The sequence below is a fragment of the Nostoc sp. DedQUE04 genome, from assembly GCF_034530995.1.
In the GTDB taxonomy this organism is placed as follows: domain Bacteria; phylum Cyanobacteriota; class Cyanobacteriia; order Cyanobacteriales; family Nostocaceae; genus Nostoc.
Genome location: NZ_JAVRCA010000003.1, coordinates 1 through 57,671, shown reverse-complemented (window position 1 = coordinate 57,671; position 57,671 = coordinate 1). Strand labels below are relative to the sequence as shown.

The following is a 57,671-nucleotide window of genomic DNA, read 5'->3' as shown; positions in this document are numbered from 1 at the left end:
TTGGATTAAGCAAGGGTTTGATGGGCGACATCTATGGCAAAGAGCTATTTGAAGAAGGTAGGAGTATTTGCATTTGTGTATTACAGCTATTTACTTGAAAATAGCTGTAATTTGGAATTTTGCTTTGCAGTATTATTTAGATGTCTGCAATTAACCTTGATTTATTGCGCTTGGCTCCATGTAGATAATTTCCCAAATGTGGCCATCTAAGTCAGCAAATCCATGTCCATACATAAAACCGTGATCTTGCGGTTCATTGTAGGTTGTTCCACCAGCGGCGACTGCCTTGCGAACTATTTCATCAACTTGTTCTCGGCTATCAAAAGATAAACACACAAGCACTTCTGTGCTTTTTGTGGCATCACAAATTTCTTTGGGAGTAAACGTCTTAAACTTCTCATTCGTTAAGAGCATGACGAAGATGTTTTCAGACACAATCATACATGTGGTGGTAGTTTCGTCAGTGAATTGAGGATTAAACTCAAAGCCGAGTTGAGTAAAGAACTCGATCGATTGATTGAGGTTTTTAACTGGGAGATTAACGAAAATTTGAGTACTCATGGGTTCTTCTTTTGAATTATTTCACAGTGAACGGAGGAGGCAGGAGGCAGTAGTTTTGAATTGCACAGTCAAAGATCGGCGAAAAAGCGCTGAGGTTTTACAGGGAAGATGCCCATAAGCACCTGCCCACAAGTCAAGGAGTTTTCTGGCAGTTGACCATCCAGGGAATGCCGAATCGATCGACCAACATACCAAAGCGGACAGACCAAAAGGTTTGATCGATCGGCATCTTCACTTTTCCGTTTTCTGCTAAGGTATGAAAGATGCGTTCTGCCTCCGCTGGCTCGTCAACGCTGATTTGCACGTAAAAGCCTTGGGGTGTTTCAAAATACCCAGGCGGACTATCAGACCCCATCAAGAGGCGATCGCCCAGATCGAGGCAGACGTGCATGATTTTGTCATGCCATTCGGCAGGTATATGCTCGGCTGAGGGTGCATCCCCGTGGGTCATCATCATGACAATTTTGCCACCAAGACAGTGTTCGTAGAACTTGAACGCGGCTTCACAGTTACCGTTGAACATGAGATAAGGATTGGGTTTCATGGCGTTGACTCAGTAGATTAGCCTATGGGTTGAGCGTGAATACAGCTTGAGAAGTCTCTGGATCGAATGGAACCGAGAGATGTTCGTGTAATATCTGCCATTCGCCTTGATTTTTCTGGCAGACAGAGGTGACGCGCATCCAGGTCTGCATTGCTGGATGGTCTTGGCTTCCTGTGAAGCGAAATAGCCAATGTGCAACTGCTAAGTCTTCACTGGCGGTAATTTTGAGGTCTCGTGTTTCAATCTCAAAGGTGTCGGGGAAGTAAGGCAAACATTCTTTCCACACTTGACGCCAAGCATCTTTTCCTTGGGTTTGGAAAGGAGGTTTAACATCGAAGACAATAATCTCGTTGGCATAGTGGGACATGATTTGCTCAACATCCTTGGCGCAGATAGCGCGTTGTTGCTCGGCAATTAGTTGGCGAATCTGAACTTCGTTAGTGGCGATCGCGTTTTTGGTTGTCATCGTCATCTCTCCTTTTGGGTTGAGGTTGAGTGCAGTTACGAATTCTCTGGCAAACCTGCAACTTCAATCACAGGTCGAATTTCAACGGTGCCGACGTGCGCGCCTGGAATCCGCGCGGCGATCGCGATCGCTTCGTCGAGATCCTGAGCATTAATCAGAAAAAAACCGCCTAATTGTTCGCGAGTTTCTGCAAACGGCCCGTCAGTTATTAGTGGTTTGCCGTCGCGCACCCGAACGCTGGTTGCAGTTGCCACAGGGTGGAGTGGGGCGGTTGCGAGATACTGCCCCTTCGAGTTGAGTTGTTGTGCCAGTTGTGCGGATTCAACATAACAATGTTCCCGTTCAGTTTGGCTCAGGGCATTTTCCTCCAGGTAAATCAGTAGCAAATATTTCATCAGGTTGCCTCCTTTATTTCCCGTTGTTACTTCCCTTTGTTAGTAAGTCGAACGGTGCTGACTCAAATCGACACTCCACCAAAAATTTTTATCGTTTAGTACGATCTGGGTATACCTCCCTTGTTTCCCTTTGTTAGTAAGTCGAACGGTGCTATCTCAAATCGACACCTCGCCAAAAATTTTTATCGAAGAAAAGAGAAAAACTGCCCCCTGCCTCCTTCAATTCAGGTATGATCCCAAACGCAAAAACAGACGTAAACCAAGCGATCGCCTCCCTTTATCAGGCTGAATGGGGGCGGATCGTCGCCATCCTCATCCGCTTGGTGGGAGATTTCGATGTGGCTGAAGAAGCAGCACAGGAAGCCTTTATAGCCGCCGTGAATCAATGGCAGTCTAGCGGCGTGCCCGATCTCCCCCGTGCGTGGATCGTCAAAACAGCCCGATACAAAGCCATCGATCGCCTCCGACGGCGGACACGGCTGACGGAAAAATTGGAATGGTACGCCGCCTCCGGGTTAATCCCAACCCGCGAGGAGCCAACTTACGACACAGACGAGATTCCAGACGATCGGCTGCGGCTGATCTTTACTTGCTGCCACCCAGCACTAGCGATCGAGGCACAGGTTGCTTTGACGCTGCGGCTGCTGGGCGGACTTGAAACAGATGAAATTGCGCGGGCGTTTCTCGTGCCCACGCCAACGATGGCGCAACGACTGGTACGCGCCAAACGCAAGATTCGGGATGCAGGTATTCCCTATAAAGTGCCGGACACAACCGATCTGTCTGTGCGGGTAGACGCAGTGCTGACGGCGATCTATTTGATTTTCAATGAGGGCTACGCGACGACTAGGGGCGAGACGATGATGAGGGCTGACCTCTGCACAGAAGCGATTCGGCTGGGTCGCCTGGTGAGGACGTTGATGGCACCCCAACCGCCCTCAGAAGTGACTGCACTTTTGGCGCTGATGTTGCTGCACGACTCCCGGCGCGATGCCCGTTTGGATGAGGCAGGCGATCTGGTGTTGCTCGAAGATCAGGATCGTAGTCGCTGGAATCAACAGCAGATTGCTGAGGCGCTACCCCTCGTTGAAGAGGCATTGCGGGGCGAAATTGGTTCGTTTGCAGTGCAAGCAGCGATCGCGGCACTACATTGTCAGGCAGCACAAGCAAAAGAAACGGACTGGTTACAAATTGTTCGCCTCTACGATTTACTCGAACGTTTGCAGCCCTCACCGATTGTTTCGCTGAATCGGGCGGTGGCGATCTCAATGATAGAAAGTCCTCAGACGGCTCTCGGACTGATTGATGGGCTTGCCCCTCAACTTAATGACTATCATCTATTTTACGCCACCCGTGCGGAGATGCTGCGCCGCATTGGAGCCTCAGCGTCAGCCGCAGAGAGCTACGCGATCGCGCTCATGCTGGTTACTAATGACAGCGAACGTCGCTTTCTGGAGCGTCGGCTGCGCGAAGTTCAGCCTTAAAGATAAGGGAATTTTACCAAAAAGCGATCGCACAGTAGAGATATATACAAATCTAAAGACTTTATTAAATAGCTACCCAGGTAAAAAATGGGTAGTTCTCCGCTATCTTTGAGCAAGCGATTCAGGGATAATTATTTCTATAGAAAAGCGCCAGCAAAAATTTTAGGCTGGTATTTAATAAACCGTATATAAAGCAAAGCCCTGAACTTTTATCAGGGCTTTTTAAATCTAAGCAGAGCAATCGCAGCCTTTTAAATCTGATTATTTCGTTGAAGCGATCGATTATTTATATAGTAGTGCTAGTACTAAAACAACTGATGGCAAGACTGGGGAAATTGATGCTGCGGGAAAACCGTGATTTTCATGTCATTCTCAAAATAGAAGCTGCTTTGCATGAGTATTCTTTCCTTGGTCAAGGCATTTGCATTTTAGCCTCAACCACTCTACAAAAATTGCTCTATAAATAATCTACATAATAAACTACGATAAAGCTATCGGAATAGTGCTTTTAAAGATTATGAGCAACACTAAAAAAGTTAGTGACGACTTGAGCGCTGCTCCCCAACTAACTTCTGAGGAGTTAAAACAGGCAGCCCAAGAGGGATTTAAGTCAGTGCTAAACCTGCGTTCTCCCGATGAAGCAGGTTTTCTCAGTGACGAACAGCAGCAAGCTGAAGCGGCTGGACTGCAATATGCTAATGTACCATTAAAGCCTTCAGAAGCAAATCAAGAGCAAACAGAGTTAGCAATTCAGGAAATTGAGAACTTACCCAAACCAATTTTAATTCACTGTGCTGCTGGAGCCAGGGCTGGTGGTATCGCCTTGATTGCCAATGCTATTAGTGAAGGTCTGACTTATGAGGAAATTAGTCAGAAAGCTCAAGAGCTTGGTTTAAATTTAGAACAACCCCACCTCAAGCAATTCCTACTTGAAAAGTATATTGCCAAGCAAAAATGACTAACTCAGCACCAAGTCGTTTGGGTGAACTCGCCAACCTGTTTTTTAAATTGGGCGTCATCGGCTTTGGAGGCCCGGTTGCCCATATTGCCATGATTGAAGATGAAGTAGTTAAGCGGCGTCAATGGTTGACAAGGGAGCATTTTCTAGATTTGCTGGGTGCAACTAACCTAATTCCTGGGCCAAATTCCACAGAAATGGCTATCCACATAGGATACATCTATGCAGGATGGCTGGGGCTGATTGTGTCAGGCGTTTGTTTTGTCTTGCCTGCGGTTCTAATTACTGGTGGGTTTGCTTGGGTTTATGTTGCCTACGGTACTCTACCCCAAATTACTCCTTTGCTTTATGGGATTAAACCGGCCGTTTTAGCAATTATCATCAATGCCCTGTGGGGGTTAGCCAAAAAGGCTGTGAAAACTCGCCAATTACTAGTAATCGCTTTCGCTGTGGCATTGCTGACATTGTTATTCAAATTAAATGAAGTAATTGCCCTATTAATTGGGGGATTGCTGGGTATGGTTTGGTTACATTCTGGCGAAAAAAACGATAAACCAGGAGATAAAGCCAACTTTCTGATTGCTAGTCTCAGTACAGGTGCAACTTTGAAAGCATCGGCTGTACTTGCTACATCAGTAGGGGCTGCATCTACTGTAGCTAATGTTTCTTTATGGCAATTGGGTTGGTTTTTTCTCAAAATCGGTAGTGTCTTGTTTGGTGGTGGCTACCTGTTGGTGGCTTTTCTGCAAGGGGAATTAGTTCAAGAATACGGCTGGCTGACACAACAGCAGTTATTAGATGCGATCGCAATTGGTCAATTTACCCCTGGGCCAGTACTTTCCACTGCTACCTTTATCGGTTATGTGATTGCTGGCATACCTGGCGCAATTGTTGCCACAATCGGAATTTTTCTACCTTCTTTTGTTTTTGTTGCTGCCCTAAATCCTCTAATTCCACGCTTACGAGCTTCTTCTTGGACTAGAGCATTTTTGGATGCTGTGAATGTTAGTGCTGTAGCCTTAATGGTTGTGACTACTCTACAACTGGGGACAGCAACTTTAACATTACCACAAGCCCCATTTGTAGATTTTCTCGGCTTGGCGATCGCGATCGTCTGTGCCATTTTAGCCATTCACTTTCGCATCAATGCTGCATGGTTAGTCTTTGGTAGCGCCTTCATTGGATGGGGTGCTTCACTCTTGGGCTACACTCGATGAAATTGCAAGTATAGCAAGGGACTGGGGACTGGGGACTGGGGACTGGGTGAAAAGCCTTTTTGTGTCTAAGTTTTATCGTCTGTTGATGTCCTAACCACCTTGCCTGTTGCTATATTTGAGATTACTCATAGCTTTTAGCTTGACTTTATATTATTAGCGATCGCATTTCCAATCCATTAGACATCTAATATAAAAGAATGTAGAGACGTAGCAGTGATACGTCTCTACAAAGGTTTTAAATGGAGATATTTTATCGATAATCTTGACTTTGAATGCTCCCTAAACGAGCAGCATCACGAATATTGTAGTCAGCACGGGTAAAGCGATTTAGCTGCATTTCAAAAAAGTCTCGATTAGCTTGTAAATGCTTGGGATTTTGGTCATCTAATGGATATAAAAGTGCAGTTCGTAAAGCTTGAATTACCGCAGAAGTGACACAGTACATTGAACGTTGAAAACTCACTCCCAACTGAATCAACATATCTTCTTCACCCCGGCAATGTTGGCTGTAGTAATCCACAAGATAGGGTGGTAAAAAATGCAACATATCTTGCATTAATAATGTTGGGGGAATGCCAGCAGTACCCACTGGGAATACATCAGCGTAAAGAATACCATAGTGAAAATCTTTTTGGTTTTCCGGCACTTGACGCGCTTGAGCATTATAAGATTTTGTTCCTCTAAAGGGTGAAGTGCGGTAGAAAACTGCTTCTACATAAGGTAGTGCAGCTTCGTATAACCACATGAAACCCTTAGATTTGGGGATAATTTCGTAGCATTCACCACGAATATAAACGTGATGGTAAATGGGACGACCTGCGATCGCAAATATACCATTAACTATGAAGCTCATCGCCTCTGGGACGCTGCTAATGGTACCTTCATCATAGCGATCGGACATTTCAAAGAATACTGGGGCCATGATTTCCCAGAATAAGCCCAGGTTAGCGTAGTATGACATCTGGCGGCACTGTTCCAAAAACATATCGGGGAACAGCGTGTAAAGTCCCAGCATTACCGGGTTGCCTTGGAAGTAAGCTTTAATTGCTCGGTCGGCGTTGGCTTTGTATTCTTCAGAATCTAGGTAAGGGTCAAATTGTCCACCCATCCCTCTGTGCCACAACATCGCCCGCATACAAGCTTCCGCAAATTCCATGTTAATGCGATCGTGCAACAAGTGATGCAATAACTTCGGCATTTTGAAAGTTTCACCCTTTTCCAGAAATGCCAAGAGTTCTGGATGTGCAGTCGCTTCGCCGCGCCAAATTCGTAAATCGGCATCATCACCAGCATAATGATTATGCAGTTCTAAATACTCTTTAGGTAAGAAGTATTTAAAGAAGGGAAGCGGGTTTAAAAATTCGCGTTCGGCAATATAAAGTAGGTCACGCCAGTAGAAATCCATCGGTACAGCATAAGCTTTATATAAACCGATGATTTGCATCAAATTTTCTGGAGTATCGGGTAACATTGCACCGCCAGCTTCTAAGCGGTGAATTACTTCGGCAAATTCATGTGTGGAAGGAGGTAATTTAATTGCTGTTTTAATTGCTGTCATGGTAATTGTAAATTGGTAGAGACGCGATTTATCGCGTCTGTGGGATGGATTTTGAGACGCGATAAATCGCCGTCTCTACAAGTGTTTTTATCTATTTACTATTTCAGCGCAACTTCGGAGACTACGGTTTTTTCTAAGGGGGGAATTGCAGCCACCATTGTTGTAGTTGTGGATTCACTCCAACGCACTAACCAAGTGGGTTGTACTCCTAAAAAGATGATGAAAGCTGCCAAAATTAAAGCGGGGATTTTTTCAGACCACAGAACTTTGGGATAGTAGGCGAAGTTATCGAGTCTGCCAAAACAAGTGCGATTGAGGAGGATGAGAAAATAAACTGCGGTTAATCCACTAGCCACTATACACAAAATTGTTGGAATGGGGAAGGCAGAGAAACTACCTTGAAAGACAATAAATTCTGCGATAAATCCTGTTAAACCGGGAATCCCTGCGCTAGCCATTCCGCTTAAAACTAGTAAGGCGCTAATTAGGGGTAAACCGCGTATGGGACTCATTAAACCATTGAGTTTATCTAACTCGCGAGTGCCAACTTTGGCTTCCACGACTCCCACCAAGTGGAAGAGAATTGCCAAGATGAGTCCGTGGCTGAACATTTGGGCGACTGCACCAACGAGTGCTAAGGGAGTACTAGCAGCACCAGCTAACAAAATATAGCCCATGTGACCAACGGAACTGTATGCTACCATGCGCTTGATATCTGTTTGAGCGATCGCAATTACTGCCCCATAAATAGCGCCGATTGCTCCCCAAATCGCTAGAGTCGGTGCAATAATACTCCAAGCATGAGGAAACATACCCAACCCAAATCGCAGCAATCCATAAGTTCCCAGCTTTGCTAACACGCCACCGAGAAGAATGGCAATTGGTGCTGAAGCCTCAACGTAAGCATCGGGTAGCCAAGTATGGAAGGGAATTAAGGGAATTTTAATTCCAAAACCTAATACTATTCCTGCTAGTAAAAGGATTTGCTTTGTTGTTGAGAGGTTTTCTGTAGAGACTGCATCAAAAGCAAAATTGGTAGAACCACTAAGCCATACCATACCCAAGAATGTTGCTAGAATTAAAGCTCCCGAAACAGCAGTATAAATCAGGAATTTCATCCCAGCATAACCCCGTTTTGCCCCTCCCCAAATGGAAATTAGCAAATAGAACGGGATTAATTCTAGTTCGTAAAATAGGAAGAATAGCAGTAAATTCTCTGCTAAAAAAGCACCTGCAACTCCTCCACTAACTAATAAAATCATGGAGTAGAATAGCCGGGGACGTTCAGTTTCTTGACTACTGCTGTAAATAGCAATCCAGGTGAGCAGGCTATTTAACACCAACATCAAGATAGAAAGCCCATCAACACCTATTTGATAGCTCAAACCAAGGGTTTCATTCCAGGGTAAATACTCTTTAAATTGCATTCCTGGATTGCTGATATCAAATTTTAACAAGATAAACAGGTTCCAGAACAGAACTATTCCCGAAAATATTAATGATATTAAACGAATGCGATGCTTAGGTATACTTCCAGGTAATATTGCTATGATAATAGCAACAAAAATTGGGAGCCAAATTAAGACACTTAACATGGGAATTTTGTCCTTTGTTTTTTGTCATTTGTCATTTGTCCTTTGTCCTTTGTCCTTTATGAATCAATACGCTTTAGTTAAGAGAATAATAGATTGGATTGAGCGTATGCGTTACCCAACTAAAGTCTCGATAATGTTGGTTTACTTTTCTCCTTTGGAGACGCTACGCGAATAGGAAGCAAGCTAAGGTGATTTCCGACAAAGAAAATACCTGGGTTGGCGAGTCTCGACTTCTCTGCGAGACGCTACGCGAACGCTCAACTCTCGATTTATCAGTTGGTTGAGCGAAGTCGAAACCAACGCTATCGGTATATTTATTCTTGTAAATCACCTAAGTTGTTCAACCCAACATATATCAGTATAACTTTCAGGCTTAACTGAACTGTATTGCTTTATGACTTACTCTTAGCCAATGACTAATGACAAAGGACAAAGGACAAAAAAGCTAACTTACTAGACTGATTTTTCCACTATCTAAATCGTAATAACCTCCGACTATTTTCAGTTTTTCTGCCTTGATTAACTCAGATAAAACTGTCGATGATTTCAATGTTTCAATTTGCGCCAAAATATTTGCTTTACAAGCATTTTCTAACTTATCTCCTGATTGATCTTTTGAGCTTTCTACACTTGGTTTAATTGCTTCAAGCAAACTTCCAATTCGCCCTGGCACTGAAGCACCTTTAATTGCCGCCTCTACCGCACCACATCTTTCATGTCCCACAACCATGATAACTTTAGTACCTAACACTAAGCTACCAAATTCTAAGCTACCAATTTGCTGTGTTGTGGCAATATTACCAGCTATCCGGCAGACAAATAAATCTCCAAGTCCTTGGTCAAAAACAATCTCTGAAGGAACCCGTGAATCTGCACAACCTAGAATAGAAGCAAAGGGCTTTTGACCTTTGGCAATTTCGACTAAACGTGATTTAGTTTGGTTAGGATTGCGCCGTCTTGCTTTAACAAACCGATCGTTTCCATCTAATAATTCTTGCAATACCTTGTCAGGTGTAAGATCATCTGGTGCTGATTTTGTTTCGACTGCAAGTAAGTTGGAACTAAGTCCGGCTGTCAATACACCTGTACCGATCGCACCTGCACCAAACTTCAATAAACCTCTTCTAGAAACATTGATTTGGGGATGTTGTCTGCTCATGAAATTCTCCTCACAATATTAAATTGTTAACTTTTAGTAGGATAGTTACTGCTATCCAATTGTCGAGATTTGAAAAACCAAATTTAAAAACTGCATTCCCCAAAATTGCCAAGTTACCCACATTCCTAAAAGACTCACTCCTAGAAGAACAGTGAATGCATAAAATTGGGTTTGCCCAGAGGTGCTGTATTTCAGACCTTCGCTACCTAATAGCGAAAATAAACCAACGAAGTTAACAATGCCATCGACTACAAACCGATCAATCATATCGGCAAGTTGGGAAATTTTGGCAACTCCAAAAATAATGGTCATTTTATAGAGTTTAGGGGTGTAAAAGTCGTATGCAAACAAATCTTGCAAGCCTTTCCAAGGGAGGCGAATTGGTTTGGGAATATTGCTTAAATAAATCACGCCAGTGATGCTACAACCGAAAATACTCGACCAAATTAACAGCAGTGCAACATCTTTATTTAGGCTTACCCAATCTGGTAAAAGTGATAAGCTTTGCAACACCAAAGGAAGATGTAGACTGACACCAAGTAAAATCATGGTTGGCAAAATCATTGGCCAGTGAGCTTCAGGCGATCGCTGACTCATTTGTGTAGGTTTACCGCCGAAAATTAAAGCGAATTCTCTGGTTAAACTCACGGCTGTTAAAGCATTTACTGCAATAACTACTCCTACTAACCAAGGTTGAGTTTCCCATAACCCATCTGCTAGTTCCATCAGCGCCCAAAAGCTACCCAACGGTGGAAAACCAATTAATCCCAATGTCCCGACGATAAAAGCGATCGCAGAAATCGGGCGGCGCTTCCACAATCCGCCTAATTGAGTAACATCTTGGGTAATGCTATTCCAAATAATTCCCCCGGTACTCATTATCAACAAAGCTGCGGATATGGCATGGGTGAGTACTAATAATAGCGCCGCTTCGTATTGTTGCGCTCCCACAGCGATGAATACTAAACCCATGTATGCGCTGACAGAATAGGATTGACAGCGTTTAATATCGATTTGAGCGATCGCAATTAAAGAAGCACCCACAGCTGTCACCGCACCAATGGCAATCATCGCCGAAGAAGCTATGGGCGAGATGGTTAACACCGGTTGCAATTTAATCAGCACCCATGCACCACTAGCTACTACTACCGAGTTCCGCAAAATCGTACTGGGAACCGGGCCTTCCATCGCTTCATCTAGCCATAAATGCAGGGGAAATTGGGCACATTTACCCATAGGCCCAGCAATTAAAGCTAAACTTACCAGTGCCATAGTTGTCGGGTTGACGTTAGCAGTAGCCGCCCATTCGGCTAATTCTGTATAATTCCAAGTTCCAGCTAAAGGCCATAATGCCAACACGCCTATTAGCAAGAATAAGTCTCCCACCCGCTTGGTTAAGAAAGCGTCTCTTGCACCTGAAACTACCAAAGGCTGGCTAAACCATAAGCCTACTAGTAGATAGGTTCCCAGCGTCAAGACTTCCAGAATTACATAGCTGAAGAACAAGTTATTACATAAAGCAAGGGCACATAATCCCGCTTCAAATAATCCCAATAATGAATAGAAACGTCCCCACCCCCAATCCATTTCCATGTAGCCGAGCGCATAAATTTGCGCCAGAAAGTTCATACCAGTAATCACCACCAAAGCGCTGATACTGACTGAGGATATATCCAAAGCAATAGTTAAATCTAAACCAGCCGTAGATAACCAAGGAATAAATACTTCTTGGGCTGGGTAATTCCAAGTTGCTTGTAAGGCGATCGCACTATGTACCAACGCCAAAAATGTCATCACCAAGTTTACATAACCTGCCGGTCTTGGCCCTGTTTTCCGAATGATCCCTGGCGACCAAGGTACGGCTAACAAACCACCTATTAAGGCATAGCACGGAACTAGCCAAACAGTCTCTAGTAGAAACTGAGCCATCAACTCACCTCTAAGATTTGGATCAAAAATTATGGGTTTTTAGTCAACTGGCGTTGATCCCAGTTAATCTAGCGACGATCTACGACGGACGACGCCTACGCAGAACATACAAATTTATGTTTATTTAATTTTGTTAAAAACAGCTTACCGTTATATCTGTCAAAATGGAATTAGCTAATTAAATAAATTTAAGATAATAACTCTAATTATTTCTTATATAATCAACTATTTCAACAAGAAATAATAGGTATTTATTCTTATCTATGCATCGAATCAGGGATGAATCAATAGTTATCATTAGTTTTATCAATTTATATAAATGACAAGAGACGCAATTGATTGCGTCTCTACAAATCGAATAAATGTAAATTATATTTTGGTGATTTTGTCAACCTGCCAGTGAGAGATAGTAATGGCAGGTGGTGAGTCAACTTGGCTGATGGGGGCGGGTTTCATGTCTCGGTAGTCCAAGAGTTGGACTACGATCAGGTAGGCGATCGCTAAAATGACCGAAATCGCACCTGTAAGAATAGCAATTAATTTTGAACGTTCCATCAGTATTTCCTGTAATGCAAGTTGTTGTGCAGTGTCTATATCCACATTAATAGTTTAGACATACCACACACTTACCGATATACATCGCTCCGATGGGCTATCAGTAAAATAGTAATTAGTTGCTGTTCCTCATCCACCTTATAAACAACTCGCCAGACACCAACTCGATAGCGAAAAAGACCCGCGAAATCACCTTTGAGCCGCTTAATGTTTGGATGTTCGTAAGCATTCTGTCGCAGTTGGTCAAAGCAACGGTTTAGTCGTTGGGCTAGTGATGCATCTACTTCTTGATAAAACTTCTGTGCTTTGCGAGTCAGTACCAGTTCATACATGACGACGAATACTGTCAAATGACACCACTTCCCCAGCCTCAGCTTCCTGCATAGCTTCACGCAAAGCTTGCTCAAAACCAGGGATATTCAAAAGTTCCGTTGTCGCCTCATTTTCTTCTCTTTCTTCTAGATCGGCCAGAAAATCACTCACTACCCGCAGCCTTTCTGGAGACAGTCGCCGTAAACGCTTCTCAGCTTCCTGAAGAATAGTAATGTCATCTTGCTTTGATTCCATAGTTATTTCTATAGCTAATGTTTTTTACCGTCGATTTACTCCTTCCTTTATATGTTAAGGGCAGCTAGTCGTCAGACATCGCCCTAGAATTGGCGATCGCTAAAATGATAGAAATCACACCTGTAAGAATGGCAATTATTTTCGAGCGTTCCATTAGTATTTCCTGTAATGTAAGTTTATTGTGCAGTGCCTATATCCACATTAATACTTGGACATACCACACACTTACCGATATACATCGCTTTGATGAGCTACTAGTAAAGCTGAAAGCGACATTGAGTTATTGCCATGACAACTAAACAAGCCATCTTTGACGCAATAGAACAACTGCCAGAGCAGCACCTAAAAGACGTGTTGCAGTATGTTCAAAAACTTGCAGGTACTCTATCACCAGCATCCAACCCACCCACGCAAAGCAGCAATTCCCTTGCAGATTTTATCGGTGCAGTATCTCACGGTTCTCTAGCTGCCAACTTAGACGAAGAACCTAACCCCCAACCCCTTCCCTACAAGGGAAGGGGAGCAAAAATCAAAGCCTCTCTCCTTTTAGGAGAGAGGTTTGGAGAGAGGTCAGAATATTAAATCGCACATTGCATTTTAATATAAAAGTGCAATAAATGAGCCTTTGATGCTCGACGTTGACCTTCTGAGGCTCGACGTTGACCTTCTGAGGCTCGACGTTGACCTTCTGAGGCTCAACGATGACCTTCTGAAGCTCAACGATGACCTTCTGAAGCTCAACGATGACCTTCTGAGGCTCGACGTTGACCTTCTGAGGCTCGACGTTGACCTTCTGAAGCTCGACGTTGACCTTCTGAGGCTCGAAGTTGCGCCTTTTATCCTCGAAGTTGCGCCTTTTATCCTCAACTAACAAATATATCTAACCATTCCTGAATGTACAGGGGTGAGCGTGTAGTAAAATTTGCTCACCTCCGTAAAGTGGAACATGGCTTTAGACTTCTCCGGTGAAAATCTCCGAGGACGCAACTTCAAAGGTAGGAAAGACCTTGTGGGTGCAAACTTTAGCTATGCCGACATCCGAGGGGCAAACTTCACTAATGCTAATTTAACAGGTGCAAACTTCAGCTATGTTAAAGCTGGACTGCAACGCCGTTGGGCAATTTTCCTAATCTTTGTCTCATGGCTGTTGTCGGGACTTTCAGGACTTTTATGGGCTGTCAACGGTTCTTTTGTGTCACTAATATTTAATTCCAGGTTAGAGAATCAGATTGTCGGCTGGATTGTCCTAATCGTATTAATTGCCTTTTTCTTCGTCACAATTCGCCAAGGAGTAGCAGCTGGTTTAAAAGTCGTAGCCGGAGGCGTAGCCGCTGGAGCCGTAGCCGCTGGAGTCGGAGCCGACGGAATCAAAACTGCCGGAGTAGGAGTCGGAGCCGTAGCTGTAGCTGTAGCCGGAGCTGTAGCCGGAGCCGTAGCTGTAGCTATCGCCGGAGCCGGAGCCGGAGCCGGAGCCGTAGCTGTAGCTGTAGCCGGAGCTGTAGCCGGAACCGGAGCCGGAGCCGTAGCTGTAACCTTTGCCGTCGTCGCAACCTTTGCCGGAGCTAGAGCGTTCGCCGTAGCCTTAGCCGGAACGTTATTTAGTATCTACATCAGCTGGCGAGCCATGAAAGAAGATCAAAAACACTCTTTAATTCGCAACATTGCGATCGCTTTTGCTGCAACAGGAGGTACAAGTTTTCGTGGCGCTGACTTAACCAATGCTGATTTCACTCAAACTACGCTCAAAAGTACAGATTTGCGAAACACAATCCTTATCTGTAGGCGTTGGCATCAAGCCAAAATGCTTGACCGTGTTCGCCCTGGTTTGACTTATCTGCAAAACTCACAAGTACGTCAACTGCTGGTTACAGGACAGGGACAGGACAAAAACTTTGACCGTCAAAACCTCCGAGGTATCAACTTACAATCAGCAAATTTAGCTGATACCAGCTTTATTAGTACCGATCTCAGTGAAGCCAATTTGCAAGATGCCGATTTGTCAAGAGCAAAACTGAAGCAAACGCAACTAGACGGCACAGATTTAACAGGTACAACACTCACCGGCGCGTACATCGAAGATTGGGGCATTACAAATACAACTAAATTGCATGGGGTAAGGTGTGAATATGTCTTCATGCGCTTACCCACAAAAGAAGATCCTGACCCCCTCCGCAAACCTGATAATAAACAAGAGGTATTTGCAGACGGGGACTTTGCCAACTTTATCAAGCCAATTTTTGACACCCTCGACCTTTACCATAATCAAGGCGTTGACCCCCGCGCCGTTGCCATAGCCTTCAAAAACCTTGCCGAAAACCATCCCGAAGCCGAGTTAGAAATTGTGGCAATGGAGAAACGCGGCGATGATAAAATCTTGCTCAGAGCCAAAACCGCTGCTCTTAGTGATAAATCTCAACTGAGTGCAGAATATTTTGATGATTATAATCAACTCAAAGCTTTATCGCAGAGTCAGCAATTATTACTTGTAGAAAAAGATCAGCGCATTATTAGTTTAGAAAATATGGTAGATACTGCTCTCAAGCAGCCAAAATTTTATACTCAAGGAGATACAAATATGTCAGATATCAGCGGCATCAGTATTCAAGGTAGCAGTAATGTAAGCGGTATCGCTGGCAATAATTCTATTGCTAATCTAGGAACCATTAGCGGTAACGTGAGTATTGCCCTCAATCAGTTACCTGATGCAACCGATGCCGAGAAACCAGGAATCAAAGAATTATTGTCGCAGTTGCAAGATGCGATTGTACAATCCACATATTTGTCAGAAGAAGACAAAACCGAAGCGCTAGAACAGGTGAAGACTTTGGCAGAAGCGGGTAAAAGTCCTCAAGAATCCACTAAGCAGAAGACGGCGAAAACTGCAATCACTATGTTGAAAGGGATATTTACAGGCTTACCTGCTGTTGCTTCGCTACTTGAAGCGGGTAATAAATTATTGCCTGCGATTTCTAAACTATTCGGTTTGGGATAATTTAAGGTGAGTTAGACAAACCTCTGGCAGCCTTAAATTAAAGCTCAATTCTTTCCCTCTCCGACTCGGCTACGGTGTATACACAAGTCAAATTACCCCCCTTAATCCCCCCTTGTAAAGGGGGGAAAAAAGAAATTTAGTTCCCTCCCCTTGTAAAGGGGAGGGTTAGGGTGGGGTAAAAACCAGATTCGTAAAATACTTCAGACTTATCTGTACACCGTAGCTGACTCGGAGACGGACGTTTTTAGGTAGTAAAACCAGAGAGAGGTCTTTTTATTCAGCTACTTTCTTCATTCTCAGGTAGTTTTGGAATGTAGAGTCAAATTTTTCCAAAATGTCTTTAACTGAAGAAATTCTTTCCCAACTACCCGGCGATGTTTTAAAAGGATTGCGCCAAGGCGATCGCATCTTAACATCTGTGCGCGAAAACACCGCACCAGTACCAACGTTAGTTAAAGAAAGTCAACAGCCTTTAGGCGTTGTAGACTTCGATGTGCTAATCTGCGGTGGCACTTTAGGCATTTTAATTGGTTGCGCCTTGGCGGTGAAGGGGTTGCGGGTGGCGTTGCTGGAACGGGGTATTTTGCGGGGGAGAGAACAAGAGTGGAATATTTCTCGCAAAGAATTAGATGTATTTGTGGAATTAAACTTGCTGACTGAGGATGAATTAGCAAGTGCGATCGCCACTCAATATAATCCAGCGCGAGTTAGTTTTGCTGGCGGTACAGAAGTTTGGGTAGAGGATGTTTTGAATATCGGCGTAGATCCAGTTTATCTACTCGCTACCTTGAAAACCCGATTTCTCGCCGCCGGGGGAAAGTTGTTAGAAAACACACCTTTTACCGAAGCAGTGGTTCATCCCGACGGGGTGATGGTAAATAACCAATTCAAAACTCGCTTATTAATCGACGCGATGGGACATTTTTCACCCATCAGCCAACAAGCACGCCAAGGCAAAAAACCAGATGCTTTATGCTTGGTTGTCGGAAGTTGCGCTCAAGGTTTTCCAGAAAATAACTCAGGCGATTTATTATTATCATTTACATCTTTGCAAAATCAATGCCAGTACTTCTGGGAAGCCTTTCCAGCCAGGGATGGCAGAACCACTTACTTGTTTACCTACATGGATGCAGAACCTCAACGTTTGAGTTTAGAAGCTCTATTTGAGGAATATCTGCGTCTGTTACCAGAATATCAGGGAGTGGAGTTAAACAAACTGAAATTTCAACGGGCACTATTTGGTTTCTTTCCTACCTATCGCCAAAGTCCGCTAAAAACCCCTTGGAATCGCATTCTCCCAGCCGGAGATAGCAGTGGTAGTCAATCTCCCTTGAGTTTTGGTGGTTTTGGGGCAATGGTGCGTCACCTGAAGCGTTTAACTTATGGCATTGACGAAGCGCTAGAAACAGAACAATTATCTGCAAAAGCGTTAACACTGCTGCAACCTTATCAGCCAAGTTTGACTGTTACCTGGTTGTTTCAAAGGGCGATGAGTGTTGGTGTAAATCAGAAAATTGCCCCGGATCAAATTAACCAATTACTCACAGCAGTATTTCAAGAAATGCAACAGTTGGGTACGCCAGTGCTAAAACCATTTTTACAAGATATAGTGCAGTTTTCGGCACTAACGCAAACACTGCTAAAAACTGGTTTATATCATCCTTTATTAGTTGTCAAGATAATTCCGCAAGTAGGTTTGGCAAGTTTGTTAGATTGGATGTTACATTACAGTAATTTAGGTGTATACACTGCCTTGCTTTCGCTAAGTCCAATGCTAGAAAGATGGATTAAGAATCAACCGAACGAACAACAATATTATTGGCATCGTTTGGTTGATGCTTGGAAGTATGGTTCTGGCGGTGATTACTCAGATGAAACTTAGAATAATATCGATGTGAGGATAACATGATTGAACGGAAATCTTCAGGAATCAAATACTTTGCAGTGCTGATTGGATTCCTGCGCGATCGCCAAGGTTTTCTAGAGGAAATTCGTCAAGGTACGAGATTACCAAATAAAATCATTTCGCTGCTAGTTTGCAGTTCCTTATTTATCGCTGCTTATGGTGGAATCATTGGTGCATACCATAGTTGGATGCAAGCTTTATCTTCCGCCATTAAACTCCCAGCCCTTTATTTAATCACACTTTTGATTTGCATCCCGACGTTGTTCTTTGCAAACATTATTTTTGGTTCCAAACGGAGTTTTGCCCAGCATTTAGCATTAGTATTAACTGCGGTTTCAGTCACCAGCGTACTTTTATTTAGCTTTGCTCCAATCACGCTGTTTTTCTTAATTACCACCAATAATTACCAATTTCTAATTTTGTTAAATGTCTTTATCTTTGCCATCACTGGATTTATTGGTGTTTCGTCTTTATATCAAGCCACGAGTTTAGTTTTAGAACAAGATAATGAAGGTAGCAAGACACGCCAGAAAATTTTACAATTTTGGCTATTTCTTTACGCTTTCGTAGGCAGTCAGTTAGGATGGACTCTCAGACCGTTTTTTGGTACACCTGGTTCTGTCTTTGAACTATTTCGCGAAAGAGAAGGTAATTTCTATTTAAGCGTGATTAAATCTCTTAGCTATCTCTTTGGATTCCGTTAATTAATCGTTAGCAATTCCCCAAAATATACAACCTAAAAAAATATGCTGAAAAAGCAAAATCGCGGAATTCAACAATTTGGAGTTTTAGTTAATTTACTGCGCGATCGCCAGTCATTTTTAGAAGAAATCCGTCAGGGAGTGCGATTACAAAATAAAATCACTTCTCTATTCGTAACTAGTTCCATTTTCTTTGCCCTTTATGGAGCAATTATCGGTGCATCTCACAGTTGGGGACAGGCATTATCGGGTGCTATTAAGCTTCCGGTATTCTATTTAATCACACTGATTATTTGTTTCCCAACTTTGTTCTTTTTTAATGTTTTGTTTGGTTCTCGGAGCAGTATTTTACAGCATTTCGTTGTATTACTCACATCTGTATCCGTGATTAGCGTACTTTTATTTAGCTTGGCACCAGTTACGCTATTTTTTCTAATCACTACACCCGATTCTTATCAATTTTTTAAACTGCTGAATGTGTTCATTTTTGGCATTACAGGCATATTTGGCGTTAAATTCCTTTATGAAGGAATGCAATTACTTTCTCAACAAGATGAAGTCGGTAAAAAAACCCGCACCACTATTTTAAGATCCTGGTTATTGCTTTACGCCTTTGTTGGTATGCAGTTAGGATGGTTTCTCAGACCGTTTTTTGGTGCCCCTGACTCTAAATTTGAGTTATTTCGGGCGGTGAAAGGCAACTTTTATTTAGATATTGTAGCGGCGATTTCCGAAATTTTAGGTTTGCGTTAATCTCAGAAAAAGATAATTACTCTAGTTTCCATTTCCTCGTTCCCAGGCTGCCGCCTGGGAATGCATTCATTGAGTCTCTGACTCAATAAACCTCTTGCACAAATGCAAATTTCAAAGTCCCTCTCCCAAGCTTGGGAGAGGGATTTAGGGTGAGGGCTTTAAATATTCTTGTAATTGTTGGGTACGCAGTTTTGTAGTATCTTCCAAACAACCAAAATAAATGCTAGAAGCAATACTTCCACCCTCATAACTGCTTCTTTCAAACTCACAATTGGTATCTCGAAACTTGATCCATGCTAGTTGTGCCGCAATCAATTTTTGTTTTCTAGGCCTTTCTAATGAAGATATCACTTGTTGATAAACCTGATTCAGTTTTTTATCTGCATTCTGATAAGACAACTTCGTACATTCATTAATTGCTGCTTGAGTTTGAGGATTATTGCAGTTGAGCTTTTGAACTAAGCGCATTTCAGATAAATCAGGCGTTGTGCCTGCTATTGTCATGGCGAGGGGATTTAAACTGCTGAAAGTTAGTATACTGGACAAAACTAGTAATAATTGACGCATAGCAAAATCTTTGTTCTTAAATAATATAGAAATTTGAGCTTTTTGGTGGTCTCGAACTCAGAATCAGAGTAGAAAGTGGTATGCTCCACAAAGAAGTGTCATGGTTTGCACGAAGCTTTCCCTATTTTGCCTACCAGTAAACTCCAGCGATGGAGTTTTGGTTAAAAGAAGAAGACAGCAACTGCATGAAATCGAAAGAGGATAAGCGATCGCTAGTATATATACTTATTGCATCATCCAGAGCAAGGGATGAAATTTTTATTTAAGCAAATAAAATATATATTTTTGTTAGAAGTATGATCTTTGTGTCTAAAATATTTTTATTATACGTCAAATTCCGATAAAACTCTTGCATCGATCGTGAAAATAACTGTATTCTTTATATTGTTGAAAATTGCTTTTCACAAAAGCAATAACAAAGCACAATTTCAGCACATCGCAAAAAACATTGACTGGGCAAATCGATAAATGTCGATATCAAACCAAAATCTATGTATGCTGTTGTTGCTGGCATTATTGAGTAACAGGAGCAACTCTCAAAATGAAAAATCAAATATTTTGTTTATGCGTGTAGTGTAGCAAGGAATTCAAAAATTTTTACTATTCCCTATCTCTTACAGTCCATACCTAATTTGAATAGAGAAGAGTATTGGCTAAATTTTCAATCTTTTCATCTCTTTAATCGGGGCAAGAAATCTATTCTGTGCTGGCTGAGTTTGGGATTTCAAACTTATTTTATCAACGAATCAAGACCAGGAAAATTATGACCTCTTTAGATCCTAATTTTTTTGACATCCCGGACAAAAACCTAATCATCATCGACCCAGCCGTTGATGACTATAAAAAGCTAAATGGCAACAACTTGGAAGTCATCTTTAAAGACGTAGTAGATCCAGAAGTAATAACAGTAACTTCAAAAGCAGAAAAACTACTGAAAGCTCCACCAAAGGAATTGTTAGCGCCTCCTGGTGATTTCAATCCTACATTACTACTGTTTTTTGCATCTGTGACAGTACTGGTGTCATCTCATTGCGGTTACTGGCTTTGGCAATGGCCAGACTGGCTGTGTTTTGTTTCTAACACTATTGCTTTGCATTGTGCTGGAACAGTAATTCATGATGCTTGTCACCAATCTGCTCACCGCAATCGAGTCATTAATGCCATACTAGGGCATGGTAGCGCCCTGATGCTAGGGTTCGTTTTTCCAGTGTTTACACGAGTACATTTGCAGCATCACGCTCATGTTAACCATCCCAAAAATGACCCAGATCATTTTGTTTCTACGGGTGGCCCGCTGTGGATGATTGCATTTCGATTCTTGTCCCATGAGGTGTTTTTCTTTCGACGGCGACTGTGGCGCAAATATGAGCTATGGGAATGGTTAATTAGCCGCTTAATTGTTGTTGCAATTTTTTATATCTCAGTTCAATATCATTTTTTAATGTACGTTCTCAATTTTTGGGTTGTACCTTCTGGTATAGTGGGATTAATACTGGGCTTATTTTTTGATTATTTGCCCCATCGTCCCTTTGTTGAACGCGATCGCTGGAAAAATGCTCGTGTATACCCTAGCCCAATTCTTAACATCCTGATTTTAGGTCAGAACTACCATTTAATTCATCATTTATGGACTTGTATTCCCTGGTACAAGTATCAGTCTACATACTATCTGATGAAGCCTTTGTTAGATGAAAAAGGCTGTTATCAAACTTCGGGGTTGCTACAAAAGAAAGACTTTCTAGAGTTTATTTACGACATCTTTGTAGGAATTCGCTTTTCTCATCAAAAAACTCAAAACCAAGATGAATTACAAAGTCTTAAATAAGCATTAACTCGTGAATTAGTCATTAATTATTGGTCAATAACCAATATCTCGTTCCCAGTCGGAGACTGGGAACGAGGAAAAAGGCTTTTCACCCAGTTCCCAGTCCCCAGTCCCCAGTCCCTTGCTATATAACTATTTTATTTTTTGTAAATCAAAAAAACTGAACCAATTGGCCCAAGGTTTTCTACATAAGTTTTCTGGTTGTAATACAATCCTGGAGACATACCTCCATCAAATAAAATCCCTTCTTGAATCTTACCTAAACAGTTATTGCTAGCAATACCTTCTAAGACATTATCAAACATATCTGGCAGTAATTCTTGATTAAGTTGCGATAATTCAATCTGAGAATTAGCTTTCAAGTCATTAACTAATAAGATTACATAGCCTTGATTCGTGATCGCTGCCAAAGAGCGATTAGTTGCATTTTTACAAGCAAATTCTCCCAAATCTTGACAAATATCTTTAAACTTACCCTGACGATAGAATCTGCCATTACCACCCACTAAATTGTAATTGAGAATATCGTTCGTTCTTCTGCCAGCTTGAATAGTAGCCTGTCGCTGCTGGGGTGTACCTCCTGATATGCCAAAGGAAGAACGTTTATTTTTAAATGCTCCTGAATACTCTACGCCACGAGAAATATTTAAGCCTTGGGGTTTATCATCAGTATCTATATAGTCGGCATTAATTGCGGCAATGGGTAGCTGTCCGTTTAACTTAGCATTTTCATCGGCAATGAGTTCATGAAACTGTTTTGCTACATATTCTTTACGCAGTTTACCTCTACTATCTTTGGCGTAAAGTTTATGAGATAGACCAACATTCACTTTGAAATCTAATTCTGCTGATTTGGGATTAAAAATAATTACATTGTTAATACCTTTAGGATTTTTTTTACCTTGATTATTGGTTTTAAAAAAATCAATACTGAACTTGGCATCTTTGCCAGGGCAAGTTTTAGACGCTTTTGGGACTAAATTTGCTTCCATCTTTTGACAACCTGATAATAAGCTTGCACTGATTATCAAAATAAATAACAAAAATAATTTTTTTGTAAACATAATAATACAAAAAAAACCGCTACAGAATTACTATAGCGGGGAATAATTTAAAATTTCAGTCTGGAGTCAATCTCAGAACCAAAACTTAAGAGAACCATTCTAAGACAGCTTCTTCTTTGGTGTTGGTATTCCGAGATGGTGTCTCACGATTAAATTTCATCTGAATTGAGCGGGTTTGCTCGCCATCAGCAGCTACAGCCAAAATTGGGTAGTCAATTAAACCATCTTGGAAGGACATCTGGAAGCGGAATGTTCCATCTGGATTCAGCTTAATTGGACGGCCACCAATAGTTACAGTAGCATCGGGTTCGGTTGCACCGTAGACTATCAACTCAGCATCGGCAATTAACCAGAACTTGCGCGGACGCACTGGTACGGCGGAAGCCGAGAAGCCAACACCTGACATTCCTGCACCGGAAGCGGTTAAACCAGACACGGTGGGAGTTGCCCACAGACCCACACCCGATGGGAAAATGTAAGAGCTAATAGCTTGTTCGGGACGCGCTGCACCTTGTTGGGAGCCGAAGATAGAACCAGCAACCCGTTGTGCTTCGGCAGATTCCGCTAAACCAAAGATTTCGTCGTAGATGGGGTTGCTGTTGCCATTTACAGCATTACCAACATTACCATTGGCGGTAGCTGCAACTTTCTTGGCAGGAGGGACTAGTTCGTACTGAGTTTTGCCACGTAAATCTTCTTCAAAATTTACAGTCACGAAGACATCCTCAATCCAGTCAGAAGGATAGACGGGAGGAATGTGTACTTTACTAGAACGAGCTAGTACTAACCAACGACCATCAGCAGCACGATAGCCGATATCGATCGTATAATCGCGATCGCTAACTGGAACTGGTAGATACCATTCTCTAGCTAGTTCATCAGCGGGATATTCTTGAATGCTATGTGGGCTTTGGTATTCGATATTAATGTCGGTGACATCATAAATCCGTAGTGCCAGTTGTTGTCCGCCTTGCCGACGCAGTTCCTCTTTGTGTTCATTGGGAACATCCCAGTAAGTGTAAGCCCATTGAGGATCGCGCGGTAAAAGTACAATCCGGCTTTCACCATAGCCAGAAGGCAAATCTGCCAGTCCTTCATCAACATCAGCTAAAGATCCACCAGTACGATCTTCCTGACCTAATTCAAACTTTGCAGCTTCCACGGTTTCTTGTGCCTCCAATGAACGAGATGGACTGAGTAAGTTTTTGCTACGCTGGACTTCTTGTATTGATGTCAGCAGTTGTGATTTACGCATTCGGCTATAGCGAGAGATGCTATATTCGCTAGCAACTTTGCGTAGTTGGCGTAAGGTCATCTCCTCTAGTGGCGGGCGTTCTTTTGCCATTAATTTGGCCTCCAGTAGTTTAAGCGGTAAATGATTTCCCCTGGTTAAAGAATGCTATTTAAAATCTCATCCATTCCAGATGAATTTCTTATTCCTGACTCCTGGTCTTGCCCAGTTTTTAAGTTTTTTAATCTGTTTTTAAATTGAGCCAACATCCTTTCAATTCCTCATAATGCTGAAATTAGCATTTCTTTGGGATCGGAGGATTTCTGTTTGTTAAGTCTATATTAACCACTAAGCATATCTAGGGATCAAGGGGTCAGAAGTAGGTTTTTTGAATGTTTCACGAATTTATCAGCCCTTCTGGGATCTTATTGTCATGAAATTATGACAATTACAGCTATCTATGGACAGAATGTCATGAAATATTGACATTGCTTTCTGAGTTAGCCAAAAACCCCAATTCTTGAAGAAGAATTCAGAAGTCAGAATTTATGAGCAAAGCCAAAGACGCTGCACTATCAACTCTTTCGTTCAAAATACTCAACTGATTTCTGGTGACTAACGCCTTTATTCAGTTTCGTTAAGCGATCGCCTTTTTCACCCACTCTTCATGTGAAATTAAGTCCCAAGATAGTGTGTAGCCCACCATAGAAGAACTTAAGCTTGGCATATAAGTTTAGGGTTTAAGGAAATAGTTATGAATAAGGAAACAGTTCCTAGTCAAGCTGAAAAGTCTAATCCAGAAGGCGATCCATCAGAATTAAGTCCAGAGGTACTAGACAAAATCAAACACCCTGCGAGAATAGATGATGTTATTCGAGAGCAATCACCACAAGAACGTAGAAGTAACCCAGCTTTGGTACCAGAAATGATTGACGATCCATCTGATAATGATTGATTGGGTTTGCAAAACAGTAATCGAAAAGCTCAGATTCGCTACTTTACAGAGAAGTAGCGAATCTTGTTAGTAATGTGTTGTTATTCAAGATTATGTAGTTATTCTCGATATATTTCCGGGGTGTTGATGTCTAATAGCACAGCCTGAGTATCAAATTTAACTTGAGCAATTGCTGGATAAAATTATTTGATGACTTTGTATAAACCTAAGAGGATGTTTGAAAAGTTATGATTGATGTATCAAATATTTTTACCCCACCCTAACCCTCCCCTTATAAAGGGGAGGGAACCGGATTTTCTTGTTTCCCCCCTTTATAAGGGGGGATTAAGGGGGGTAATAAATAGCACTTTTCAAACATCCTCTAAGCTTTATTTATAGATATTTTGTAAGTGTGTTCGTATATACATTTGCCTCTTGAATAATGGAAGGCTAAATTATCATTGTCATCTATACTAAGTTAGATTCTGGAAAGTTAAAGTTTATAACCAGGGTCGTATATACAGGAGCGATTATAAAGTCATTTAATAAAATATTACTGGCTTGCGGAAAGATAATATTTATACCAATTTTTTGAAGATGCACATAAGATTCTAAATAATTTTCCTAATACCAGCAAAGTTTCCAAATCTCAAAACGAACAAAACTAACGTCTGGTGAAAAATTATTAATCGAAATAAATTCAGGAATTACACAAAATTATGAAATAACATAGACGCACTGCAAATGCGTCTTATTGGCGCAGCCTCCCCTCGAAAATACAAGCAGCTTGCCACAAAGTTCTTGCGTAAGTCCTGATATTGTGAAACCATAAATTGTAACTTGCTGATACAACTAACTAATTTGTCTCTAGCCTCACTCCAGAAAAATTACTGGTAGTACTAACAATCATGACGCGATCGCCAAATTCAGAAAACAATCAGGAACCATCTAATCGTCGTCTGTGGCTCCTGCTTTTAGGACGTACCAGTTTGGCTCTAGGTGGGGTTTTACTAATTGGAATTATAGTTGGTGCTTGGTGGGCTAGAAACTATGTATATAAAGATTTAGCACCGTTAGTACAGCAAAATCTTGAGCAATTACTGGGGCGTCCAGTAAAAGTTGGGAACGTTGAACGTTTTTCGCTTTCTAGTCTGAGATTTAGCTCTCTATCGATACCAGCCACTCCCACCGATGCAGATCGAGTGGTAGCAAAAGCTTTGGATGTGCAGTTCTCGCCATTGCAACTTCTTCTTAGCCGAAAATTAGCATTAAATGTCACCTTAGTTCAACCCAATGTCTACGTTCAACAAGATAAAGATGGTCGTTGGGTGACAGCCCAAGTTAAGGCTGGGGAAGGACAAGGCTTTATTCAAACTGAGTTGCAGTCACTTCAAATTCAAGATGGCAATGTAGAGTTAATGCCATTCACTGCACTGACTAAACCCAACGGCTCAGTCATATTAGATCGAGTTGGTGGTATTGCCCGATTTTCCGATCGAAATCAAAGGATCGGTTATGACTTCAATACTCAATTCACTAGGGGAGGCGCTGCTAAAATTGTTGGCGAAACCCAAGTAAAAGCTCAACAAACTAACCTGCAACTTTCAGCCCAAAATTTACAAGCATCCGATATCACTCGATTAATTCAGTTACCCATCGCTCTGCAAGCAGGGTATTTAAATGCTGACTTAGGAGTTCAGATTCCACCCAAACTTTCAGACATCGCAATTACGGGAACAGCTACAGCTAATCAAATCACCGCTAAAATTCAAAATATTCCTCAGCCGGTTTCTAATTTTAATGGGAAATTTCTATTTCAAGGTCAGACAGTTACTTTAGATAATCTGAGTACGAACTTTGGCAAAGTTCCGATTGTGGCTAATGGAACAATTAATACTCAAACAGGTTTTAATGTCTCTGCTCAGATCAAACCTGTTACGGCGAAAAATATCTTAGATACTTTGAAAGTAAATTCGTCAGTCCCGGCTAGTGGCGAAATTCAGGCAAAAATTCAGGTAGGCGGCGCACTTGAGCAACCAGTCGTCAGCGGTACAGTAAGTAATACCAAACCGATTCAAGTTGACCGCATTCAATTTAATACCATCAACACTGATTTTCGCTTGAATGCATCCAAAACTGCATCTCAACTTACTGTCTCCAATCTGAAAATAGTCCCCGCCGCTGGTGGTGAAATTACCGGAGGCGGTCAAGCTAATTTGGGAGCTAAAGATGGGGTAATATTTAATGCTCAAGCTGATGGAATATCAGCAGATATACTAGCACGCAGCTATGGCGTTACTCTCCCGATCGCAGTGGGAAATGTTTCCGCAAAAGCTCAAATTTCTGGCTCACTTCGCAAACAGCCTTTAAAACTTGATGTTTCCAATGTTCAGATAACGCCGCCAGCCGGGGGACAAATCACCGCCAATGGTCAAATTCAACTCGCTCCCCAAGGTGAAGTAGGCGTAGATATTCAAGCTCAAGGTATTCCCGGAAATGCGATCGCTCAAGGTTATGGTATTTCAACTCCGATTAATGTTGGTGGTATATCTGCGAACGCTAAAATTTTTGGTTCTCTGGGTACACCGTTAAATGTCAACGTTTCTCGCGTTCAAGCAAATCCAGATGTGGGAGGGCAAGTCACAGCTAGCGGACGAGTTCAGCTTGCACCCCAAGGTAGGGTGGCATTGAATGTGCAAGCAAAAAATATACCAGGGGATGTGATCGCCAAAGCTTACAATTCCTCACCCTCGATTACCATTGGGAATGTCTCGGCAAATGCCGATATTTCCGGCACTTTGAGCAATCTGCAAACAGTCGCGCGGGTGCAAGCGCCTAGTGCCACCTATCCCACTAGCGGACGAGTTGTTGTTACCAAACAAGGAGAGAATATCGTCTTTCCCGATGCGGTTGTGAACGTCGCCGGTGGGACAATCACAGCCCAAGGTCAACTTGCACAACAACGCTGGCAAGGATCTGTCAAAACTTCTCAAATTCAACTCAGCCGTTTCTCACCACAACTGCGAGGACGGCTGAATAGCAATATTCAGTTAGCAGGCACAACCCAATCTTTCCAACTTGCAGATATTCGCGCCGCCGGACAAATCAGCCTTCCCCAAGGAGTAGCGCAGCTGGCGAAACCGCTAACTGCAAGATTTCAGTGGAATGGACAGCAGATTATCGTTGAAAACGCAAGTACCGCAGGATTTACTGCTAATGGTGCGATCGCTATTCAGTCTCCCCCAACTGGCACACCCCAAATTGCGGGATTTGATTTAAATGTACTGGCGCAGAATTTCAACTTACAAAATACTGGCTTTAAAGTTCCTGGGGACGTAGCAATAGCAGGACGACTGGATTTTAATGGAAAAGTTACAGGCACTCCAGATGTACCCCAAGCTAATGGGAATATCCGACTGCGGAATTTCAATGTCAGTAACTTGGCATTTGACCGACTTTTAACCGGAAACGTGAATTTTCAAGGCGGACAAGGAGGAAGTCTGCGATTAGCTGGGAAACAAGATCGGATTGCGCTTAACTTAGGCGCAGATTATCGTCCCACTTCATTTTTAGTTAAACGCGATGAAGCAGTTACTACGGGTAGAACTGAGGGAGATAACTTGATAATCAACGCCCAACAGTTTCCCATCGCTTTGGTTGGCGGCTTTTTACCTAACAATCAATTGAAACCTCTGGGGGGGCAATTATCGGGTAATTTAGTTGTCAATCTGAATAATTATGCCATTGCGGGAGATGTGGCGATCGCAGCACCTCGCGTTGCCAGAGTTGCAGCCGATGAATTTCGCGGCAACATCAATTATGCTGATGGTACAGCTAGCTTGGCTAATGGTCTATTGCGGATTGGCGATAGCAACATCGCTCTCAGTGGTAATGTGCAAGCAGGGAATGACCCGCAATTTCAATTCCAAGCTAATTTTGCCGAAGCGAAAATCCAGAGACTCTTACAAGCATTTAATATCTTCGATTTTAAAGACCTCAGTACCGGGTTGCAGCCTCCGACGTTAGCAGGAGCCGAAGTACTGGAAACTGAGCCTGTCAGTTTGCCGGATGCAGATTTGAAAACACAGTTAGCATATTTCTCGAATATTACAACAGCGATCGCCAAAGAACAGCAAGTAGAGAAAAAACAAACCGCATCTTTACCCAGCCTTGCAGAATTAACAGGTGCTTTAAGCGGAGCAATTACAGCCAATGGCTCGTTAAAATCTGGGTTGAATGTTGGCTTTAATTTTCAAGGTGCTAACTGGCAATGGGGTAATTATTCCATCAATCCAGTCGTTGCTCAAGGTACTTTCGCCGATGGTATCGTCACCCTTTCACCCTTGAGTGTGGGGATCGATCGAGGACTAGTGGCGTTTTCAGGACAGTTAGGAACCGAGCAAGTATCTGGAAAATTGAATGTAGCCAGTCTGCCTTTATCACTTTTAGAACCTTTTATCGAAAAATACCCCGTAGATATCACTGGTAATGTAAATGCTGATGCCATTTTAGCAGGTAGTTTGCAAGACCCCAGAGTTCAAGGGAAAGTGGCGCTAGCGAATGCGACCCTTAACAAACAACCCGTACAAACAGGACAAGTGAACTTTGATTACAACAACGCTCGCTTGAATTTTGATAGTACCTTACTCGTGACCGGAACGCAGCCAGTTGCCGTTACAGGTAGCGTACCTGCTCCTTTGCCTTTTGCCAAAGTGCAACCTGATAGCAATCAAATCAACATCGACGCCAATGTGCAAAATGAAGGATTGGCACTGTTAAATCTGCTTACCAACAATCAAGTCGCTTGGGTAGACGGTCAAGGAAAAGTAGATTTAAACGTTAAAGGTACTTTAACCGAACCAATTATCAACGGCAACGCCACATTTAATAATGCAACTTTTAGCGCTCAAGCCTTATCCGATCCTCTCACGAATGTCACAGGAACAGCACTATTTAATGGTACTACGGTAAGCGTTGAAAATATCCGAGGTAATTACAATCAAGGGCAAGTAACTGCATCAGGCATCTTGCCAATTTTTGATGCTCAACAAGCCGCAGCGAATCCCCTGACAGTATCAATCGCAGACAAACTCAATTTTAAGCTTGCAGGACTGTATGAAGGTGGTGTTGGTGGCGATGTCGTGATTCGCGGCACAGCCTTAAAACCTGTAATTGGCGGAGAGATTCAACTGAGTGATGGTCAGGTAATTATTGGCAACTCGCCTACTACGGCAAAAAAATCAGCAGCTACAGCAGAGTCTAACACTAAGGTCATAAATCTAGATAGACAACAGGTTAACCCTAACGCCACACCGGCAGCAGAGAATAACCCTAACTCAGTAGCTACAGTGGACGGAAGCACTAACCCAGTGGTTACAGTGGATGGAAGCACTAACTCAGTGGCGACAACAGACGCAAGCACTAGCGCTGCAACTCCACCCAACTTACCTGTAACGTTTGCAGATTTAAAGTTGATTTTAGGCAAAGATATTCGGGTTACAACTCAGTCCCTACTCAGCTTTGTACCAGGAGGAGCGGCATTAAGTCAGCCCCTATTGAGGTTTGACGCAACAGGCGACTTGACCATTAATGGTACATTAGCCAAACCGCTTCCTGAAGGAGTCATTCGTTTGACAGGAGGACGACTGAGCTTATTTTCCACTGAGTTCACCTTGGCGCGGGGCTACGAACAAACTGCGCGGTTTACTCCAAGTCAAGGACTTGACCCGACTTTGGATGTCCGACTGACGGCAATTGTACCGGAAGCATCAGCAAGGAACACTCAAACTTTAGAATCACCATTGTCTTCTGAAGTCAGCGATGTTTCTGTAAACAACTTTGGGACTTTACGTAGCGTTACCGTTCAAGCGAGGGTGAACGGGCCAGCTAGCAAATTGGGTGAGAATCTAGAACTGACGAGCGAACCTAGCCGTAGCAAAGGAGAAATAGTTGCTTTGCTGGGTGGCTCAATTCTGGGTTCTTTCGGTCAAGCAGATGCAGGCCAAGGGCTGACTAATTTCGCTAGTTCTACCATTTTAGGTAGTTTACAAGGAACTATCACAGCGATCGGACAAGCTGTTGGTTTTAGTGAATTTCGGATATTTCCGACTCCATCGATTAATAATGATGAATCAAAAACATCAAGAGCTTCAATTCTGAATTTATCAGCGGAAGGTGTGTTTGATATTAATAAAAATTTCTCTGCATCTTTATCACGCGCTCTTTCTAGCGATGAATCTTTCCGTTTCAATGTCCTCTATAGAGTCAATGACGAAATTCTGATGCGAGGCTCAACTGATGTGGGGGATGAAAATCAACTCCAAGTTGAGTATGAAACTCGATTTTAGATTGTTGTATTAGCATTGTCAGCCGATACAATCCCATTGTTAGTCGAAACAATCGCATTGCTGGCCAATAAACTAACTAATTACCTGGACAGGATATCACTCAATACTGTTTGGTCAAGGCAAGAGACGCGATGAATCGCCGTCTCTACAATAATCAGTCCTTTGTAGAGACGGCGATTTATCGCGTCTTTGACGAGCAATAATTTTCATCAAAAAACCTTAACCGAACCGTATTGGGATATCACTGATGATTAAGTTGTTGGTTTGGATCTTCTTGATTTGTTACCACAGGTGATGCTGCTGTCTCCACACTTTTTTCTTGGGCTTGTATTTCTAGTAGTTGGGGAATTGTCACAAATCTATAGCCTTGGGCTTTTAAACCTGCGATCATTTCTGGTAAAGCCTTGACAGATTTGGAACGGTTGCCGCCTCCATCGTGCAACAGTACAATTGCACCGGGTTTTGCATATTTCAGCACATTTTTAACCAGCCCTGGAACTTGAGGCGAACGACGTTCAGCATCTCCCGATTGTTCTGACCACATCATGACAGCGTATTTCTCGTTTCTGGCATATTCGGCTAGTCCATTATTCAGAAAGCCCCCAGGAGGACGAAATAGAGTAGTTTTCTCTCCAGTAGTCTTGTAGATGATTTCTGCTGTACGATCGATTTCACTAGCCGCAGTAGCTAAGTCCATGTGGCGATACCAATGATGCCATGTGTGATTACCAATTATGTGACCATCAGCAGCCACTTGCTTGGCAACTTGAGGAAAATATTTCACCATTTCCCCGATCATGAAGAATGTGGCTTTGATATCATTTTTCTTCAAGATTTCTAAAATCTGTGCCGTATTTTTGGGGCTGGGGCCATCATCAAAAGTTAGGGCAATAACTTTCTCATTCGGTTTTAGTTTCCCTTGATAAACGATTGCTCCCTGAAATGCCTTTGGCACTTCATTCATCTGTTCTGTAACTGGATTTATATTCTGTGCATCTGCACTCATCAACTTGTTATGACTCGCTTTAGCACTCTCGCTTTTTGGCTTGAGAATTTCCAACAAATGCTCAAATCCGCTTGTGGTTAAAAGCAAGCTGATACCTAAACTACTAGCACCAGTAACCAATAAAACAATTATTATTTTCAGTAACAAAGATAATTTACGACTAGACACATTAAATCTCCTCAAATATTAGTTATTGGGGATTGGTTTCTCCCTGATGTTCCCATACCTTATATCATGTCCGCGTGATTACTTATTAAACTGGAATTACCCGGACTTGATATTATTCCTAGCCTGTTGTAATTAATATATCTACTGCTGAAAGAAAAAAGAAAACAATAAAATACCTTGAAACATTCCAGCTAAAGGATGTCTCAATTTAGTTAGTACTAATTTGCCACCCAGATACTCTGAATAAAATAACACTCAGTAAATTTAGCTGACCAGTAGAGCCAGCAATGATAGCAGTATAACCGTAACCTGGAGAAATGCTAGGTAGTCGTTATTCACTATTTGCTTCGGGGAGGGGTTGGGGGTGGGGTGCTTTTACTACGGGGAATTTAACGGACATCATATCAGGTACAAGTTATATCATGTCCGGTTAATTAGTTATAATTCCCGTAATCTATGCAGAAACGAGATAAATTCCTCTTTCCCCAACTAAGAAGCCCCCAGCAAGAACTGCGGGATTAATGATAAGTCTTTACCGGACACGATATTAGTTAGGGGCGCATAGCTAGCTGTAAGCCCATACTTCACGCAATTGAAAACATGTATAGCAAAGGACTGGGGACTGGGTGAAAAGCCTTTTTGTGTCTAAATTTTATCATCTGTTAATGTCCTAACCATTTTGGCTGTTGCCATATAATTCAGTAGCGCCGAAAGTCAATACTGCGATACTACGAACAATGTTGTTTATTGATTGATGTATGCTAATTACTTGTGGCTTGCCAGTGCTATGGCAACAATGAAGAGATGTTGGCTAGATGTCAAATCGAAGGGCAAATTTGCTTGGACTTTTAATTGAAGCGAGAACGTTGTTGACGACGTTGTTTGTGCCTAGCAATTGCTTTACGCTTCTCTTTTTCTATCGGCGTCTCAAAGTGACGCTTTTTTCTCATATCTTGGAAAATTCCTGCTTTAGAAACTTCCCGTTTAAATCTTCTCAAGGCTGATTCAATACCTTCATTTTCTCCTAAAACTACTTGTGTCATTCTCATTCCTCCTTAATATGGATGAATAGTTCAAGACTAGATACCAAATAAAATATTCCAGCAGAATGGAGCCTTTGGCTTTATCTGCTGGAGACTCTAAATGTGAAATTTTCAGGAATCGACTTAGTAGCGATTGTTGTTGCGGCGGGCATTATTACCGCCACCCCAGCTACCGCGAGAGGAGTTGCTTCTTTCCTCACGAGGTTTAGCTTTGTTCACTTTCAAATCACGTCCCATCCACTCAGCGCCATCAAGTGCATCAATGGCAGCTTGTTCTTGTGTGTCTGATTCCATTTCCACAAAAGCGAACCCACGCGGCCGGCCTGTTTCCCGATCTGTGGGGAGTTGAACACGGTTTACTGTTCCGTATTCTGCAAAAGCCTGCTTTAGGTCATCTTCTGTAACCTGATAGGACAGGTTTCCGACGTAAATTGACATAGAAATCTCCGAATTCAGGGAGTGTAGAGAGTTAAATTCGGAGAGACGGTTTTTAGAAATCAAAACGAGTTACTCAACCGAAAATAATCTTTATGTCCATGAGTGTAGCACAGCATTCAGCCTTTGAATATTGTCTGATAGTGAATTTTATTCACAAATCAAACCTTTAAAGACGGTTTGCAGACTTTCTAAAGACTGGCTTTTTTTGCTTGTACTATATCAAGTTACACTTTTAATCGGAAATCGTAATTAACTCGCGATCGCCCAGATATTTAGTGTTTTCAAAATTAAGCTGTGGACTAACAGGTAAAGATTATTATTCGTAATCAGATTAATCATACCACGATCGACTGTTTTAAAAGCAAATTAAAGCAAATTAAAAAATATTCATCATCCAGTATCCTGTTAGCTATGGTCAAATTGCGCTAAGATACCTTCTGCTTTTTTACATAGTAGTTCGTGATATTCACCATTACTAGCTAGCAAACCTCCCCATTGATTGATATCACCAGTGTTATACTCCAACGGAGTGCCGTCGAAGTGAGTAAACTGACCACCAGCTTCTGTTAAAATCAATTCTGGAGCGGCGATATCCCAGTCTTTGGGCGCAGACTTGCCGGAAAGGGAAATGTAGATATCTGCTTGTTGCTCGACAATGGTGGCGATTTTGCAGCCTACACTACCCACAGATTTCTGATTTTGACAGGGTAAATTTTGTAGCAGATGATCTAACCGTTGGTTGCGGTGAGAGCGACTAACGACTAAGATTAAATCCTCAATTCGTTTACCTGAAGACACTTGTAAAGGAACAGATCCGTCACGGGTTTCTACAAATGTACCCCCGCCTTTGGTAGCGTAATATAACTTATGAGCCTCTGGTACTGCCACCACTGCCAAGACTGGGCGTGTTTCTTTGACTAAAGCAATGTGAACTGCATAGTCGCCAGTTTTTTTGATAAAATCTCGCGTGCCATCCAAAGGGTCAATTATCCATACCCAAGGGGCAGAAGCCTGTATACCACTACTTGACGATTGATAAGTTTCTTCGCTGATGTAAGCAAAATCTTCGTTACCCAAAGTTGCTTGTAGCCTCTGCAAAATGTATTGACTTACAGCTACATCGGCAACAGTGACAGGCTCATTCTGCTTATATTGGATTTCTAAATCAGGGTGTTTTGCAGTACCGTGGTAATACGATCGCAGTATATCTGCTGCGCCCCAACCTACCTCACGAGCGATCGCTAATATTTCTTGTAAATCTTTCATTAATTTGGCCTATCTAAAAATATGCATAACGTGATTAGGGGCGCACAGCGATACTTAGTTTAACTAATTACAAATTACGAATTACGAATTACGAATTACGAATTATCTTAAATCCATCCAGCGCCGAGTACCAAAAAATTTACAGGAATCAGCAGCAATATTAGCTGCCAGTGCCAGTGCATCAGTAAAGCTTTGGCTTAAAATGTAATGACAAAAAGCACCGTGGAAAATATCTCCAGCCCCTAACGTATCAACTGCTTGAATCTGCGGCACATCTACGATACCAGTTTTAGTGCCACTCAAGTATTCAATTGGTTCTTGTCCGTGGGTAATGGCGATATGAGGAATGTCAAATCCACTGAGATAGCTAAATACGTCTTCTCCAGTCTGGCAGTTGGGGGGATAAAAATTAGCTGAACAGATAGCGTAATCTACAAACGGTAGAATTTGCTCAAATCCAGGCTTCCAACTACCACCATCGATCGCTACTCGGATATTATTGGCTTTAGCCATTTGAGCTATGGAATCACCAACCACCATCTGATGTCCATCAATCAGTACGATATCGACATTCTGCAAAATATCTGGCGGGATAGAGGCGCTGCTAGCTTGAGTTTTGACAGCATTGATCGAAACCACAGCGCGTTCACCTGTAGCTTGAGTGACAATAATCGAAGATACAGGCGGTACTAAATCAGTAGTAGGCTCAAGGTCTGCGATCGCAACTTTGTAATTTGCCAAGTCATCTCGAATCAGCTGCGTCATTGGGTGAGAACCCACTACACCTAAGACTGTAGCCTGATTTCCTAAATAATTGAAAGTTACAGCCGCGTTTGTTGCTGGGCCCCCTGCCGCTACAGTATAGTCAGTAGCGACAATCTTCTGATTATTCTTAGGGGGAGAGTCAGCAAGGTAAATCAAATCTAAAGTTACTAAACCTACAAATAATCCACGATTCATCTGCTCTTTCGTTCAAAATTCAATTGGAAAATTCTGGCTCACTTCGACTCCTTTCGACTTCGCTCAAGGCAAGTCGCTCAGTGACCTCCTGACTCCTGAATTCTTTCTTGGTAAATGGATATGGCTCTTGGCGACTGACAACTTCGATTACTGTCTTTAACCAATCAATATAAGTTTCTTCTCTTCGGACGATCAACTCTAGCACCAGCCTTTGCATCACCTGGTTGCGGTTGGCAGATTCATCACCGATTGATGGCAAATCGATGGTTTCACATTCAGCCAGCTTTTTGCTTCGAGCCGCTAATTGCTGCTTTAGTAGGTCAATGATGGTTTCATTCGACAACTGATCTGCAAAATGCAACTGGACGAGTAAAGGTTCTCTAATAGTCGGTAAGGGCTGATGAATCCCTAGCCATCGCCTAAATTCCGCTTTCCCTAGCTCCGTCACACTGTAGACTTTGCGGTTGGGGCGATCGTGTTGAATCTCAATGTTACAGGTAATCCAGCCTTGCTCAACTAGCTTATCGAGAGTTCTGTAAATTTGTGCCTGATCTGCTGGCCATAAATGGGCAATGCATTGATCGAAGCAGCTCGTTTTGAGGTCGTAGCCCGTCATTTCTTGCTGCTGAAGAAGACCTAAAATTACATTTGCTAGCGACATGAAGATGGTTTTCCCATAATTGATATTTTCTCGCTCGGTTCTACACTGTGTACTTCTTATAATTTTATGCTAATATATGATTAATCAGATATAAGACATAACGGTTATAAAAAGATATGCTCATTATAATGCTTCTTAGCAAGGAAACCAAATAGATAAAAAACTCCATTCACCAGGGCATGGGGGAGAAGAAGGGAATAGGATTAAAGGTTACAGGGTACAGATTATTCCCTATCACCTGTTATCTGTCACTTCTTCCCCAATCCCAATACCCAATTCTCAATGCTTAGAAATTACTTAAGCCATTGAAGACTATTGTAACGAGAGGATAAGTAACATTGACTTCTAACACACTTACAGAAAGAATACGTCAGCATCAATATCTGCGTGATTTACGAAACAAATTACTCCACCTTCACAAGATGTTGCTGGAGACAGAACGCATTGCCTACGAACAGATTAGCGGACGAGTATCAAGTGCAGAACTTCTTCAGCTAGTTATCGCTCACGAACAATTTGCTTGGCTACATCGCATTTCTGAGATGGTTGTGCAAGTTGATGAAATGCTCCAAGCAGATGAACCGATATTGTTGGACGATTTCCAAAAATTGATTGCTGATGCCCGTACACTCATTGTACCGTTAGAGACCGGTAATACCTTTGAGAGAAAGTATTACAACGCTCTCCAGCGCGAACCTGGTGCTGTGTTGGCACACGCAGAGATATCCAAATTTCTCACGTCTAAGGTTTGATTGCTAATTTACCCAAACAGTGCTGAGTACAAAAGTAAGAATTGTACTCAGCACTTGGGCACTCATCAACCAACTGCCACCAAAGGCTGAGGTATTTTGGCTTTATGGCATATCGATTGTCCTGTCACGTCGATTAATGACTAACGATCCATTTGCACCAGTTATCGGACAACAGCAAGCTATAGAATTACTCACTCAGGCTGTCAGACAAAACCGGGTTCCTCCAGCCTACTTATTTGTGGGGCCAGATGGTGTAGGCAGGAGTTTAGCAGCCAGATGCTTTGTGGAATTGCTATTTTCTAATGGGATGGGAGTTACTGCATCTTTACAAAACCGTTTGCGTCAGGGGAACCATCCAGCTTTATTGTGGGTGGAACCAACGTACCAATACCAGGGACAACGATTAACAGCAGCAGAAGCAGCTGAAAAAGGACTCAAGCTTAAGGGATCACCTGTAATTCGACTAGAGCAAATTCGGGGAATTACCGAGTTTTTAGGTCGTCCGCCCTTAGAAGCGCCGAGAAATGTGGTAGTGGTGGAAGAAGCGCAAACAATGGCAGAAGCCGCAGCCAATGCTTTACTTAAAACCTTGGAAGAACCGGGACAGGCGACATTAATTTTAATTGCACCGACACTTGAATCTGTGTTGCCGACTTTGGTATCACGCTGTCAACGCATTCCTTTTTATCGCTTAAATGCACAGTCTTTAGCTGTTGTACTCACACAAACAGGGCATCAGGAAATTTTGCAAAATCAGGCAGTATTGAGCATAGCAGCTGGTAGTGCGGGAAGTGCGATCGCATCTTACAAGCAATTACAAGATATTCCCGATGAGTTACTCGAAGACTTGAAAAAAGCGCCTAAATCTTACCGTAACGCCTTAGAGTTAGCCAAGACAATTGATAAGGATTTAGATACAGAAGCACAACTGTGGTTAATTGATTATCTTCAGCAATTTTACTGGCAGCAGTGGCATCAACCTAGTATCATTAACCAGCTAGAACAATCTCGAAAATACTTGCTTGCTTACGCTCAACCACGGCTAGTTTGGGAATGTCTGCTTTTATCTGTGTATCAAAAATCAAATTCTATTTCTTATACTCATCGCTGAGTGCGATTGTATTTCTATAGTTCCTCATCAAAGCCTCAGTACAATATTTAATTAATTCGTAGCAAAATAAATTAGGTAAAAACTCTGCGTTCCTACCCTGCGGGAAGGCGAAGCGCCTATGCGTTTACTTTGCGTCCCTCTGCGTTTCAAAATATTACAATGTCTTGTTCATCCTCTATCGTCAAGTTCATAGCGAGTGAAGGTATTGTAATAAAAGCGATTCCTGGATAAAACAAAAAGTTTATATGACCTCAGTTTCTCCTCACAAAAAAGCCAGAGCCTTAAAACCTACTAGCCGCCGCCCTGCGAAAGAACTCTGTAGCGAGTGCGGACTATGCGATACATATTATATTCACTATGTCAAGGAAGCTTGCGCTTTTATTAATCAGCAAATAGGCGAACTTGAAGAAGAAACACACACGCGATCGCGCCATCTCGAAAACCCCGATGAACTCTACTTTGGTGTTCATCAAGACATGATAGCGGCCAAGAAACAGCAGCCCATCGAAGGCGCACAATGGACGGGTATTGTTAGCAGCATTGCCATTGAAATGCTCAATCGCGGCTTAGTTGAAGGTGTCGTCTGCGTGCAAAACACCAAAGAAGACCGCTTTCAACCCATGCCTGTCATCGCCCGTACCCCAGAAGAAATACTAGCAGCACGGGTAAATAAACCAACACTTTCCCCGAACCTTTCCATATTAGAACAGGTGGAAAAATCGGGAATGAAGCGGCTGTTGGTAATTGGTGTTGGTTGCCAAATTCAGGCATTACGAGCCGTAGAAAAACAACTTGGTTTAGAAAAGCTGTATGTTTTGGGTACGCCCTGCGTAGATAATGTTAACCGCGCCGGACTGCAAAAATTCTTAGAAACCACCAGCCGATCGCCTGACACAGTTGTGCATTACGAATTTATGCAAGACTTCCGGGTTCACTTCAAACATGAAGATGGATCATCAGAAACAGTGCCTTTCTTTGGCTTGAAGACTAACCAACTCAAAGATGTCTTTGCCCCATCCTGTATGAGTTGCTTTGATTACGTCAACTCCCTAGCCGACTTAGTTGTTGGTTACATGGGCGCACCCTTCGGCTGGCAATGGATTGTAGTTAGAAATGACACAGGTAAGGAAATGCTGGATTTAGTAAAAGACCAGTTAGATACTCAGCCAGTAACGTCTAAAGGCAACCGCAAAGAAGCCGTACAACAAAGTATTCCCGCTTACGATAAAGGCGTTACCCTGCCGATGTGGGCAGCAAAACTGATGGGTGTGGTAATCGAAAAAATCGGCCCCAAGGGTCTAGAATACGCACGATTTTCCATTGATTCTCACTTTACCCGGAATTATTTGTATGTAAAGCGCAATCATCCAGAGAAATTAGAAGCGCACGTTCCAGAGTTTGCCAAGCGTATTGTTGGGCAATATAAATTACCAGAATAAAAGAGGGATTGGGGACTGGGGATTGGGCATTGGGCATTGGGCATTGGAAAGAGGACTTGGAGACAAGGAGAATTGGGGACAAGGGGAAAGACTTGTTGTAAGTTCTAAACTTTTGTCACCTTGTCACCTTGTCCCCTTGTCCCCTTGTCCCCTTGCTTCCCCTGCTCCCCTGCTCCCTCTCACTGCTGACTCAACTCGATAATATTCCCATCCGGGTCTTGAGTGAACAGGGCAGCACGACCGGAGGCGCTAGCTTGAATGGGATAATTCTGATTGAGGAATTCCTGTTTGGCGGCGTTTAAGTCAGTTACAGTGAAGGCGACGTGGGGATTACGTCCCCATTTTTCGTTTGGGTTTTCCGTGGGGACAGTGGTTGCAACTATCAGGTGAATTTGATAGTCACCGACTTGATACCATGCACCAGGGTAGTTTAGAGAACGATCTATTTTGGATAATCCCAATACTTTGCCATAAAAATGTTCAGAGCGTTCTAAGTCAGTCACAAGAATCGCTGTATGGAGACTTTGAGTAATCTGCATTGTTAATAAGATGTTAGTAAGATGCGATCGCGTTTATTTAGATTTTGGCGTAGTTTGAACTCTTTCGATGAGCTAAAGCATCATCTAAAATATCATTAATTGCATTTGCAATCAGCTATCATAAGGAGTTAACCAGATATTTATTAACAGAGGAATCGCCAATTAGAGACTTGATATCAAAACTAAACAGTTAAAAGTTCTTTATATGCTCAAAATTTCTAACCTTAACGTTTATTACGGCGAAAGCCATATTCTCCGCAACGTAGATTTGAGCGTACCATCTGGGCAAATGGTTTGCCTAATTGGACGCAATGGTGTCGGAAAAACTACCTTACTCAAAACTATCATGGGTTTACTCAAACCCCGCAGCGGTACTATTAATTTAGCTGAAGAATTAATCAACTCCAAATCCCCAGACCAAAGGGCAAAGTTGGGAATTGGTTATGTCCCCCAAGGACGAGAGATTATCCCTCGGTTGACAGTTAAAGAAAATCTACTGCTGGGGTTGGAAGCTAGACGCAAACCAGTAAAAAAAGCAGAAATTTCAGAGGAAGTTTTTAGTTTATTTCCGGTGTTAAAAACCATGCTTTCGCGGATGGGTGGTGATTTAAGCGGAGGACAGCAGCAACAATTAGCGATCGCACGTGCTTTAATGGGAGAACCTCAATTACTTGTTTTAGATGAACCCACCGAAGGTATTCAACCCTCCATCATCCTAGAAATTGAAGCCGCAGTCCGTCGTATCGTTGAAACCACAGGTATTTCGGTGTTATTAGTAGAGCAACATTTACACTTTGTCCGTCAGGCGGATTACTATTACGCTATGCAAAAAGGTGGTATTGTCGCCTCCGGTTCCACCACCGAACTTAGCCAAGATGTGATTCAGCGCTTTTTAGCTGTTTAATTTTTGATACTTCTATATCAATTGTGTCGGCAGCAATCAAGTCTGCCGCTTCTTGTAAAAGCTGATGTTGTTCCTTTTGAATTGCTTCCAAACGACTAGAAATTTCTGCTAATCGTTGTTGTTTATTTGGTTGAAAACTTTCAGGTAGTAAAGGCGGATTATCAGTTGTTTTGGTACTTGTGATTCTTTGAACGGCAAAATTTCCAACTTTAGTTAAGGATAAAAAACTAACTTTAATCAAAGCCTGAAGCAATTTTAATGGAACTTTGAGTATTGACCAACTAGCTGTTTCAATTAAGCGGACAATTGCTTTGATGATGCTCCAAAGTAGAGCAAGTGCAAACAGCAAAATTACTACACTAATAATTGGGTGATTAGCTCCCCAACCTAGTATTTGAACTAACCGAAAAAATATCGGGTGTTGTGTCAACCAATCACTTACAGAAGATGCGATCACATCTTTAACTGCGCCCGATGTTGTACTCTTAAATTTATCAGCAGTTTGCCAAGTTTGCTCTAAACTTGTTGTGACTGTATCAATTGCTCTATCAGTTGTAGTAGTGGCTGTTGTCTTCAAAGACTCACCAGCTTGTTGCGCTGAGTTACTTAGAGAGTTAACGCCCCCGCCCACAAAATCTTTCACACTTTGCAAGCGTTGTAAAACTCCGTTAGGCAAATGTATGTTTATTTGGGATGTCATAAAACATTTTACCGAGGTTGAAATCTAACCCGCAATCCATCTTTCGGGCGATTAGTGGGAACTACAACTTCCTCTAAACTTTGATTGGGTAATATCTCCCAATGATAATTGCGTAGAAGATGAGCAGCAACAATCTTCATTTCCATTTTGGCAAAGGCTAGGCCAATACAGATGCGCGGCCCACCGCCAAAACCAACTAAACTAAAAGGATACTTTTTGTTTTCTTGGCGCTGGGGACTGAAACGGTCTGGTTCAAATCGGTCTGGTTCAGAATAAATTTCTTCAATTCGGTGAGTAACTCCAATTGAATAGTATAACTGCCAACCAGCAGGAACGTGATAACCTTTAAACTCAAAGTCTTTAATCACACCACGAAACCCGCCTCCGACAGGTTGATGCAATCTTTCAACTTCCCACAAAACCTGTTCTAAATAGGGCATTTTCCCTAATTGTTCTAAATCCAAATTACCTTTACTTGCAAGTTGCAATTGTTCAACTCTTGCTTTTTCGAGTACTTCTGGATGACGGGCTAACTCTACACACAACCAAGTCAGCATCGAAGTAGTAGTTTCATGTCCAGCAAATAGTAATAGTAACGCCTGAGCGATGAGTTCTTTTTCACTCATCCGGTTCCCTTCTTCATCTTGGGCTTGCACTAATAAACTCAGAGCATCTTTTGTCGGATTTTGCTGACGTTCTCTAACAACTTCAGTTAGATGCTCTAAAATCTGATTGCGAGCAGCTATAGCTTTACCAAATGTTGTAAATGGCAAGGGCAACGGATTAATCGCAAACAGTCCATTTGTCATGGCTGCAAACAATTTGCTAAAACGCACACATTCAGGGCCAGGACGCGTACCCAACAACAATTGACTGGCAATATCAAACGTCAGCTGTTTAAATTCTTGGAACCAAGTAAATTCCTGCTGCTTCTCCCACTTTTGCAGATAACTACGTGTAATATCTTCCATTGTGGAGACATAATTCGCCAATGCTGGGCCATGCAATGCTGGCATCATCAAGCGACGGTTTCTGCGGTGTTCTTCTCCATCTTGCAGAAAAAGTGATTCACCCAGTAATGTCTTGAAATTATCAGGCCATCCCTCGCGCCAAGAAAATTTCTCCATTTGGCTTGACAAAACCAACTCTAATGCTTCCGGCCCGACCATCACTACAGTCGGTCTGCCAAGAAGATGAGTTTTGAAGATGGGCCCATACTGGCGATAGCGCTTTTTAGCAAAATCGCGGTCGAAAATAAAGGAGGGTGTTTCACCTAATACAGGTATACCAAAGCTTCCAGGAGGAAATTGCTGACTTTTCATATCTCTAAGGGTAGCTATAAAAAAGTTAACACGATATTCCAACTCTGCTGCGTTAGCAAAGCTCGCCGTAGGCATCGCAGTACCCCAAAATATTCTTAGTATAGTAAGGGACTGGGGACTGGGGACTGGGGACTGGGGACTGAGGATGGTGGGGCCCCTGAAGGGGATAAGGGGTAATGGGGACTGGGTGAAAAGTCTTTTTATATCTAAGTTTTATCATCTGTTGATGTCCTAATGACTAAGGCTTTTGCTATACTTTCAAATGTCTTTGTTTCTTGCACCAATAACTCAAAACCTGTCATCTGTCATTACATTTCTTCAGATTACATAATAAATTTACAGAAATTTAATATTACTTTTTATTCAATAAAATTGCTGAACGTTAAGATGTTGTGGATCTATTGAAAGAAAAGTAAAAATTCTATGCATCTGGATTTGCCACAACTGATTAAATCACTTGGCTACTTTGGGGTCTGGGCGATTGTCTTTGCTGAATCTGGCTTGTTGATTGGTTTTTTTCTGCCTGGGGATAGCTTATTGTTCACTGCTGGATTTGTCGCATCTCAGAATTTATTGAACATTTGGGTTCTGATAATTGGTGCTTTTATTTGTGCAGTCTTAGGTGACAATGTTGGCTATGTGACTGGGCATAAATTTGGCAGAAGATTATTTAATAAGGAAGATTCATGGCTGTTTCATAAAAAACATCTTGTGAAAACTCAGAACTTTTATCACCAGCACGGTAAAAAAACGATTGTCTTGGCACGCTTTTTACCCATTGTACGCACTTTCGCGCCCATCGTGGCTGGGATTGGTGCAATGCATTATCGCACATTTATGTCTTACAACTTAATTGGTGGTTTTCTTTGGACATTCGGCATTACCCTATTAGGGTTTTTCTTAGGAAAATCTCTGCCACCTGAACAGGTAGATAAGTATTTGTTACCAATTATTGGATTAATTATAGTTATTTCTTTAGTACCATCGATTCTTCATTTCGTACAAGAAAATAGAGCAAACAAAAGTTGAAATATATTTGGTATTTTGTGTAGATATAATGACCGAATAATTCGTAATTCATAATTCATAATTCGTAGTTAAAAATTTATGAATTAGGAATTATTAATTAATGAGATTGAGGGTACAAGCTCCTAATTTTAATTATGAAAAAGAAAAAGTTTATTCCTTTTTCAAGCCTCTCCATTCATGGATGGGGTAACAATTACGAATTACGAATTACGAATTACGAATTGGAGCAAAGCGACTTGACACACAAACATCAGAGTTTGATAATACCCTCATGACTTCCTTAAACATCAACCTGTATCTGTTCCTAGAAAATCTCCTCTTTTTCCTTATTGCCACACTTTTTATTGTAGTTGTGAACTGGGGGTGGAAAAACACAAAGCCTTATACTCTACCTTTACCATTTCCCGGTTGGTATAAAATCTGGTTTGGCTCGGTGCAACTGCTAGCAATAGTGCCGCCCTTAGTGGTCATGTTATTGTGGGGTGTATGGTGGGGCGATCGCACGGTGTTAACTGTGCTTGCTTGGTATTTTATCGTTTTAGGGTTGCAAATCATTTCAGAAAGAGTGACACTCAGGCAGTTGCAAAATGTTGTCTGGGTGATGGTTCCTTATATATATCTGCCTTACCGCTTCTGGCAGTTGTATGAGGGTTTGACACTTTTGGATTCTACAAGCGAGTTGCAGTGGGTACGATATGTATTGATTTTTGAATTGGTGATGTGGATTGTTAACTACGCTATAGATGTATCTCAATTGCCGCGGCTGTTTCGTTGGGAAGTACAATCAAATGACGCTAGCTAGGGATTAATCGCAGAATTAGCCATTTTTACTAAAGAAGTGCGATCGCCTGCTTTCAATCCAAAAATATATTGCACACCTTGTTGTCTCCAAGTCAAGGTAGCATCTGAGCAACCAGCACCACAAGTAAAATCTACAAAATAGCCAGTAATTCCCTTAGCTAAGGATACACGTTTCCCAGTCAGGCTGGGTGTTTTGCGGGTTACGGCTTCAGCAGAAACAACGCCTAAACGACAGGCAGAAGCACCATTACAGTCTGGACTATAAGCCAGTAAAATATCATACTTTTTTTGCGTAGCAGCTTCTATAGTTGCGTAAATTGGATTTTCGCCATCCGACTCAGGAATAAACTTCGGTAAAAGAATCCGAATTTGAGTTTTTTGCTTTAATTTAGGCACAATAGATTTAAAAACTGGGTTTGGCTGAGTTTTACTCTGCTGTGCTATTATTTGGGACTGATTGTTTATATTGGCTATGGCTGACTTGTGAAAACTGCTGACACTGACTAATAAAAATACGGCACACACAGCACTGGTATTTTTAAAGCTTAAAATCATCTTGAAAACCTATTTCATCTAAAGTATTTATTTGTAATACCCAGTTTGAGTATAAAACTACGCATTTAACAGATAAAGCGATCGCTGGGAATGAGAAATACAAAATTAATCAGTCATAACGGTATATATGGCAGCTTCACTCATTTCTGTAAGACGTTCATAAACTTTACTGAGACGAAGGTAGTGGTTAAACAAACCAAATGTTCTTTCTACTACTCAACGTCTGGGCAAAACCTTCCATTATTGCTCAGTACGCCGTATGACTTCAACACGATCTTGAATCATCAGCTAAACTGAAAGCGCTTTCTTTATCAACGTCATAACCGGAATCAACTTAGATAACTTCGTTTATTGGTTGTGGCAAATTAATCCTCAAGGATTTCAGCAAGTGTGTCGGCAACTTCCCTAAAGAGTGCAGCAAATATGTCTTACTGGGAAATAGGTTATACAGAAATATTCTAATGTTGATGAGAAATATTCCAGCATTGATAAGGAATATTGTAATGTTGATGAGAAATATTACAATGTTCCTTATAGATGTTGTAATGTTGATGAGGAATGTTGCAATGTTGACAAGAACTACTTGTACATTGAGAGTGACGGAGAAAAAAGTGGCGATCGCTAATGGGTTAATCTAGGTTAGCGATCGCAGTATAAGCAACTCCATATCACATATTAGAGTATTTTGCAAAATTTTGTTTCTCTCTGTGTTTATAAGGGGAATGTTTTTAAACGTACTCAATTTTTTTAGAAATAAAGAGATTAAAAAAGCTTTTGCCAGTTTATTTCCGCCGTGCTTTACTAGGTGTTACACCTATTCATTTAAGGCAAAGGTATTCGGATAAATCTTCCATCGCCTTATTGGTACGCGGTCAGTAGTTTTACTGTTGCCGATGAGTTACACAATATCCGACATACTCATGCTACACATCCAACTTTTCTGCTTATTTGCGTGCAGCTTTCATACCTGAAGAATGCAAGAATGCGATCGTAAATACTAAAAATATAACTATTGCTGAAAATACACCAGAGAATAGTCGGGCAACAATTTATAAATCTACGTTAGAAGGACTGTCTGGAAATACTAATATTATTTTTCAGGCAACAAATGATATTACCATTAATACTTTAAGTGGTAATAGTTTAAATTTAGCTAATGGTAGTGGTAAAGTTACTTTTAATGCTGATGTTGATGGAGATGGAATTGGTAATTTTCAGATGCCAACCGCCGACACTATCAAAACCAATGGTAGAAATATTAGCATTTCTGGAGCGAGTTTGACATTAGGTAATATTAATATTGGAGACGGCGATCTGGAAGGAGGCAATATAACTTTAACTGCCACACAGGGCGATATCTCTACTCAGTTGCTTAACTCCTCCTCAAATTCATATATTTATATTGGCGTAAGGGGAAATGGTGGGGATATTACTCTGATTGCACAGGGCAATATCTCTACTCAATCCCTCAACTCCGACTCATTTTCTTCATATGATGATCGCGCAGCTGGAAAGGGTGGGGATATTACTCTGACTGCACAGGGCAATATCTTTACTCGATCCCTCGACTCCTTCTCATCTTTAAATTATGGCACAGCAGGAAATGGTGGGGATATTACTCTGACTGCACAGGGCGATATTAAGGGCATCAGATATATATTTAATGAGTATTACCCATATAATAATGAGTATGAGTTACCAGTTTTTTCTTCATTTTCTCTTTCTAAAAACGGAGTTTCAGGACAAGGTGGTAACGTTACTTTAACGGCTAAAAATCAAATTACAGATTTAGAAATCTTAACTCTGTCTTCTAACTCCAAATCTGGAGATGTTCAAATTAAGGGTTTTGGGGACTTATCGCTGACAAATACTGACATTATTACCAGTAAACAGGTAACTATCAGGAATCGATATATAAATCCACAAGACATTATCCTAGATGTCGGAGGAGTAGGTCAATCAGGGAATGTAACTGTTACCAGTACAGGTAATCTCACCTTTAACAATAGTCGTATTGAAAGTGACACCAGAGGCAGCGATCCCGCAGGAAACATAACTATCACCAGTCCTGGTACTGTCACCTTGAATAACAACGATATTAGTAAAAAAATTACAAGTAATACTAGCAGCGAGGGGAAAGCCGGTAATATTCAAATTAATGCCAATAACTTAGTCCTTACAGATGCTTCAGAAATCTCAGCTTCCACGATAGCAGATGGAAAAGCCGGAGACATCACCCTCAATACTCCTACCTTAACAGTAGCCAATGATGGAAAAATCTCCGCCACAACCGAAGGCAGCGGTGATGGCGGGACAATCACCATCAACGCCCCCAATCAAGTTAATCTTGGTATTGGTGTCCAAGACTTTACTCCCATCCTCTCGGTAGAAACCAGTGGTGCAGGTAAAGCCGGGGATATCATTGTTAATACTCCTAGCCTCACCGTATCCGATACTGCTCGCATCACTGCAACTGCTACTAAAACAGCGACTAATACCCAAGGTGGTGGCAGCATCACCTTAAACGCCTCCAAAATAAACCTAGCGGGTACTGTTGGTGTTCTTGCTGAAACCCAAGGAGAAACACCCGCAGGCACATTAAAACTTAATCCTTACCAAAACCAGCCCGATTTAGATATTACCCTTTTCCCTAATTCCATTATTTCCGCTTCCACTTCTGCCAGTGGTAAAGGTGGCGACTTAATTCTCGCAGCACCAGAAACTATTAACATTGCAGGTCAAGGTAAATTAACAGTAGAAAGTACAGGTACAGGTGAGGCAGGTAATATTCAAATTACCACTCAAAACTTAAACATTAATGATGGCGTGAAAATATCAGCTTCTAATAATAACATTGGTAAAGGGGGTAATATTCAGGTCAACGCTAATAACTTAAGAGCCAATAATGGCGCACAATTCTCAACTGCAACCTCCGGGAATGCCCAAGCCGGAAATATTAACTTAGAAATCTGTGACCAGATCGCCTTAGATGGAACAGATACCGGATTGTTTGCTAACACCGAAAAAGGTTCAATAGGCAATGGTGGTAATATTAACCTAATCACAAATGATTTCTTTTTAACAAATGGTGGACGAGTAAGTACGAGCAGTGAGGGAGAAGGGAAAGCCGGAGATATTAAGATTGATTCTAGTTCCATAAAACTTGATAACCAAGGATTTATTGCAGCAGCAAGCAACTCTGGTGATGGTGGAAATATCAATTTAACTGTCAACGATATTTTACTATTGCGTGGCGGTAGCGGAATTTCGACCACCGCAGGTACAGCACAATTAGGTGGCAATGGTGGTAACATCAATATCTATTCAAAATATATCATTGCCATCCCCGAAGGAAACAGCGACATCACAGCCAATGCTTTCACAGGAACTGGTGGAAACGTCGAAATTAAATCGCAAGGTATCTTCGGTATCGAAGCACGTCCAAAGCCAACCGAGAAAAGTGATATTACTGCAAGTTCTGAACAAGGCATTGCAGGTGCAATCAACATTAACGCACTTGATACCAGTTCCATCCAAAACAGCTTTACCGAATTACCTCCAGTCATCGATACCAACGCACTCATCGCCAATAGTTGCATTTCACGCGGCACAAGCGGCAAGAAAACTCTTTTACTATTACAGGGTCTGGTGCTTTGAGTCCTAATCGTCCTGGTGTTTCGGTTTCTACCTACACAACTGGAGAGGTCAGAGGTGTAGAAACTACATCCCGTCCTTGGAAAAAAGGCGATCCGATTATCGAACCGACTGGTCTATATCGGCTGAATAATGGGCAATTACTATTGAGTCGAGAATGTTCTAATTAATGTTATAAATTTAGATGCCAGTTAACAATTCAAAATTCAAAATTAAAGACTTTAAGGTACAAAAAAGTTAACTGTTTGCTTCTTCTATTGATTTTTATTAAAAAAACTAAAATTTAATTCAGAAGGCAAAAAAACTCATGTTGAAAAATTGGGATAGGTGGGGTTTTGCCGTGCATTTTTTGTGGTTGGAGAATGTTTAAAAAGTATGAACACTTCACCTCGACCGCCAACGCCAATCAATTCCCCCTCTTACCCAACAGAATTTCAACAAGTCATTCTCAAAAAAAGTCAAAACTTTGTTGGTCGTGCTTTCGTCTTTACCGCAATATATAATTTTATTCAGTCTCACGATCGCGGTTACTTTACCATCATTGGCGCACCCAGTAGCGGCAAAAGTGCCATCCTCGCCAAATACGTCACCGAAAATCCCCAAGTTCTCTATTGGTTCTTGGCAACTTTTGGTGATCTAGGTTGGGGTAAGGCAGAAGGCAGAGGGCAGAAGGCAGAAGTCGGAAGGGTAGAAGTAATAAATTCAAGCTTTGAGTTTGTTTAAGCTAGCAACTAATATACTTTGCATTTCCTCGACCTCATTCAATAGGGGAGTGAAGTTGTAGTTACCGCTATTCCAGCGACTGAGGAGGTAATCTTGATAAGGGTTGAGAAGGCTCAGACCTTGGTCGCTACGTTCGCAACGTTCGATAAAAGTTGAGCTAGGCAAATAATTAAATACCGTAGTTTTAGCAAGAAAGGCAGAAGGCAGAGGGCAGGAGGCAGAAGGAATACGGGAGCAACGCGAAAAAGTGAGATCATCACGTCACGATCTTTCTTTTCAATACGTGCATACGGTCGCTTAAGCATCTCAGAGTATTTTGGCGGCACAAAAAAAATATCTTTGAACGTATGTGATTTGCCGATGAGAGCATTTTCTCCAAAGTCTCTGACTAAATCTTTAAACAGATAATAGAGAAATTCCTCCAACACGCTAGAGTGAAGGTTCGATCGAGAATCAAACTTCTCAGCATAATGCTGCTGGTCTAAAAAGTTCTTATATTTTGATAGAAGTTCTACCAATCAACTGATTCTGAATCAGACCTGAAGTGTATTTAAAATCGGAGAATATAAAGAATTCTTGGGAGGAATCAATCGTTATGACTGTGATAGTTGCTAAGTGGACAATTGACGAATATCAGCGGATGATTGGCGCTGGCATTTTGAGCGATCGCGTTTTATAGGTATTGCTATTGACCTGGATATTGCCAAGCAAAACCTATTTGTTTGGCCGACTCAAGCAGCAGAGGTTTTTATTTTCTCAACAGAGGCTACTTAACACTTCGCTATGCAAAATAAGTGATAGGATAGGTTGGGTTGAAGAGGTTTGCCCTGAACTGAATTGTGGGATGTCTCCAGATAAAGTGAGGAGGTTTACATTGCATTGCTTTTCTCTTAAAAAAATTCCTTAATTCATCACGTAAAAACAGAAAATTTCTGTTATTTTGCCTTTTTCAACAGTAAAATTTAAACCTCCAGGGCTGGGTTTTTCAACTATATAATTTAAATTAGTAACTTTACCATTTTGGGAAATTTCAGTTTTTCCATAGGTTCTAATCACTTTTGATTGTTTGTCACCTACTTTTACTCCATCTATGGTGGAATATTTAGAACGATTTGCTTTGATTTGATAAACGGTAAAATTACCTGGTTTAGCACCTTCATCTAAATCAACTGTTATGCCTGCATATTTCAGAGTACGAACTTTACCAATAGCAGCTATAAAGCCATTTTCTACTTTTACAGGTTTACCTAAAATTTTTCTGACTTGTGCTTCGGACATAGAAAGTTTTACGCCACCTATTCCTAGACGTTCAATAGTTATTCCTGTTGATTGATTGTTAGGATTCTGAGAAATTTGATAATTAGTGGTGGTAGCAGTTACTTGACTATGGGTGTAGCCAGTCAAGGGAATAACAAAAGTAGCGATGCCTACGGCGGACTGCGCCAACACTAACGAAATTTCTCTTAACATAATTGCATACTCGACTATTTTATAGTTACCAAGCTGTTACCTCAGCCTGTGTATCAGTATTATCACATGCTTTCTGGCATATCTTTATCTTCAATCAATCGACTTATTCTGAATTACACCTGAAGTGCCTTTAAAATGGAAAAATATTAAGAATTATTGGGAGGAGTCAATTGTCATGAGTGTGATAGTTGCTAAGTGGACTCCATTGACGAATATCACCGCATAATTGATGCTGGCATTTTGAGCGCTCGCAAAGTTGAACTACTCAATGGAGAAATTGTCGAAATCTTCGCAGAAGGAGAACCTCACGCTTATAGTAGTGGCGAAGCTGGTGACTTGTCTAATAATCATTCTCAAGATATTTGATGCAGAGACACGATTTTACTCGCATCTCTACAATGTCTTTTCATGAGTTTTATTCTGCGTTCACAAATTCCAAATATCCATTGCTAAGTTCTTTAACTGCCAAATCATAAAATTGCTTACCATGTTCTGGCGTTGCTAAAGCTGGATTTGATCCCATACGTCCATCTGGATAACGCACTCGAAAGTCAGCAGCGCTATAAATCCGATGTCCGCTTGCAACTTCTGGTGAAAGGGGTGCTTGCTTAATCGCCTCTGGATAAACGTACTGGGTGAGAGCTACTTCACTTGGCGTTGCATGAGAACCTTCTCGATCCCCATATAATTCTTTAGCTAGCTTATATACAGAACCGCACATAAACCAGTTTGCCACTTGACATTGCACCTGTTGAGCATTGGCAATCTGCAAATCTTCTAGATGAGCATAAGTTTCTGAAAAAGCAGCTTTCAGGGTGGCAATATTACCGCCGTGTCCGTTAATAAAGTAGAACTTGCTAAAACCAGCTTTGGCTAAACAAGTTACATAATCTCGCACTACTTGAATTAAAGTGCTGGGACGCAGACTGATTGAGCCAGGAAAGGCAGTATGGTGTAGTGCCATCCCCACATTGATTGTAGGGCCAACGATCGCTTGGGTTGCATTACCCACACCAACTGCGATCGCTTCTGCACAAATAGCATCAGTACCAATTAACCCTGTTGGCCCGTGTTGTTCTGTAGAACCAATAGGGAAAATAATCCCCTTTGACTGCTGTAAATAAGCTTCGACTTCTTGCCAAGTACTTAAATGCAGTAACATTGTTAATGATTTTCCTCAATAAAATTGCGGTGGGATCAAACATTTTGCTGCTAAACTCCCACTAATACGATTATGAACTCTCTGGATTTTCTCTGCTGGCGATCGCACAAAATCCCCAACAACTTTTGCGAAGTCGGGGATCTTTGTTTACTGCCAAATTTGGCGAGAATTAGACGATCTATTTCTACGAATATTTTTTAGGTAATGGAGTCGCAACGAGTTTTGACAGAGATAGATATAAACAATTTGCCGATTCTGCCATTTTATCCTACAATACTCGTCGGTAAGCTTCCATAATAGAAATCAAAATTGATTTATGAAATCTTGCTTTTCTGGATAATCAAGAAAAAAAATCGCTCAATTTTGATTTTTTACTACTCGAAGTAATAATGCTTTTTTACGTTACTTGTAATTTCCCATGTACAGGACATACCAGCGGGAAAAATTACTAAATCGCCTTTACCCATTTGCACTGGTTTTCTGCCATCAGGAGTAACAAGTACGTCACCTTCCAAAAAATAGCAAGTTTGTTGAGAATCATAATTCCAAGGAAATTTGGAGACTTCCTTTTTCAAAATTTCCCATTTAAATACACCTCATCTATTGAGATATTCAAGTCTTAAGTTGATGCTCAATTTTAATTTCCATATTAGTTATTTCTCGTTATATTCAGCAGTAAGATTGAATATCTTCTCCACACTGATCTACTAAATAACACAAAGCGCGAAAACGCAAGTAGACAAGTTCGTTATAAAGCGGATTCAGTTTACACATTGGCGGAATGTGTCCTATTTTGCGACCAAAAAGCATGACATCACGCTCAAATGGACACTGGGCGGGAATTAATTTAGCAATAAATTTAGCTAATTTCCGATTCTGAATCTCAATTTTGTCGAGCCATTGACGTAATGGTTGCAGTAAATCTAATTTTGGTTGAGCAAATTGCTTTTTACTAGCTGTTTGATTTTTTTCTTCTAAAGGTTTAATGAAAGCAGGCAGAAAAATACGTTGATTCTGTGTTTTAAGCATAGTTTTAGGCAAGGTTAACCGTCGTGAATATGAACTATTTGCCGATTGACAATATCACCATGTAATATGTTTAGCCAATTTGCACTGTGCTTCTAGATTAAGAAGCAAAGTAAGCATAATACAAACAATTTACATGCATCTTTGGGAAGAGAAATGGTTTAACTAATTGTTATTTAAGCCCACCAAATCATGAAGAACTGTCCCGTTAAATACAAAATAACAAAGAAAATATAAAAATGGCATTTCTTTAACTTATGGATTTCTAATCTGAAAAATAGCAATTTTATATATTAAATATAAATGCCTGGTTCGGAAACTGACTAGTATCTAAAGATGTAGTTTATGGCACACAAACACAGTTTGGTTCTGACCCCACATACATTTCGGTAGGATTAGCCCCTAATATCTTTCGATTTTAGGCTATTGAATATCCTTCATTTTGTCTGATATGCTACACCAGCTAACCTAAATATTATCTAATAAGTAATGATAAATTGATTGATAAGCGAAAACTAACGTAAGAGATTATACAAATATGCACGCTTTTGTACTGAACAATTCTCCAGTTTTTATAATCCACTTTGTCCAACTACTCACTGTGAGATTTAGCCGTTAGCACAGCCTTTGTAGAAAAGTATTGGCTATTCTCCTCAGTCCTCACTCGCTGATGATGAAAAACTTAATTATTTAAAATATCTTAACCCGGTATTAACCTGATATTTGTTGATATATTCTACATTCTGTTGCTCTAATTTTGTCAGCAATTTAACTGGAAATGTTTTTGGTGAATATATAGGACGATACCAAAGTTGGTTATTAAAGTAATTTTGCAATTCAATATTCTCAAAACGGCGACCATGACTGGCAAAAATCGAATTTCGCATAATATCGAGTTCAAAACCGCTTTTACCATCCAAATCTGCATCAGTTACAAGTCTTTGAGAAAGCCAAAAATAATTGTTGAGAGTCGTGCTATCAACAGGTGGTATTGATGTAGTTGAGGAAGATGATTGAGTTGGAACAGATGGGGTCGTTGGTGTCAATGTGGGAGTTTCTATCACTGGACTTGTAATATTTGACGGTGTTTCTGAAGGTAATACCGTTTTGTCTGCTGTAGGTTGAGAAGATTTGGATAACACTTGACTAATAATCACAGATGCACCAATTAACCCACCTGCAATCAAACTGCCTATGAGAATATTATTCTGACTATGACTACTTTGAGGGCTAGGCTGTGGTTTGACAGGTGCTGTCTGAGGTGGCGGTGCAGAGACTACAGTTGGTTGAGTTAACAGGGGTTGCGTCGGTGGAATTGGATTTGCTATGCTCTGCAAAGAATCCAGCATTGCTCTAGCTGTGGGATAGCGATCGCGTGGATGATAAGCGATCGCTGTATCGACCACTCCTGCCATAATTGGGCTAATATGACTAGCATACTGTCGCCAGACAATTTCACCCGTCTGGGAATCCGTTTCTAGTTGTTGTGCCTGTTTACCAGTCAGCAAATAAATTACCGTCATTCCTAAACTGTATAAATCACTAGAAAAAACTGGTCTACCTGCTGCTTGTTCACTGGGCATATAGCCAGGTGTACCAATCACAATCGAACTGGTAGGATTGCCTTGAGAATTCACCACTGTTCCCATTGACTCCCGCACAGCACCAAAATCAATCAGCACTGGTTTACCATCCCGATGACGCACAATAATGTTATCCGGTTTAATATCGCGGTGAACGATATACTTAGAGTGAACGTAATCCAGGACAGGTAATAAATTCATAAACAATTCCTGGACAGCGCCTTCACTAAATAGCCCCTGCTTCTGAACTTTTGCAGTTAAGGTATCGCCTTCAACCCATTCTTGAACTAAGTAAAATTGTCCACCAGAAGAGAAGTAGGCATATAATGCCGGAATTTGGTCATTTGTGCCACCGAGTTCTTCTAAAATAGCTGCTTCGCGTTGAAACCTCTCTTGTACTAACTGGTAAATTTGGGGATTGTTGTGAATCGGTCTTAGCTGTTTAACCACACAATGGCGCTTTGAAGGCATATAGGTGTCTTCAGCTAGATAGGTTTCACCAAACCCACCAGCACCCAGTGTGCGGATAACTTGATAGCGATCGTTCAACAGCTGTATTGTCATGGGAGATTACAAGCGATATTCATAAGATAGTTTTCCCCAAAACTACCTTCATTTCAAATCTAGTAAACCTTCTTCTTTCAATTTAGGATTGAAGCGAATTTGCATTTGCAAACCGCGCACTTCTAACAATTGCGTTGAAATTTCTGCTTCTACTCTGCGTGCCACATTTTTAAGAACTTTTATTTGTGCTAATTCATCATTAGCTGGATCTTCATATTTTGCCTGTTCTTCAGCTGTCATTGCAACTTTGACATCAATAGGATGAGTCCATTTTTCCTTTTGATCCCCATTACCCCAAGGCACACTGCCATTTTCAGCAATCCAAGCATATTCAGTATTTTCTAAAATTGCGCGACTAGGACGTTCAATAGTTTGAACTTTAATCCAATAACATTGCTGTGGCTGACGGACTAAATGCTGCTTGAGGCTAAGAAAAACATCACGGGAATATCCTACAAATTGCAGCACTTTTTTTTGGTCAAAGATAGCATATACCCCAATTTTACCCTGAAATTGTTCGGGTAATTGGCCGCGATCGTCAATGTAGGGAATGTATTCTAAAGTTGCCAAAGAAGAAAGATTTGTTTCAGAAGCCATATATCAAATATCAAACTTATTATTTGCCTTCAGAATTGAAAATTGCCAATTAGGAAAAAATTATCTTTAAAATTATTAATTACTCAACTTTTGGTAAATTGCACAAAGGCGGCTGGGTTTAAAAATCTTGGCACTGAACATGAAATTGGGTGGTACATTGACGATGATATACTCATCAGATTCATGATATTTTTCAAATTCTGCTGGCATTCCTTTAGTGGTAGTTAAGCTGTAAGGAACTGGCTGGAAGAGTAATTCTGTAAATTTAAGTTGCTTACACCCCAACTGTTGGCAAATTTGGTTTAAGAAAGCAACGCTTGTCAATAAATTGAATAGAGTTTCTTGAGCTTGTGCTTCAAGAGTAAAACTGCCATCAAAGTTCTGAACGATTTTAAGGGGCATTTTTTTATTAATAGATTTGATTTTTGAAAACAATACCAAGGCCCGAAATAAAGCTTCTAATGGGGAGCCATCAGCTATCCAAATCTGTTCAAATTATAATATTTTTGTTGAGCAAAAATTGCTGGAGTTAATAAAGCCTTTAAGTGTGACGCGATCGCTTCATTATCTATAGTAGGAGTCTAATGTCGTTGTGCGTAGTAGGTTGGGTTGAGGAACGAAACCCAAAATTTTATCCTTGTTGATATTGGGTTTCACTGCCGTACTCTTACTCTTAAGCAAGTTACAACCTAACCTGCATTGATAGATTTTATTACAAGTAATCACCCGAACATGATATAAACCTATATGGGATAAATACTGGCAAGTCCAAACTTGAAGATTGCTTATCTAAACAAAAAACCCCCAAGCTCAGATCAGAGCTTGGGGGTTTTTATTAAATTATGGTTCCTGGCATCGAGCTATTTTTGCGTAGGGCAACCCCTAAACTA

General features: G+C 41.4%; 55 protein-coding genes and 4 pseudogenes (1 of these 59 running past the window's edge). 25 read left to right on the top strand and 34 right to left on the bottom strand.

Annotation, left to right across the window (positions count from 1 at the left end; genetic code table 11):
• Positions 1 to 52, top strand: partial view of a hypothetical protein gene (locus RM049_RS02885; protein ID WP_322703090.1) — the 3' portion only. The gene continues 389 nt to the left of window position 1, outside the view; the window shows 52 of its 441 coding nt (coding positions 390-441); its start codon lies off the left edge, out of view; it ends in the stop codon at positions 50 to 52.
• 98 nt (positions 53 to 150) lie between these two features.
• Here the strand turns inward: RM049_RS02885 and RM049_RS02880 are convergent, their stop codons facing one another.
• The 4 genes from RM049_RS02880 to RM049_RS02865 all read right to left on the bottom strand — a co-directional run bounded on the left by RM049_RS02880 (position 151) and on the right by RM049_RS02865 (position 1,966).
• Complete coding sequence (locus tag RM049_RS02880; protein ID WP_322703089.1) at positions 151 to 561, bottom strand: VOC family protein; 411 nt, start codon at positions 559 to 561, stop codon at positions 151 to 153.
• 133 nt (positions 562 to 694) lie between these two features.
• Positions 695 to 1,105 carry a VOC family protein gene (locus RM049_RS02875; RefSeq protein ID WP_322703088.1) on the bottom strand — a complete coding sequence of 137 codons (411 nt, stop codon included), beginning with the start codon at positions 1,103 to 1,105 and terminating at the stop codon, positions 695 to 697.
• A 22-nt stretch (positions 1,106 to 1,127) separates the two neighbouring features.
• On the bottom strand, positions 1,128 to 1,571 hold the full coding sequence (locus tag RM049_RS02870; RefSeq protein ID WP_322674470.1) for a YybH family protein: 444 nt from the start codon (positions 1,569 to 1,571) through the stop codon (positions 1,128 to 1,130).
• 35 nt (positions 1,572 to 1,606) lie between these two features.
• Positions 1,607 to 1,966, bottom strand: a complete 360-nt coding sequence (locus RM049_RS02865; RefSeq protein WP_194046572.1) for a YciI family protein — start codon at positions 1,964 to 1,966, stop codon at positions 1,607 to 1,609.
• A gap of 230 nt (positions 1,967 to 2,196) precedes the next feature.
• On the opposite strand from RM049_RS02865, the gene RM049_RS02860 reads away from it, so the two are divergent.
• From RM049_RS02860 to chrA, 4 genes are all read left to right on the top strand, one after another.
• Positions 2,197 to 3,450, top strand: a complete 1,254-nt coding sequence (locus tag RM049_RS02860) for an RNA polymerase sigma factor (protein WP_322703087.1) — start codon at positions 2,197 to 2,199, stop codon at positions 3,448 to 3,450.
• A 296-nt stretch (positions 3,451 to 3,746) separates the two neighbouring features.
• Positions 3,747 to 3,917 carry a hypothetical protein gene (locus RM049_RS02855; protein ID WP_322703086.1) on the top strand — a complete coding sequence of 57 codons (171 nt, stop codon included), beginning with the start codon at positions 3,747 to 3,749 and terminating at the stop codon, positions 3,915 to 3,917.
• 50 nt (positions 3,918 to 3,967) lie between these two features.
• The gene (locus tag RM049_RS02850) at positions 3,968 to 4,408 is read left to right on the top strand and encodes a beta-lactamase hydrolase domain-containing protein (RefSeq protein WP_322684432.1); all 441 of its coding nucleotides are present in this window, start codon (positions 3,968 to 3,970) and stop codon (positions 4,406 to 4,408) included.
• Positions 4,405 to 5,625, top strand: a complete 1,221-nt coding sequence (chrA, locus tag RM049_RS02845) for a chromate efflux transporter (protein WP_322703085.1) — start codon at positions 4,405 to 4,407, stop codon at positions 5,623 to 5,625. Before RM049_RS02850 ends, chrA begins: the two co-directional genes overlap by 4 nt.
• A gap of 250 nt (positions 5,626 to 5,875) precedes the next feature.
• Here the strand turns inward: chrA and RM049_RS02840 are convergent, their stop codons facing one another.
• The 7 genes from RM049_RS02840 to RM049_RS02810 form a co-directional block, all read right to left on the bottom strand.
• Positions 5,876 to 7,183 (bottom strand): CO2 hydration protein, encoded by a 1,308-nt coding sequence (locus tag RM049_RS02840; protein ID WP_322703084.1) that lies wholly within the window; start codon positions 7,181 to 7,183, stop codon positions 5,876 to 5,878.
• 98 nt (positions 7,184 to 7,281) lie between these two features.
• Positions 7,282 to 8,778, bottom strand: coding sequence for an NADH-quinone oxidoreductase subunit M (locus RM049_RS02835; RefSeq protein WP_322674476.1), 1,497 nt, complete (start codon positions 8,776 to 8,778; stop codon positions 7,282 to 7,284).
• Between the two features lie 445 nt (positions 8,779 to 9,223).
• Complete coding sequence (locus RM049_RS02830; RefSeq protein WP_322674477.1) at positions 9,224 to 9,937, bottom strand: carbonic anhydrase; 714 nt, start codon at positions 9,935 to 9,937, stop codon at positions 9,224 to 9,226.
• 51 nt (positions 9,938 to 9,988) lie between these two features.
• Positions 9,989 to 11,866 carry an NAD(P)H-quinone oxidoreductase subunit F gene (locus tag RM049_RS02825; RefSeq protein WP_322703083.1) on the bottom strand — a complete coding sequence of 626 codons (1,878 nt, stop codon included), beginning with the start codon at positions 11,864 to 11,866 and terminating at the stop codon, positions 9,989 to 9,991.
• A gap of 369 nt (positions 11,867 to 12,235) precedes the next feature.
• Entirely contained in the window at positions 12,236 to 12,421 is a 186-nt protein-coding gene (locus tag RM049_RS02820; protein ID WP_322674485.1) for a hypothetical protein, read from the bottom strand.
• Positions 12,422 to 12,492: 71 nt separating this feature from the next.
• Complete coding sequence (locus RM049_RS02815) at positions 12,493 to 12,753, bottom strand: type II toxin-antitoxin system RelE/ParE family toxin (RefSeq protein WP_322703082.1); 261 nt, start codon at positions 12,751 to 12,753, stop codon at positions 12,493 to 12,495.
• A complete protein-coding gene (locus RM049_RS02810; RefSeq protein WP_322703081.1) occupies positions 12,746 to 12,988 on the bottom strand; it encodes a hypothetical protein in 243 nt (80 codons plus the stop codon). Before RM049_RS02810 ends, RM049_RS02815 begins: the two co-directional genes overlap by 8 nt.
• A 288-nt stretch (positions 12,989 to 13,276) precedes the next feature.
• Here RM049_RS02810 and RM049_RS02805 point away from each other — a divergent pair, with 288 nt between their 5' ends.
• The 6 genes from RM049_RS02805 (at position 13,277) to RM049_RS02780 (ending at position 19,340) form a co-directional block, all read left to right on the top strand.
• Positions 13,277 to 13,570, top strand: a complete 294-nt coding sequence (locus tag RM049_RS02805) for a hypothetical protein (protein ID WP_322703080.1) — start codon at positions 13,277 to 13,279, stop codon at positions 13,568 to 13,570.
• Positions 13,571 to 13,613: 43 nt separating this feature from the next.
• Positions 13,614 to 13,859 (top strand): hypothetical protein, encoded by a 246-nt coding sequence (locus RM049_RS02800; RefSeq protein WP_322703079.1) that lies wholly within the window; start codon positions 13,614 to 13,616, stop codon positions 13,857 to 13,859.
• 75 nt (positions 13,860 to 13,934) lie between these two features.
• Positions 13,935 to 15,980: a pentapeptide repeat-containing protein gene (locus tag RM049_RS02795; protein ID WP_322703078.1), complete on the top strand. Its 2,046-nt coding sequence runs from the start codon at positions 13,935 to 13,937 to the stop codon at positions 15,978 to 15,980.
• Between the two features lie 334 nt (positions 15,981 to 16,314).
• Positions 16,315 to 17,862: an FAD-binding oxidoreductase gene (locus tag RM049_RS02790; protein WP_322703077.1), complete on the top strand. Its 1,548-nt coding sequence runs from the start codon at positions 16,315 to 16,317 to the stop codon at positions 17,860 to 17,862.
• Between the two features lie 23 nt (positions 17,863 to 17,885).
• Complete coding sequence (locus RM049_RS02785) at positions 17,886 to 18,590, top strand: actin-binding WH2 domain-containing protein (RefSeq protein WP_322691306.1); 705 nt, start codon at positions 17,886 to 17,888, stop codon at positions 18,588 to 18,590.
• Positions 18,591 to 18,632: 42 nt separating this feature from the next.
• The gene (locus RM049_RS02780) at positions 18,633 to 19,340 is read left to right on the top strand and encodes an actin-binding WH2 domain-containing protein (RefSeq protein ID WP_322703076.1); all 708 of its coding nucleotides are present in this window, start codon (positions 18,633 to 18,635) and stop codon (positions 19,338 to 19,340) included.
• A gap of 144 nt (positions 19,341 to 19,484) precedes the next feature.
• Here RM049_RS02780 and RM049_RS02775 read toward each other — a convergent pair whose 3' ends face one another.
• Positions 19,485 to 19,907: a lysozyme inhibitor LprI family protein gene (locus RM049_RS02775; protein ID WP_322703075.1), complete on the bottom strand. Its 423-nt coding sequence runs from the start codon at positions 19,905 to 19,907 to the stop codon at positions 19,485 to 19,487.
• 763 nt (positions 19,908 to 20,670) lie between these two features.
• On the opposite strand from RM049_RS02775, the gene crtR reads away from it, so the two are divergent.
• Positions 20,671 to 21,732: a beta-carotene hydroxylase gene (crtR, locus tag RM049_RS02770; protein WP_322703074.1), complete on the top strand. Its 1,062-nt coding sequence runs from the start codon at positions 20,671 to 20,673 to the stop codon at positions 21,730 to 21,732.
• Positions 21,733 to 21,869: 137 nt separating this feature from the next.
• Here the strand turns inward: crtR and RM049_RS02765 are convergent, their stop codons facing one another.
• Positions 21,870 to 22,796 (bottom strand): phosphodiester glycosidase family protein, encoded by a 927-nt coding sequence (locus RM049_RS02765; RefSeq protein WP_322703073.1) that lies wholly within the window; start codon positions 22,794 to 22,796, stop codon positions 21,870 to 21,872.
• Positions 22,797 to 22,881: 85 nt separating this feature from the next.
• Positions 22,882 to 24,141 carry a DUF4912 domain-containing protein gene (locus RM049_RS02760; RefSeq protein ID WP_322703072.1) on the bottom strand — a complete coding sequence of 420 codons (1,260 nt, stop codon included), beginning with the start codon at positions 24,139 to 24,141 and terminating at the stop codon, positions 22,882 to 22,884.
• Positions 24,142 to 24,781: 640 nt separating this feature from the next.
• Between RM049_RS02760 and RM049_RS02755 the strand changes: the two genes are divergently transcribed.
• Complete coding sequence (locus RM049_RS02755; RefSeq protein ID WP_322675341.1) at positions 24,782 to 24,982, top strand: hypothetical protein; 201 nt, start codon at positions 24,782 to 24,784, stop codon at positions 24,980 to 24,982.
• 887 nt (positions 24,983 to 25,869) lie between these two features.
• Positions 25,870 to 31,308 (top strand): translocation/assembly module TamB domain-containing protein, encoded by a 5,439-nt coding sequence (locus RM049_RS02750; protein WP_322703071.1) that lies wholly within the window; start codon positions 25,870 to 25,872, stop codon positions 31,306 to 31,308.
• A 241-nt stretch (positions 31,309 to 31,549) separates the two neighbouring features.
• Here RM049_RS02750 and RM049_RS02745 read toward each other — a convergent pair whose 3' ends face one another.
• From RM049_RS02745 to RM049_RS02720, 6 genes and pseudogenes are all read right to left on the bottom strand, one after another.
• The gene (locus RM049_RS02745) at positions 31,550 to 32,482 is read right to left on the bottom strand and encodes a polysaccharide deacetylase family protein (RefSeq protein WP_322703070.1); all 933 of its coding nucleotides are present in this window, start codon (positions 32,480 to 32,482) and stop codon (positions 31,550 to 31,552) included.
• A gap of 848 nt (positions 32,483 to 33,330) precedes the next feature.
• A complete protein-coding gene (gene rpsU, locus RM049_RS02740; protein WP_069073011.1) occupies positions 33,331 to 33,525 on the bottom strand; it encodes a 30S ribosomal protein S21 in 195 nt (64 codons plus the stop codon).
• Between the two features lie 123 nt (positions 33,526 to 33,648).
• Positions 33,649 to 33,963 carry an RNA recognition motif domain-containing protein gene (locus tag RM049_RS02735; protein ID WP_292779617.1) on the bottom strand — a complete coding sequence of 105 codons (315 nt, stop codon included), beginning with the start codon at positions 33,961 to 33,963 and terminating at the stop codon, positions 33,649 to 33,651.
• Positions 33,964 to 34,368: 405 nt separating this feature from the next.
• Positions 34,369 to 35,229, bottom strand: coding sequence for a 3'(2'),5'-bisphosphate nucleotidase CysQ (locus RM049_RS02730; protein WP_322703069.1), 861 nt, complete (start codon positions 35,227 to 35,229; stop codon positions 34,369 to 34,371).
• Positions 35,230 to 35,331: 102 nt separating this feature from the next.
• Entirely contained in the window at positions 35,332 to 36,189 is an 858-nt protein-coding gene (locus tag RM049_RS02725) for a sugar kinase (RefSeq protein WP_322703068.1), read from the bottom strand.
• A gap of 127 nt (positions 36,190 to 36,316) precedes the next feature.
• A pseudogene (locus RM049_RS02720) lies at positions 36,317 to 36,850 on the bottom strand (PadR family transcriptional regulator); the annotation flags it as partial.
• Between the two features lie 338 nt (positions 36,851 to 37,188).
• Between RM049_RS02720 and RM049_RS02715 the strand changes: the two are divergent.
• The 3 genes from RM049_RS02715 (at position 37,189) to RM049_RS02705 (ending at position 40,152) form a co-directional block, all read left to right on the top strand.
• Positions 37,189 to 37,602 (top strand): hypothetical protein, encoded by a 414-nt coding sequence (locus RM049_RS02715; protein WP_322675346.1) that lies wholly within the window; start codon positions 37,189 to 37,191, stop codon positions 37,600 to 37,602.
• Positions 37,603 to 37,738: 136 nt separating this feature from the next.
• Complete coding sequence (locus RM049_RS02710; RefSeq protein WP_322703197.1) at positions 37,739 to 38,713, top strand: DNA polymerase III subunit delta'; 975 nt, start codon at positions 37,739 to 37,741, stop codon at positions 38,711 to 38,713.
• 245 nt (positions 38,714 to 38,958) lie between these two features.
• Complete coding sequence (locus tag RM049_RS02705; protein ID WP_322684457.1) at positions 38,959 to 40,152, top strand: Coenzyme F420 hydrogenase/dehydrogenase, beta subunit C-terminal domain; 1,194 nt, start codon at positions 38,959 to 38,961, stop codon at positions 40,150 to 40,152.
• 179 nt (positions 40,153 to 40,331) lie between these two features.
• Here RM049_RS02705 and RM049_RS02700 read toward each other — a convergent pair whose 3' ends face one another.
• Positions 40,332 to 40,691 carry a VOC family protein gene (locus RM049_RS02700; protein WP_322703067.1) on the bottom strand — a complete coding sequence of 120 codons (360 nt, stop codon included), beginning with the start codon at positions 40,689 to 40,691 and terminating at the stop codon, positions 40,332 to 40,334.
• A 205-nt stretch (positions 40,692 to 40,896) separates the two neighbouring features.
• On the opposite strand from RM049_RS02700, the gene urtE reads away from it, so the two are divergent.
• Positions 40,897 to 41,595, top strand: coding sequence for an urea ABC transporter ATP-binding subunit UrtE (gene urtE / locus RM049_RS02695; protein WP_099101646.1), 699 nt, complete (start codon positions 40,897 to 40,899; stop codon positions 41,593 to 41,595).
• On the opposite strand, the gene RM049_RS02690 is transcribed toward urtE, so the two are convergent.
• Entirely contained in the window at positions 41,558 to 42,295 is a 738-nt protein-coding gene (locus RM049_RS02690) for a hypothetical protein (protein WP_322703066.1), read from the bottom strand. The genes urtE and RM049_RS02690 overlap by 38 nt on opposite strands.
• A gap of 8 nt (positions 42,296 to 42,303) precedes the next feature.
• A complete protein-coding gene (locus RM049_RS02685) occupies positions 42,304 to 43,617 on the bottom strand; it encodes a cytochrome P450 (protein WP_322703196.1) in 1,314 nt (437 codons plus the stop codon).
• 423 nt (positions 43,618 to 44,040) lie between these two features.
• Between RM049_RS02685 and RM049_RS02680 the strand changes: the two genes are divergently transcribed.
• Together RM049_RS02680 and RM049_RS02675 are read left to right on the top strand one after the other, a co-directional pair.
• Positions 44,041 to 44,646, top strand: a complete 606-nt coding sequence (locus RM049_RS02680) for a DedA family protein (protein ID WP_322675350.1) — start codon at positions 44,041 to 44,043, stop codon at positions 44,644 to 44,646.
• 271 nt (positions 44,647 to 44,917) lie between these two features.
• Positions 44,918 to 45,448, top strand: a complete 531-nt coding sequence (locus RM049_RS02675; protein WP_322691294.1) for a hypothetical protein — start codon at positions 44,918 to 44,920, stop codon at positions 45,446 to 45,448.
• Here the strand turns inward: RM049_RS02675 and RM049_RS02670 are convergent.
• Positions 45,445 to 46,002 carry a hypothetical protein gene (locus RM049_RS02670; RefSeq protein WP_322703065.1) on the bottom strand — a complete coding sequence of 186 codons (558 nt, stop codon included), beginning with the start codon at positions 46,000 to 46,002 and terminating at the stop codon, positions 45,445 to 45,447. The two genes, RM049_RS02675 and RM049_RS02670, sit on opposite strands and share 4 nt — an antisense overlap.
• 105 nt (positions 46,003 to 46,107) lie before the next feature.
• Positions 46,108 to 46,336, bottom strand: a pseudogene (locus RM049_RS02665) (transposase); the annotation flags it as partial.
• A gap of 614 nt (positions 46,337 to 46,950) precedes the next feature.
• On the opposite strand from RM049_RS02665, the gene RM049_RS02660 reads away from it, so the two are divergent.
• From RM049_RS02660 to RM049_RS02650, 3 genes are all read left to right on the top strand, one after another.
• Positions 46,951 to 49,659 (top strand): S-layer family protein, encoded by a 2,709-nt coding sequence (locus RM049_RS02660; RefSeq protein ID WP_322703064.1) that lies wholly within the window; start codon positions 46,951 to 46,953, stop codon positions 49,657 to 49,659.
• Positions 49,656 to 49,826 (top strand): hypothetical protein, encoded by a 171-nt coding sequence (locus RM049_RS02655; RefSeq protein ID WP_322703063.1) that lies wholly within the window; start codon positions 49,656 to 49,658, stop codon positions 49,824 to 49,826. Before RM049_RS02660 ends, RM049_RS02655 begins: the two co-directional genes overlap by 4 nt.
• 205 nt (positions 49,827 to 50,031) lie before the next feature.
• Positions 50,032 to 50,379 (top strand): hypothetical protein, encoded by a 348-nt coding sequence (locus RM049_RS02650; protein ID WP_322675628.1) that lies wholly within the window; start codon positions 50,032 to 50,034, stop codon positions 50,377 to 50,379.
• Here RM049_RS02650 and RM049_RS02645 read toward each other — a convergent pair.
• Positions 50,359 to 50,544: a hypothetical protein gene (locus RM049_RS02645; protein ID WP_322701940.1), complete on the bottom strand. Its 186-nt coding sequence runs from the start codon at positions 50,542 to 50,544 to the stop codon at positions 50,359 to 50,361. The genes RM049_RS02650 and RM049_RS02645 overlap by 21 nt on opposite strands.
• Complete coding sequence (locus RM049_RS02640) at positions 50,493 to 50,807, bottom strand: hypothetical protein (protein ID WP_416212609.1); 315 nt, start codon at positions 50,805 to 50,807, stop codon at positions 50,493 to 50,495. Before RM049_RS02640 ends, RM049_RS02645 begins: the two co-directional genes overlap by 52 nt.
• Before the next feature lie 116 nt (positions 50,808 to 50,923).
• Here RM049_RS02640 and RM049_RS02635 point away from each other — a divergent pair, with 116 nt between their 5' ends.
• A complete protein-coding gene (locus RM049_RS02635) occupies positions 50,924 to 51,058 on the top strand; it encodes a hypothetical protein (protein ID WP_322703061.1) in 135 nt (44 codons plus the stop codon).
• Positions 51,059 to 51,282: 224 nt separating this feature from the next.
• Here RM049_RS02635 and RM049_RS02630 read toward each other — a convergent pair whose 3' ends face one another.
• Positions 51,283 to 51,849 carry a hypothetical protein gene (locus RM049_RS02630; RefSeq protein ID WP_322703060.1) on the bottom strand — a complete coding sequence of 189 codons (567 nt, stop codon included), beginning with the start codon at positions 51,847 to 51,849 and terminating at the stop codon, positions 51,283 to 51,285.
• A gap of 175 nt (positions 51,850 to 52,024) precedes the next feature.
• On the opposite strand from RM049_RS02630, the pseudogene RM049_RS02625 reads away from it, so the two are divergent.
• Positions 52,025 to 52,185, top strand: a pseudogene (locus RM049_RS02625) (Uma2 family endonuclease); the annotation flags it as partial.
• A 79-nt stretch (positions 52,186 to 52,264) separates the two neighbouring features.
• Here the strand turns inward: RM049_RS02625 and RM049_RS02620 are convergent.
• The 6 genes and pseudogenes from RM049_RS02620 to RM049_RS02595 form a co-directional block, all read right to left on the bottom strand.
• Positions 52,265 to 53,011 (bottom strand): creatininase family protein, encoded by a 747-nt coding sequence (locus tag RM049_RS02620; protein ID WP_322703059.1) that lies wholly within the window; start codon positions 53,009 to 53,011, stop codon positions 52,265 to 52,267.
• 374 nt (positions 53,012 to 53,385) lie between these two features.
• Positions 53,386 to 53,659: pseudogene (locus RM049_RS02615) on the bottom strand (cupin domain-containing protein).
• Positions 53,660 to 53,680: 21 nt separating this feature from the next.
• Entirely contained in the window at positions 53,681 to 54,040 is a 360-nt protein-coding gene (locus tag RM049_RS02610; protein ID WP_322675624.1) for a Mo-dependent nitrogenase C-terminal domain-containing protein, read from the bottom strand.
• Positions 54,041 to 54,723: 683 nt separating this feature from the next.
• The gene (locus RM049_RS02605) at positions 54,724 to 56,184 is read right to left on the bottom strand and encodes a protein kinase domain-containing protein (protein ID WP_322703058.1); all 1,461 of its coding nucleotides are present in this window, start codon (positions 56,182 to 56,184) and stop codon (positions 54,724 to 54,726) included.
• Positions 56,185 to 56,232: 48 nt separating this feature from the next.
• Positions 56,233 to 56,781 carry a GIY-YIG nuclease family protein gene (locus RM049_RS02600; RefSeq protein WP_322703057.1) on the bottom strand — a complete coding sequence of 183 codons (549 nt, stop codon included), beginning with the start codon at positions 56,779 to 56,781 and terminating at the stop codon, positions 56,233 to 56,235.
• Positions 56,782 to 56,856: 75 nt separating this feature from the next.
• Positions 56,857 to 57,183 carry a hypothetical protein gene (locus tag RM049_RS02595; protein WP_322675621.1) on the bottom strand — a complete coding sequence of 109 codons (327 nt, stop codon included), beginning with the start codon at positions 57,181 to 57,183 and terminating at the stop codon, positions 56,857 to 56,859.
• Positions 57,184 to 57,671 lie beyond the last annotated feature (488 nt).

Bases quoted from the DNA above. Each gene is read 5' to 3' on its own strand.
- RM049_RS02880 (WP_322703089.1), bottom strand. From the start codon at position 561: ATGAGTACTCAAATTTTCGTTAATCTCCCAGTTAAAAACCTCAATCAA.
- RM049_RS02875 (WP_322703088.1), bottom strand. From the start codon at position 1,105: ATGAAACCCAATCCTTATCTCATGTTCAACGGTAACTGTGAAGCCGCG.
- RM049_RS02870 (WP_322674470.1), bottom strand. From the start codon at position 1,571: ATGACAACCAAAAACGCGATCGCCACTAACGAAGTTCAGATTCGCCAA.
- RM049_RS02865 (WP_194046572.1), bottom strand. From the start codon at position 1,966: ATGAAATATTTGCTACTGATTTACCTGGAGGAAAATGCCCTGAGCCAA.
- RM049_RS02860 (WP_322703087.1), top strand. From the start codon at position 2,197: ATGATCCCAAACGCAAAAACAGACGTAAACCAAGCGATCGCCTCCCTT.
- RM049_RS02850 (WP_322684432.1), top strand. From the start codon at position 3,968: ATGAGCAACACTAAAAAAGTTAGTGACGACTTGAGCGCTGCTCCCCAA.
- chrA (WP_322703085.1), top strand. From the start codon at position 4,405: ATGACTAACTCAGCACCAAGTCGTTTGGGTGAACTCGCCAACCTGTTT.
- RM049_RS02840 (WP_322703084.1), bottom strand. From the start codon at position 7,183: ATGACAGCAATTAAAACAGCAATTAAATTACCTCCTTCCACACATGAA.
- RM049_RS02835 (WP_322674476.1), bottom strand. From the start codon at position 8,778: ATGTTAAGTGTCTTAATTTGGCTCCCAATTTTTGTTGCTATTATCATA.
- RM049_RS02830 (WP_322674477.1), bottom strand. From the start codon at position 9,937: ATGAGCAGACAACATCCCCAAATCAATGTTTCTAGAAGAGGTTTATTG.
- RM049_RS02825 (WP_322703083.1), bottom strand. From the start codon at position 11,866: ATGGCTCAGTTTCTACTAGAGACTGTTTGGCTAGTTCCGTGCTATGCC.
- RM049_RS02820 (WP_322674485.1), bottom strand. From the start codon at position 12,421: ATGGAACGTTCAAAATTAATTGCTATTCTTACAGGTGCGATTTCGGTC.
- RM049_RS02815 (WP_322703082.1), bottom strand. From the start codon at position 12,753: ATGTATGAACTGGTACTGACTCGCAAAGCACAGAAGTTTTATCAAGAA.
- RM049_RS02810 (WP_322703081.1), bottom strand. From the start codon at position 12,988: ATGGAATCAAAGCAAGATGACATTACTATTCTTCAGGAAGCTGAGAAG.
- RM049_RS02805 (WP_322703080.1), top strand. From the start codon at position 13,277: ATGACAACTAAACAAGCCATCTTTGACGCAATAGAACAACTGCCAGAG.
- RM049_RS02795 (WP_322703078.1), top strand. From the start codon at position 13,935: ATGGCTTTAGACTTCTCCGGTGAAAATCTCCGAGGACGCAACTTCAAA.
- RM049_RS02790 (WP_322703077.1), top strand. From the start codon at position 16,315: ATGTCTTTAACTGAAGAAATTCTTTCCCAACTACCCGGCGATGTTTTA.
- RM049_RS02785 (WP_322691306.1), top strand. From the start codon at position 17,886: ATGATTGAACGGAAATCTTCAGGAATCAAATACTTTGCAGTGCTGATT.
- RM049_RS02780 (WP_322703076.1), top strand. From the start codon at position 18,633: ATGCTGAAAAAGCAAAATCGCGGAATTCAACAATTTGGAGTTTTAGTT.
- RM049_RS02775 (WP_322703075.1), bottom strand. From the start codon at position 19,907: ATGCGTCAATTATTACTAGTTTTGTCCAGTATACTAACTTTCAGCAGT.
- crtR (WP_322703074.1), top strand. From the start codon at position 20,671: ATGACCTCTTTAGATCCTAATTTTTTTGACATCCCGGACAAAAACCTA.
- RM049_RS02765 (WP_322703073.1), bottom strand. From the start codon at position 22,796: ATGTTTACAAAAAAATTATTTTTGTTATTTATTTTGATAATCAGTGCA.
- RM049_RS02760 (WP_322703072.1), bottom strand. From the start codon at position 24,141: ATGGCAAAAGAACGCCCGCCACTAGAGGAGATGACCTTACGCCAACTA.
- RM049_RS02755 (WP_322675341.1), top strand. From the start codon at position 24,782: ATGAATAAGGAAACAGTTCCTAGTCAAGCTGAAAAGTCTAATCCAGAA.
- RM049_RS02750 (WP_322703071.1), top strand. From the start codon at position 25,870: ATGACGCGATCGCCAAATTCAGAAAACAATCAGGAACCATCTAATCGT.
- rpsU (WP_069073011.1), bottom strand. From the start codon at position 33,525: ATGACACAAGTAGTTTTAGGAGAAAATGAAGGTATTGAATCAGCCTTG.
- RM049_RS02735 (WP_292779617.1), bottom strand. From the start codon at position 33,963: ATGTCAATTTACGTCGGAAACCTGTCCTATCAGGTTACAGAAGATGAC.
- RM049_RS02730 (WP_322703069.1), bottom strand. From the start codon at position 35,229: ATGAAAGATTTACAAGAAATATTAGCGATCGCTCGTGAGGTAGGTTGG.
- RM049_RS02725 (WP_322703068.1), bottom strand. From the start codon at position 36,189: ATGAATCGTGGATTATTTGTAGGTTTAGTAACTTTAGATTTGATTTAC.
- RM049_RS02710 (WP_322703197.1), top strand. From the start codon at position 37,739: ATGACTAACGATCCATTTGCACCAGTTATCGGACAACAGCAAGCTATA.
- RM049_RS02705 (WP_322684457.1), top strand. From the start codon at position 38,959: ATGACCTCAGTTTCTCCTCACAAAAAAGCCAGAGCCTTAAAACCTACT.
- RM049_RS02700 (WP_322703067.1), bottom strand. From the start codon at position 40,691: ATGCAGATTACTCAAAGTCTCCATACAGCGATTCTTGTGACTGACTTA.
- urtE (WP_099101646.1), top strand. From the start codon at position 40,897: ATGCTCAAAATTTCTAACCTTAACGTTTATTACGGCGAAAGCCATATT.
- RM049_RS02690 (WP_322703066.1), bottom strand. From the start codon at position 42,295: ATGACATCCCAAATAAACATACATTTGCCTAACGGAGTTTTACAACGC.
- RM049_RS02685 (WP_322703196.1), bottom strand. From the start codon at position 43,617: ATGAAAAGTCAGCAATTTCCTCCTGGAAGCTTTGGTATACCTGTATTA.
- RM049_RS02680 (WP_322675350.1), top strand. From the start codon at position 44,041: ATGCATCTGGATTTGCCACAACTGATTAAATCACTTGGCTACTTTGGG.
- RM049_RS02675 (WP_322691294.1), top strand. From the start codon at position 44,918: ATGACTTCCTTAAACATCAACCTGTATCTGTTCCTAGAAAATCTCCTC.
- RM049_RS02670 (WP_322703065.1), bottom strand. From the start codon at position 46,002: ATGATTTTAAGCTTTAAAAATACCAGTGCTGTGTGTGCCGTATTTTTA.
- RM049_RS02650 (WP_322675628.1), top strand. From the start codon at position 50,032: ATGAACACTTCACCTCGACCGCCAACGCCAATCAATTCCCCCTCTTAC.
- RM049_RS02630 (WP_322703060.1), bottom strand. From the start codon at position 51,849: ATGTTAAGAGAAATTTCGTTAGTGTTGGCGCAGTCCGCCGTAGGCATC.
- RM049_RS02620 (WP_322703059.1), bottom strand. From the start codon at position 53,011: ATGTTACTGCATTTAAGTACTTGGCAAGAAGTCGAAGCTTATTTACAG.
- RM049_RS02610 (WP_322675624.1), bottom strand. From the start codon at position 54,040: ATGCTTAAAACACAGAATCAACGTATTTTTCTGCCTGCTTTCATTAAA.
- RM049_RS02605 (WP_322703058.1), bottom strand. From the start codon at position 56,184: ATGACAATACAGCTGTTGAACGATCGCTATCAAGTTATCCGCACACTG.
- RM049_RS02600 (WP_322703057.1), bottom strand. From the start codon at position 56,781: ATGGCTTCTGAAACAAATCTTTCTTCTTTGGCAACTTTAGAATACATT.
- RM049_RS02595 (WP_322675621.1), bottom strand. From the start codon at position 57,183: ATGCCCCTTAAAATCGTTCAGAACTTTGATGGCAGTTTTACTCTTGAA.